Consider the following 57,671-nt stretch of genomic DNA (forward strand, 5'->3'; position numbering starts at 1 on the left):
ATGGTGACCTTGTCGCCGTTGCTCAAGGTGACAGTCAGCGGACGATCCAGCGGCTGGTTCACTTTGACAGTGAAGCTTGGCTGCTGGTCTTCAGTGACGTTGCCGTTGCTGACGATGGTTACAGAGACTTTGTCGCCTTCGTTGCCGGTGCCCGGAGTACCGGTACCCGGCTCGTCAGTCACCGTCGTGGTGACGGTGCCGTCACCCAGCGTCAGTTTCTCGAAGTTATCCGCACCAGTAACACCTTCCAGCTTGTTCACGATCGACGGCTGGCCGCCAACATAAACGTCGTCTGGAGCAGTGATAGTGACCGTACCGGTAGCACTGCCCGCCGGAATGGTGACCTTGGTGCCATCCGAAAGGGTGAAGGTCAGGCCGCCATGGCCCGTAACATCCAGACCCTGACCATTGGTCAGGGTGACGGTGTAGGTGATCTTGCCGCCTTCGGACACGGTGGTCTTGTCGGCAGTGAGGGTCGCGACGACTTCGCTCTCGGTATCGCTGATCTGGACGGTGGCCGCACCGCCAAGCTTCAGATCCTCGAAAGTCTTGCCCGGAACGCTGGCGTCGGTCACGCCCAAGGTCACGGAGCCCGCGTCCTTGAATACGTCGTCACCCTGCGCCGGCAGGCTGTAGGTAGCCTGGGTCTGGCCAGCAGCAATGGTGACCTTGTCGCCATTGCTCAGGGTCACGGTCAGGTCGTGGTCGAGCTTCTGGCTGACTGAAACGGTGAAGGTCGGCTGCTGAGCTTCCGTCACGTTACCGTTGCTGGCAATGCTGACAGTCACAGTGTCGATGCTGTCGCTGACCACGGTCTGAGCCGGGGTCGGATTCGGCACCAGATTCTCGAAGTTGCCGCCGGTGGTGCCGGTAATAGTGGTGCTGACCGTGCTGCCATTGACGAAGACATCATTGGCCGGGGTCTGGAATTCGACCGAGCCACTGGTCTTGCCGGCTTCGACGGTGACGGTCTGGCCGTTGGACAGGGTGACGGTGACTGGCGTCTGTGCCGGGTTGGTCAGGGTCACGGTGTAGGTGATCACGCCGCCTTCGGTGACGCTTGGCGTCGCGGTCAAGGTGGCGGTGGTGGTGTCGATGGTGTCGGTGATCTGGGTCACCGCCGGGGTCGGGTTCGGGGTAATGACCAAGCCGTTGCCGCCGGTGGTGCCGGTAATGGTGGTGGAGATCTGGCCGCCATCGATGTAAGGCGTGTCGTTGGCCGGAATGTTGACGTTGACCGAGCCGCTGGTCTGGCCAGCCGGGATCACGATCACCGCGCCGTTGGACAGGGTGACGGTCAGGTTGCTCTGCGGCGCCTGGCCGACGGTGGCGGTATAGACGATGACGCCACCCGCTTCGCTGATCGAAGGGGTGGCGCTCAGGCTCAGGCCGGTTGGAATGGGATTGTTGTTGGTGGTGGTGTCGTTGTTGGTATCCAGCCCACCGACTTCTTCGTTTGCCAGGCCTGCGGCGAAGCCCAGGGGGCCGGTGGGGAACCCGATGCTCGGGTCGACCACGCCTGCGGTTTCTTCCAGCAGCACGAAGCTGTGGCCACCACCGACCGAACCGCCGCCTGCGGCAGCAGGGCCGGCAGCAGGCGCTTCCAGCTCGGTGGTCGGGTCGACACCGGAGGCAATGGCCTGTTGCAGCTCTTCGACCGAGGGCGCGGCCTGCGCGGTGGCCTGGGCCAGGTCGGTGCTGCTGTCGGGCGCATCGGCGCTCCATTGAGTGTCGCGGCCCAGGTCGAGCATGCGACCGTCGGCCAATTCCAGGGTCACGGCGCCGCCCGGGCCGGTAAGGACTTCCTCGCCTGCGAACAGGCGATCGCCTTCGATCAGCACGCGCTTGATGCCTTCCGGGGATACTGCGATGACTTGGCCAACAATGCTTTTGACGATGGCAACGACAGTGCTCATGGAACTCTCCGGGATGTGTCTCAATTGGCTTCCGGCCGGCGTGCGAACCTGCTTCCGCTGGAATGTTACAAAAATGATTTGACGCTTTTATTCGTCAAATTTCTGTCAATAATTTTCGGCTATTAAGTTTATGCCAAAGTATTGACCTTCGTCTCGCCATCCTAAACAATCGGCAAACTAATGTCACATTGATATTTGAGTAAAAACCTCTTCCTTTCGTATTAATTACGTACAGTCTCGCAAGCTCGCCAATCGTTCAGTTCAGGCCGCCATTTTCAGGGGCCAGACCCGCTTCGGCCGTGATTTGGGACAACAGCGCCACTTGGGAATCAGTAAAAATGCGTGCGTCACTTTTCACCGTTCTTCCTCTCGCCCTTGCAGCCTCCATTGCCCAAGCACAAACCCTGCCGCAAGCCATGCAACAGGCCTTGGACGTGCACCCGGAAATCCAGGCCGGGGTCAACGCCCGCACCGCCGCGGACTATCAACTGCGCGCCGCGCAGGGTGGTTACCTACCGCGCGTCGACATGACCGCCGGCTACGGCCGCGAGGGCAGCGATTCGCCGAGTACGTCGCATCGCTGGGAGACCTTGAACCGGGGTGAGTCAAGTATCCGTCTCCGCCAAATGGTTTTTGACGGTTTTGCCACCTCCAGCGAAGTGGGCCGTCAGCAAGCCACGGTCAACGCTCGTGCCTACTCCCTGATGGGCACCTCCGAGCGCACCGCGCTGACCGTTGCCCAGGTCTATCTCGATGTCCTGTCGCGCCGCGAGATGGTGCGCCTGGCCGAAGACAACCTGCGCAACCACGAACGCATCCTCGACCAGATCAAGCTGCGCACCAGCCGTGGCGTCGGCCGTCTGGCCGACCTCGACCAGGCCGAAGCGCGCCTGGCGCAGGCGCGTAACAACCTGATCACCGAGCAGACCAACCTGGCCGACGCCAACACCAACTACCTGAGCGTGATCGGGCAAATGCCTGACGAACTGAGCGCGCCTGCGCCGTTCATCGACCTGCTGCCGGCCACCCTGGACGAGGCTCGTCACCAGATGGTCGAGAGCAGCCCGATCCTCCGCTCGGCAGAATCCGACATCGCTGCCGCCGAGAAGCAATACGAAGCGGCCAAGTCTAGTTTCTATCCGCGTTTTGATGCAGAGCTCGGACGGACGGCAGACAACAACCTCGACGGTTCGGTCGGCCACAACAATGAGTGGCAGGCCATGCTGCGCATGAACTTCAACCTTTACGCCGGTGGCAGCAACAAGGCCGACCTGGAATCGAAGTCGTATCTGGCCAACCAGGCGCTGGATATTCGCAACAACGCCTTGCGTCAGCTCAATGAGGAGTTAGGCTTGGCATGGAATGCTCTGGACAACGCCAACGCCCAGTTGCCGATCGCCCAGCAGTATGTCGATCACAGCACCCGGGTGCGCAGCGCCTACCAGCAGCAGTTCGGCCTGGGCGAGCGAACCCTGCTCGATCTGCTGGACAGCGAGAATGAAACCTTCACCGCGCAACGTCGTCTGGTAGAAGTGAAGAACACTCAGTTGTTTACTCAGTACCGAATCAAGGCGACCATTGGTCAACTGCTGAAGAGCCAGGGTGTCGTAGCCCCCATGGCGACCGTCGTACAGAACGACCTGAAGCCAAAGGTGAACCTGCCAGGCATGAACTGAAGGCGCACCTGTCCTATCCAACCGCAAGGATGAAGAGAGCGCCGCGTGGAATCTGAAGTCAGTCGAGTACAACTCAACCATGATCCACGCAGTCAGCATGACGATCCGCTACTGGACAGCCTGCTGACCCTGTGTGTCCTGCACCAGAAACCCGCCAGCCGGGCCATGCTCACCACCGGCCTGCCGCTGCCGGCGCAGCGCCTGAGCGTCGAGCTGCTGCCGCGTGCCGCAGCTCGCGCGGGTCTGCAGGGGCGCCTGCTGCAACGCAAGCTCGAGCAGATCCCCAGCATCGCCATGCCGGCGATGCTGCTTCTGAAGGAAGGGCGCAGTGCCGTCCTGCTCGGCTGGGAAAATGAAGACACCGCACGCCTGTTGCTCAGCGAGAGCGACGGCGGGGAAGTGCTGGTCACCCGCGAGGCGCTGCTCAGCGACTACAGCGGCAAGGTGTTCTTCGCTCAGCCGCAGCACAAGTTCGACGTCAACCACGGCAACCTGATCCCGCGCGCGCGCTCCTGGTTCCGCGACACCCTGATGCGCAGCAAATGGCTGTACATCGACGCCATCGCCGCCAGCCTGGTGATCAACCTGATTGCCCTGGCGGCGCCGCTGTTCGTGATGAACGTCTATGACCGCGTGGTGCCCAACCAGGCCACCTCGACGCTATGGGTGCTGGCAGTGGGCATCGCCGGTGCCTACGTCTTCGACCTCATCCTCAAGGGGCTGCGCAGCCTCTGTCTGGACCTTGCCGGCAAGAAGACCGACCTGATCATTTCCGCGACGCTGTTCGAGCGTATCGTCGGCATGTCGATGAAATACCGCCCCGCGCGGGTCGGCAGCTTTGCGCAGAACATCCACGAGTTCCAGGGGCTGCGCGACTTCCTCGCTTCGCTCACCCTCACCAGCCTGATCGACCTGCCGTTTACCCTGCTGATCCTGACGGTGATCGCCATCATCGGTGGGCACCTGGTATGGATCCCGATATTGGCCTTCCCGCTCGCCCTGGGCATCGGCTATGCCCTGCAGAAACCATTGATGGCGACGATGGAGCGCACCATGGCGCTGGCTTCCGAGCGCCAGTCCAGCCTCATCGAGACCCTTGCCGGGCTGGATGCGGTCAAGGTCAACAACGCCGAGAGCGAGCGCCAGTACATGTGGGAGCAGACCCTCGGCACCCTCAGCCGCCTCGAACTGCGGGTCAAGGTACTGTCGGGCCTGGCGATGAACATCACCATGCTGATCCAGCAGCTCGCCGGTGTGGCGATGATCTGCGTTGGCGTGTACCTGATCATCGACGGCAACCTCAGCATGGGCGGCCTGGTGGCCTGCTACATGCTCAGTGGTCGCGCGCTTGGCCCACTGGGCCAGCTCAATGGTCTGCTGGCCCGCTACCAGCAGGCCAAGGTGACCATGGTCGCCACCGACCAGATGATGGAGCTGCCCCAGGAGCGCAATTTCGAAGAGCGTCCGCTGAGCCGCCAGGTGCTGCAGGGTGCGGTTGAGTTCCGCGGCGTCGAGTTCACCTATCCGAACCAGCAGAACCAGGCGCTCAAGGGCATCAACCTGGTCATTCGACCTGGCGAGAAGGTCGGCATCATCGGCCGCAGTGGTTCGGGCAAGAGCTCGCTGGCCAAGTTGATCGTCGGCCTGTATGAAGCCGACGGCGGCTCGCTGCTGGTCGATGGCGTCGATATCCGCCAGATCGACGTCAGCGAGTTGCGCCACAATATCGGCTATGTGCCCCAGGATATCCAGTTGCTGGCCGGGACCCTGCGCGACAACCTGGTCAGCGGCGCCCGCTACATCGAGGATGAGCTGATCCTGCAGGCCGCAGAGCTGGCTGGCGTGCATGAATTCGCCCGTCTTCATCCCGACGGCTATGAGCTGCAGGTTGGCGAGCGCGGCCAGAATCTCTCCGGCGGCCAGCGCCAGAACGTCGCCCTGGCCCGTGCGTTGCTGCTCAATCCGCAGATCCTGCTGCTCGACGAACCCACCAGCGCCATGGACAACACCGGCGAAGAACGCCTCAAGCAGCGCCTGGGTGCGGTGATCGAAGGCAAGACCGTGTTGTTGGTCACGCACCGGGCTTCGTTGCTGTCGCTGGTGGACCGGTTGATCGTCATCGATCGTGGTCAGATCGTCGCGGATGGCCCGAAAGCCGCCGTCATGGAAGCGCTGAAGAAGGGGCAGATCAGTGTTGCATAAGCTGGATTTCGGGCGTTTCAAGGACAACCTGCGCCGCTATTTCAAAGGCTCCGAATCGCTGGCAGGCCAGCCGCTGCCAGAGGTCAACAAGGCGCTGATCGAGGATGCGCCGCGCATCGTGCGTCTGACCATCTGGGGCGTGATTGCCTTCTTCGTGTTCCTGATCGTATGGGCCAGCGTTGCGCCCATCGATGAAGTGACGCGCGGTGAAGGCAAGGCTATTCCTTCGTCCAAGGTACAGAAGGTGCAGAACCTCGAGGGCGGCATCGTCGCGCAGATCTACGCGAAGGAAGGCGAGATCGTCGAAGTCGGCCAACCGCTGCTGCGTCTGGACGAAACCCGCTTCGCCTCCAACGTCGACGAGACCGAGGCCTCGCGCCTGGCCATGGCCCTGCGCGTGCAGCGCCTGAGCGCTGAGGTCGACGACACGCCGCTGCAGATCGATGAAGAACTGCGCAAGGCCGCGCCGAGCCAGGCTGCCAGCGAACAGTCGCTGTACCAGAGCCGACGCCAGCAGTTGCATGACGAGATCAGTGGCCTGGAGCAGCAACTGGTGCAGAAGCAGCAGGAACTGCGCGAGTTCAACTCCAAGCGCGCCCAGTACGCCAACAGCCTGCAGTTGCTGCGCCAGGAAATCGCCATGTCCGAGCCGCTGGTGGCCCAGGGGGCGATCTCGCAGGTCGAGGTGCTGCGCCTGCGTCGCGCCGAAGTCGAGAACCGTGGCCAGATGGACTCTACCGCCCTGGCCATTCCCCGTGCCGAAGCGGCGATCAAGGAAGTGCAGAGCAAGATCGAGGAAACCCGCGGCAAGTTCCGCAGCGAGGCGCTCACCCAGCTCAACGAGGCTCGCACCGAGCTTAACAAGGCCACGGCCACCAGCAAGGCGCTGGATGACCGGGTCAACCGCACCATGGTCACATCGCCCGTGCGCGGTATCGTCAAGCAACTGCTGGTGAACACCATCGGCGGCGTGATCCAGCCGGGCAGCGACATCATCGAGATCGTGCCGCTGGACGATACGCTGGTGGTAGAGGCGAAGATCCTGCCCAAGGATATCGCCTTCCTGCACCCCGGCCAGGAAGCCACGGTGAAGTTCACTGCCTACGACTACACCATCTATGGCGGCATGAAGGCCAAGCTCGAACAGATCGGTGCCGACACCATCACCGACGAAGACAAGAAGACCACCTACTACCTGATCAAGCTGCGCACCGACAGAAGCCACCTGGGCTCTGACGAGAAGCCGCTGCTGATCATCCCCGGCATGGTCGCCACGGTGGATATCCTCACCGGCAAGAAGACCATCATGAGCTACCTGCTCAAGCCGATCATCAAGGCGCGTTCCGAGGCGTTGCGCGAGCGGTGATAACGACCCGGCTCTTTCCTTGTCCGAGCAACTGTCTTGCTCAAAATCTAAAGGCCAGCCCAATCCCTGTGGGAGCGGGCTTGCCCGCGAATCAGATACCGTGCTGCATGGCACCGGCTTCGCCGGTGATCGCGGGACTAGCCCGCTCCCACAAGTAACACCGCAGTATTCAGAAGTTGCGTAGCTCTAGGAGCAACTGTCTTGTTCGAAATCTAAAGACCAGCCCAATCCCTGGGGGAGCGCCGAACCGCCGCTTGTACGGTAAATCGTTATCGCAGCTTTTTCGCCAGGCCATCACAGCCCGTATATGCATATTCTCTAAAGATATTTAAATTTCCATTCTTATGACTTTATAGTCACTCCCACTGCGTACCTGCCGACCAATCGGCGCGCCGCACGACTCGAACCCACACGGGAAATCCCCGTGCGTTTCTGAATCGATGCGCGCCCCTGAAAGTCGCGCACTGCGTGGGAGTGAACAATGTCAGCCGCCTCGAACGCCTTGTCGTCCATCGACAGCGCACAGCCGCAACGCTTCGAAATCCGCCCCTTCTCCGGTGCCGTCGGTGCCGAGATCATTGGGCTGGACCTGTCCCGGCCGGTCAACGCCGAAGATTTCAACCGTATTCATCGCGCCCACCTGGACCATCACGTCCTGGTGTTCCGCGACCAGCGCATCACCCCCGAACAGCAGATCGCCTTCAGCCGCCGTTTCGGCGTACTGCAGATCCATGTGCTCAAGCAGTTCCTGCTGGAAAACCACCCCGAGATTCTGATCGTTTCCAACATCATCGAGGACGGTCGCAACATTGGCCTGGGTGATGCCGGCAAGTTCTGGCATTCGGACCTCTCCTACAAAGAGCTGCCGAGCCTCGGCTCGATGCTGCACGCCCAGGAACTGCCCAGCGAGGGTGGCGACACCCTGTTCGCCGACATGCACAAGGCCTGGGACGCGGTGCCCGATGCGCTGCGCAAGGTGGTCGAGGGACGCAGCGCTGCGCATTCCTATACCGCCCGCTATTCGGAAACCAAGTTCGAGGGCAACTGGCGCCCGACCCTGACCGCCGAGCAACTGGCCCAGGTCAACGAAGTCATCCACCCGGTGGTACGCACTCACCCGGAGAACGGCCGCAAGGCGCTGTTCGTCAGTGAGGGCTTCACCACTCGCATCGTCGGCCTGCCCGATGACGAGAGCCGCGATGTACTGCAGCAGCTCTACGCCCTGAGCGTGCTTGAGCAGAACATCTACCGCCACGCCTGGCAGCCCCACGACATGGTGTTCTGGGACAACCGTTCGCTGATCCATCTGGCTGCCGGCTGCCCCGCGCACCTGCGCCGCAAGCTCTACCGCACCACCATCCAGGGCGATGCCCCGTTCTGACGACTGAGGACCCTCATCATGCGTAAATCCATCAGCCGCCTGGCGGCCAGCATCGGCCTGGGCGCCAGCCTGATCGTAGGCGGCCTCGCGGCGCCGGCGGTGGCCCAGGCCGAAGGCAAGATCCGTATCGCCGAGCAGTTCGGCATCGTGTACCTGTTGCTCAACGTCGTTCGTGACCAGCAACTGATCGAGAAGCACGGCAAGGAGCAGGGCATCGACATTCAGGTCGACTGGGCGCAGCTTTCCGGGGGCGCGGCGATCAACGATGCGTTGCTGTCGGGCTCTGTGGACATTGCCGGCGCCGGCGTCGGGCCGTTGCTCACCGTCTGGGATCGCACCTACGGCCGGCAGAACGTCAAGGCCGTGGCCTCGCTGGGCAACTTCCCGTACTACCTGGTCAGCAGCAACCCCAATGTGAAGACCATCGCCGACATTTCCGAGAAGGACCGTATCGCCGTGCCTGCGGTGGGTGTTTCGGTACAGTCGCGCTTCCTGCAATACGCGGCGGCCAAGCAGTGGGGCGACAAGGAGTACAACCGCCTCGACAAGTACACCCTGGCCGTGCCGCATCCAGATGCCACAGCCGCGCTGCTGGCCGGCGGCACCGAACTCAACGGGCATTTCTCCAACCCACCGTTCCAGGACCAGGCGCTGGCCAACAAGAACGTGCACATCGTGCTCAACAGCTACGACCTGCTCGGCCCCAACTCGCCAACCCTGCTGTTCGCCACCGAGAAGTTCCGTAAGGACAACCCCAAGACCTACAAGGCGTTCGTCGATGCGCTCGCCGAGGCCGCCGACTTCGCCCAGAAAGACAAGGCCGCAGCCGCCGATACCTACATCCGCGTGACCAAGGCCAAGATCGATCGCAACGCGTTGATCAAGCTGATCGACAACCCGCAGTACGAGTTCACCATCACGCCGAAGAACACTTACCCACTGGCCGAATTCCTCTACCGGGTCGGCGCCATCAAGCACAAGCCCGAGTCGTGGAAGGACTACTTCTTCCAGGATGAGCGCCCATTGCAAGGGAGCTGATCGACCATGACCGCCCCATTGCCAGGCCACACGGCCAGCAACCTGAGCCGTGTCGACACCCCACCGCTGCTCAAGGTGGACAATCTCAGCCTCGAATACCGCACCGCGCAGCGCGTGGTGCGGGCTACTCACCAGGTCAGCTTCGAAGTCGATCGCGCCGACCGCTTCGTACTGTTGGGCCCGTCCGGGTGCGGCAAGTCGACCTTGCTCAAGGCCGTGGCCGGTTTCATCGAGCCGCGCGAAGGGCAGATCCTGTTGCAGGGCCAGCCGGTCAAGGGCCCAGGTCCTGACCGCATCGTCGTGTTCCAGGAGTTCGACCAGTTGCCGCCATGGAAGACGGTCAAGCAGAACGTCATGTTTCCGCTGCTGGTCTCTGGCCAACTCAAGCGCGCCGAGGCCGAGGCGCGGGCGCTGCACTATCTGGAGAAGGTCGGCCTGGCCGCCTTTGCCGATGCCTACCCGCACACCTTGTCTGGCGGCATGAAGGCGCGTGTGGCGATTGCCCGCGCGTTGGCCACGCAGCCGAAGGTGCTGCTGATGGACGAGCCCTTCGCCGCGCTCGACGCCCTGACCCGACGCAAGATGCAGGAAGAATTGCTGCTGTTGTGGGAAGAGGTGCGCTTCACGCTGCTGTTCGTCACCCACTCTATCGAGGAGGCGCTGGTGGTGGGTAACCGCATCCTCTTGCTGTCGCCGCATCCGGGACGGGTACGGGCCGAGGTGCACAGCCACCAATACGATCTGGGCAGCCTGGGTGGCAGCGATTTCCAGGCCAGCGCCCGGCGTATCCATCGCCTGCTGTTCGACGAAGCCGGTGAGCCGGAGCAGGCCTCGGACCTGGGCTTCAACGATATCCGCATCGCTTACTGACAGGAGGAGCCTGCGCATGACGACCACACCTGCACGCCAGGAATACGAAGTGCCGCTGCAGCCCCTGCCAGGGCTTTCGCTGGAGCGTGATCTGCCGCTTGCCCAACGTCTGTGGCAACAGGCCTGGTTGCGCAAGACAGTGATTCTTGCGCTGCTCGCCTTGATCTGGGAGGCGGCGGCGCGCTACACCGCCAACGACCTGCTGCTGCCGACCTTTCTGCAAACGGCGGTGGCGTTCTGGGACGGGATGGTTAGTGGCGAGCTGCCGGCCAAGGTCGGGGTCTCGCTGGTGGTGCTGCTCAAGGGCTATGTGCTGGGGATCGTACTGGCCTTCGGTTTGACCAGCCTGGCGGTCTCGACCCAGTTCGGCCGCGACCTGCTGGGTACCCTGACCTCCATGTTCAACCCACTGCCGGCCATCGCACTGTTGCCGCTAGCCCTCTTGTGGTTTGGCCTGGGCGACAACAGCCTGATCTTCGTGCTGGTGCATTCGGTGCTCTGGGCACTGGCGCTCAACACCTACGCGGGCTTTCTCGGGGTGTCCGAGACCCTGCGCATGGCCGGGCGCAACTATGGCCTGCGTGGGTTGCGCCTGGTGCTGCACATCCTGGTGCCGGCGGCATTGCCGTCGATTCTCTCGGGTCTGAAGATCGGCTGGGCCTTCGCCTGGCGCACCCTGATCGCCGCCGAGCTGGTGTTCGGCGCCAGCAGCGGCAAGGGCGGGCTGGGCTGGTACATCTTCCAGAACCGCAACGAGCTGTATACCGACAAGGTGTTTGCCGGGTTGGCGGTGGTGATCCTGATCGGCTTGCTGGTGGAGGGCCTGGTGTTCAATACCCTCGAGCGGTTGACCGTACGGCGTTGGGGGATGCAGAGGTAGTTCCGCGCGCAAGCAGGTTGGGTGCCTGTTTCCGCGTTATCAGGCCAGGTATCGGGCGGCCGCGTTACTCAGCGTCTTGTGAATCTCATCTCTCAGCGCCTCCGGCTGCTCGACCACCACGGCCTCACCCTGGCCCAGTACCCACCAGCGTAACGTCCAGCCGTCTTCTACTGTCGCCCGCAGTCGATGGCCATGGTGCAGCGCCGTCAACTGCATGTTCGCGCTCAACGGCACTTCTCGCAGCTGTCGCGCCAGCTGATCGCTGACCCACGCCTGCAGTTCCAGCCCCGTGCCCTGACGGGGCTGCTGCGGGTCGCCACGCAGGTAGTCGAGCAAGTCGAAATTGCCACGCGGCTCGCCCATGGCGCTGGCCGACCAATGCCAGCCGAATGGAATGCTCTTGTCATTGCGCTCCAGCGGAAAGATCAGCGACAGCTCGTTGAGGTCGCGCTCGACCGTACGCTTGCTGACATTGAAGCCGACATCGCGCAGGCGCCAGACCAGTTCGGCGCTGGTGACTCCCGGTGAGCGGCTGGGCAATTGACGCAGCAGCGCCCACTGGCGGCTGAGGGTGGCGCGGGTAGTGGCGAACGGCAAAGGGTAACGTCCTTGTCTAGGCTTGCGGCATTAGCATGGCGGGCACCGCGGCAGATGGCAATTCGCTACTTTGCGCTGAGATCGCGGATCCGCGATTTGGTTGCGTCGAGGTGAATCGTTCGCGACAGGTTTCGTCGTGTCGTCGCGCAGAATCGCCTCATCACAGTCGAGGTCGGAACTGTGGGACGTTCAATGAGGATGAACATGTCTGCTGTCAGCAATATCCATTCGCTGCTCGCCCGTCTCCTGCCCGAGCGCATCGTGCCTGCGCCAGCCATTTCCCGGCGACACCTGCGCCTGTTCGCTGGCGTCGGCATGCCCACCCAGTGGGCGGTGCTGGGTGAGCGCTCTGCGCTGGTGAGCCGTCTGGACGAGGCAGTGGATGTGCAGGCTATCTACGCCGACCTGCGGCGCCAGGCACTGGAGGGCAATGCCGCGGTGCTCAACGACCTGGGCTGGATCTGGCTCAATGGCCGCTACTGGCGCGCCGACACGGCGCTGGCCAGCCATCTGCTGCGCATGGCCGCGCTGCAGGGCAATGCCGCAGCCTGGTTCAACCTGGGGCAGCAGCACTATTTCGGCAAGGGTGTGACGGTGTGCTATGCCACCGCTGCAGAGCATTACCGGCACGCTTTCGAACGTGGCCTGTCGCACGCTGCTGCGGCCCTGGGCGACCTGTACGAGGAAGAAGTCTGCGATGCCGATCAGGACTGGGAGGTAAACCCGGCCGAGGCATACCAGTGGTTCCTGCGCGGGGCCCAGCGTGGCGAGGCACGTTGCCGGTTCGAGGTGGGCTATCGGCTGTTGCATGGACTGCATGTCGAGTCGGATACGCGGGCGGCGCTGTACTGGCTGGAGCTTGCCGCGGGGGCGGGGGTGATGCAGGCGGCCGAGGAGCTGGCGGTGCATTTCAGTCGCAGCGATGAAGGACGCTACCTGGAGTGGCGCGACCAGGCGATCGCGCTGGGCAGCACCCTGGCCTTGACCATGAAGCTGGAGGACCAGGTTCAGCCTTGAGTCCGTTGGGGTGGTGGTGATGCCTTCGCGGGCAAGCCCGCTCCCACGAACACACTGTTCATCGCCCCCGGTTGACGAAGGGGGGAGGGCTGGGCGTATATTGATAGTTAGCAAACTATGAATATCCTCGGTTCTTCCACATGACACTCGACGCACTGCACCTGAAAGTCAGCAGCGGCATGGTCGTTGCCGGTCGCCACTGGCGGCGCATCTGCCATGCGGCGCTGACCGGCTATGGCATCTCCGAAGCCTGTGCGGTGCCGTTGCTGATGATCGTGCGCCTGGGCGATGGTGTGCACCAGGTGGCCGTGGCCCAGGCCGCCGGCCTGGAAAGCCCGTCGCTGGTGCGTCTGCTCGACCAACTGTGCAAGGCCGGGCTGGTGTGTCGCACCGAGGATCCGCTCGACCGACGTGCCAAGGCGCTGAGCCTGACCGCCGAAGGCCGCACCCTGGCCGAATCCATCGAGCGCGAGCTGGTACGTCTGCGCCGCGAGGTGCTGCACGGTATCTCGGCCGCCGACCTGGAAGCCACCCTGCGGGTCATCCACGCCTTCGAAGTCGCTGCACAGGGGGCGCCGGTGTGAACGGCTTCTTCAGTTCGGTACCGCCGGCGCGCGACTGGTTCTATGGCGTGCGTACCTTCGCCGCGTCGATGATTGCCCTGTACATCGCCTTGCTGATGCAACTGCCGCGCCCCTACTGGGCGATGGCCACGGTCTACATCGTGTCCAGCCCCTTCGTCGGCCCCACCAGTTCCAAGGCCTTGTACCGCGCAGTCGGCACGCTGCTCGGTGCTGGCGGCGCGGTGCTGCTGGTGCCGCCGCTGGTGCAGTCACCGTTGTTGCTGAGCATCGCCATCGCCCTGTGGACCGGCACCTTGCTGTTCCTTTCGCTGAACCTGCGCACGGCCAATAACTACATGCTGATGCTGGCCGGCTACACCTTGCCGATGATCGCCCTGGCCGTGGTCGACAACCCGCTGGCGGTGTTCGATGTCGCCTCGTCGCGTGCCCAGGAAATCTGCCTTGGCATCGTCTGCGCCGCGGTGGTGGGTGCAATCTTCTGGCCGCGTCGCCTGGCGCCGGTGGTGATGGGCGCCACGGGCACCTGGTTTGGCGAGGCGATTCGCTACAGCGATCTGTACCTGAGCCGAGACGCTGACGCCGACAAGGTCGCGGGCCTGCGCGGCTCGATGGTTGCCACCTTCAACAGTCTGGAGCTGATGATCGGCCAGCTCGGCCACGAAGGCGCCGGCCCGCACACGGTGAAGAACGCCCGTGAACTACGCGGCCGCATGATCCACCTGCTGCCGGTGATCGATGCCCTTGATGATGCGCTGGTCGCGCTCGAAGGTCGCGCGCCGGAGCAGTTCGCACAGGTCCAGCCGCTGCTGGCATCGGCCCGAGAGTGGCTCAAAGGCACCGCCGACAGCGCTTCGGTCGCGCGCTGGACCGCGCTGCACGAGCAGATCGCCCGCGTGCAACCGCACGCCGATGCGCTCGATCAGCGCCATGCCCTACTGCTGTCCAACGCCCTCTACCGCCTCAGCGAATGGCTCGATCTCTGGCAGGACTGCTGCACCCTGCAGCATGCCCTGCGCCTGGACGACACCAAGCCCTGGCGGGCGGTCTACCGTCATTGGCGGCTGGGCCGCCTGACGCCATTCTTCGATCGCGGCCTGATGCTGTATTCGGTGTTCTCCACCGTCACCGCGATCATCGTCGCCTGTGGCCTGTGGATCGGCCTGGGATGGAACGACGGCGCCAGTGCCGTGATCCTCGCCGCCGTGGCCTGCAGCTTCTTTGCGGCGATGGATGATCCGGCGCCGCAGATCTACCGCTTTTTCTTCTGGACGCTGATGTCGGTCATCTTCTCCAGCGTCTACCTGTTCCTGGTGCTGCCGAACCTGCACGACTTCCCGATGCTGGTGCTGGCGTTCGCCGTACCCTTCATCGTGGTCGGCACCCTCACGGTGCAGCCGCGTTTCTACCTCGGCACCCTGCTGACCATCGTCAACACCTCGACCTTCATCAGCATCCAGGGCGCCTACGACGCCGACTTCTTCACCTTCCTCAATGCCAACCTGGCAGGCCCGGTGGGGCTGCTGTTTGCCTTCATCTGGACCCTGGTGGTGCGCCCGTTCGGTGTGGAGCTGGCCGCCAAGCGCATGACCCGCTTCACCTGGCGCGACATCGTCGAGATGACCGAGCCTGCGACCTTGGCTGAACAGCGCAAGGTCGGTGTGCAGATGCTCGACCGCCTGATGCAGCATCTGCCGCGCCTGTCGCAGACCGGTCAGGACAGCGGCGTTGCCCTGCGCGACCTGCGTGTGGGCCTGAACCTGCTCGACCTGCTGGCCTACATGCCGCGTGTCGGCCAGCAGGCCCGCCAGCGCTTGCAGACGGTCATCGAGGAAGTCGGCGGTCACTACTCGAGCTGCCTGCGCGCCGGCGAGCGCCTGCACGCACCTGCAGCGCTGCTGCGCAACATGGAGCGGGCACGCCTGGCGTTGGCACTGGACGAGCTGAACGAGCGCGGCGAGCCCCGCGTTCACCTGCTGCATGCCCTGGCCGGCTTGCGTCTGGCGCTGTTGCCGGGCGTCGAGGTGATGCTCGAGCCGGTCGAACAACCGCAACTGCCACCTGGAATCGACGGAGCGCCGCTGTGATCGGTGAACTGGATATCAGCGGGGTGTTCCTGCCCACGCTGCTGGTGATGATGTTTGCCACCTACCTGCTGTTCCTGGGCGTGCACGCTGTGCTGGTGCGCCTGCATTTCTACCGCCTGGTCTGGCACCGGGCGTTGTTCAACGTTGCTCTCTACGCCGTACTGCTGGGTGCGGTGGATCACTTTTGCCGAAGCCTGATGCTGCCATGAAAAAACCGTTGTTGACCTTGGGCCGTGTGGTCCTGACATTGCTGGTGGTGACCTTCGCGGCCGTGCTGGTCTGGCAGATGGTCGTGTACTACATGTTCGCGCCCTGGACCCGCGACGGCCATATCCGCGCCGACGTGATCCAGATCGCCCCGGATGTGTCCGGGCTGATCCAGAAGGTGGAGGTGCGCGACAACCAGGTGGTCAAGCGTGGTGACGTGCTGTTCACCATCGATCAGGATCGCTTTGGCCTGGCCTTGCGCCAGGCCCGGGCGACCCTGGCCGAGCGCGAGGAAACCCTGGCCCAGGCCGCCCGCGAAACCCGGCGCAATCGCAAGCTGGGCAACCTGGTGGCGGCCGAGCAGCTCGAAGAGAGCCAGTCGCGCGAGGCTCGTGCCCGCTCGGCGGTGAGCGAGGCGCAGGTGGCGGTCGATACCGCCCAGCTCAACCTCGACCGTTCGGTGGTGCGCAGCCCGGTGGACGGCTACCTCAACGACCGCGCTCCGCGGGCCCATGAGTTCGTCACTGCGGGCCGACCGGTGCTGTCGGTGGTCGACAGCGCCTCGTACCATGTCGATGGCTACTTCGAGGAAACCAAGCTCAGTGGCATCCATGTTGGTGATGCCGTGGACATCCGCGTGATGGGCGATGACACACGCCTGCGCGGCCATGTCGAAAGCCTGTCGGCAGGGATCGAGGACCGTGACCGCGTCAGTGGTGCCAATCTGCTGCCCAACGTCAACCCGGCGTTCAGCTGGGTGCGCCTGGCCCAGCGGATCCCGGTGCGGATCGCCTTCGATGAGGTGCCGGCAGATTTCCGCATGATCGCCGGGCGTACCGCCACGGTGTCGATCATCGAGGGCCAGCGGCCATGAAACGCCTGATGCTTGCAGGGCTGGCGCTGTCGCTGGGGGCCTGCGCCATGGTCGGTCCCGATTACCAGGTACCCGAGGATGCCGCGGTGCAGCGCAGCGACCTGAACGGCCCGTTGCGCCAGGATGCCGCGAGCGTGGTATCGGCGCCGGTGCCGGATGACTGGTGGCAGTTGTACCAGGACCCACGTCTCAATACGCTGGTGCGCCAGGCGTTGAGCGCCAATACCGAGCTGCGCGTGGCGGCGGCGAACATCGCCAAGGCTCGCGCACAGGTCGAGGTCGCCGAGTCGCAGGGGGGCTTCAGCGGCGGCGCGAAGGCCGGCGCCCAGCGCCTGCAGGAGTCTGGCGAAGCTTTCCTGCTGCCGGAAAAAGTCCCGGTGGCCAACATCGGCGAGGCGATTCTCAGCGCCTCGTACCAGTTCGACCTGTGGGGCACCTTCAAGCGCGGCACCGAAGCTGCCAAGGCCAATGCCGACGCGGTGCAGGCCGCCGCCGACACTGCGCGCATCACCCTGGTGGCCGATGTGGTCAAGGCCTACACCCAGGTGTGCTCGGCCAATGAGGAGTACCACATCGCCCGCGAATCGCTCGACCTGCAGCAGCAAAGCGTGCAGTTGAACCAGCGCTTGCGCGATGCTGGCCGTGGCGACGAGACCCTCGTTACCCGCTCGCAAACCCAGTTCAAGTCGTTGCGTGCCGAGTTGCCGCGCTTCAAGGCCGAGCGCGAGGCCGGGCTCTATACCCTCGCCGCATTGCTGGCCAAACCGGTCGACCAGTTGCCGCCGGGCACCGCCGAGTGCGCCGAGCTGCCGCATCTGGCCCAACTGATTCCGGTGGGCGATGGCGCGGCGCTGCTCAAGCGCCGTCCCGACGTGCGTCAGGCCGAGCGCCAACTGGCGGCTGCCACTGCGACCATTGGCGTGGCCACTGGCGCCCTGTATCCGAACATCAGCATTGGCGCCCAGGTCGGCACCATCGGCATTCTCGAAAACCTCGGCGAGCCTTCGACCAACCGTTGGGGCTTCGGCCCGCAGATCAGCTGGGCCATCCCCACCAACGGCACCCGTGCCCGAATTCGCGAAGCCGAAGCCTCGACCCAGGCCGCGCTGGCGCATTTCGATGGCGTGGTGCTCAACGCCATCCGCGAAACCCAGACCCGCCTGGCGCAGTACAGCGCCTTGCTGGACCGTCGCGAAGCACTGGCCGATGCCGAGCGCTCGGCGCAGGAAGCGGCCGAACAGACCCATCGCCGCTATGAGGCCGGGCGCGAGTCATTCCTTGCCGACCTGCAGGCGACCCGCGCCTATACCGACGTGCGTGCGCAATTGGCGGCTGCCAATACCCAGGTGGCGATGGGGCAGATCGGTGTGTTCCTGGCCTTGGGTGGCGGCTGGAAGGCGACAGCGGTGCAGTGAGTGGCATTGCGTCTTTGTTTTCGCGGGCCTGCAGGAGCACAGCCTTGCTCAAAATTTAAAGACCAGCTCAATCCCTATGGGAAAGGGTTTGTCCAGAGAGCACCGGCGTAGCCGGTGCCATGCATCGCGGTGTTCCTTTCGCGGGCAAGCCCGCTCCTACAGGGCCCCACTGAACCTGTAGGAGCGGGCTTGCCCGCGAAGCAGACGGCACGATCTCATCGTGTGGAAAACGTTTGCGTATTTCCCGGTCCGACACTCAAGTATTCCTCCGCGACGCCGATCTACTAGCACCAGCGTCCCGGAAGAGGGCGCGATTTCCCGTTCAATAATAAAGCGGGTGGTCAGCGTGATCAGGATGATCCCGGCCTCTTGCCAGGAGCTTCGCCATGTCTCGACCCCGTGCCCGGATTGCCTCGCAACTCGGCGTCGCCCTCGCCATCGTGCTGGCGCTGGTGATCACCGGCAGTACCCTGTTCGCCCTGCGCTCGCTGGACGACGCCAACCTCGCCACCCGCCAGCAACACCTGGCCAGTGAAGCGCGGCTGCTGGCCGACCAGCTCGACACCTTCCACGGCTCGCTCAAGGACAACACCCAGCGCCTGAGTGGCCTGTTCGAGCGCCGCTTCGCCTCGGGCCTGTCGCTGCATGCCGGCGAGACCGTGCAGGTGGCCGGCCAGGCCACGCCTGCCCTGTACCTGGGCGATCAGCTGATGAACAACGACTTTCGGGTAGTCGATGAATTCCAGCAGATGACCGCCGGCATCGCGACGCTGTTCGTGCGCAGCGGCGACGACTTCGTGCGCATCACCACCAACCTCAAGAAACAGGACGGGAGCCGGGCCATTGGCACCCAGCTGGACCGCCAGCACCCGGCCTACAGCAAGCTGCTCGCCGGGCAGATGTATGTAGGGCGTGCGGTGCTGTTCGACCGTAACTACATGACCCGTTACGTGCCGGTGAGCGATGCCAGCGGCCGGGTGATCGCCGTGCTGTTCGTCGGTTTCGACTACACCGATGCGCAGAACGCGCAGTTCGCCAATCTCAAGCGCTTCCGCATCGGCCAGACCGGCTCGCTGGCGCTGCTCGACAACCAGGGCCAGTGGCTGGTGCCGCCTGCCGGCGTGGCCGATGCGCAGGCTGCGGTTGCCGCTGTGGCCGGCCTGGGCGACAAAGGCCGCTTCTGGACCAACGGCCAGCAGCAACTGTTCAGCGTGGTCGAGCCCTTTGCCGAGGGGCCGTGGACCGTTGTGGCGAGCATGCCCGAGGCGGAAATTCGCGACGTGACCTGGAGTGTCGGCCTACGCCTGGCGATCGGCAGCCTGCTGGCGATGGTCCTGGCCGTGCTCGCCACGCTCTGGCTGCTGCGGCGCAAGCTTCGCCCACTGGACGACCTGGTGCACCAGGCCGAAGCCCTGGGCGCGGGTGACCTCAGTGCACGCCTGGCGGTGACCAGCGAAGACGAGATCGGCCAGTTGGCGCGCAGCTTCAACCAGATGGGGGATGCCCTGGCGACCATGGTCGAGCACATTCGCAGTGCTTCCGAGCAGGTCAGCGCGCGCTCGCGCTCCCTGGCCGGGCTTTCGTCCGGTGCCTGCGAGGGCATGGAGCAGCAGTCAGGCGAGATCACCAGCATGGCTGGCGCCGTCGAGGAGTTCAGCGCCACCTCGATGAACATCGCCGAGAACATGGCCGGCACCGAGCGCATGGCCCAGGACAATACCCAGCAGACGCGCATCGGCCGCAGCGCCATGGACCAGGCCTCCGTCTCGCTCAAGCAGATCGCCGAGGCGCTGGGTGGCACCGCCACAGTGATGGACAGCCTGGGCGCGCGTTCCCAGGAAATCGGCGGCATCGTCGGGGTCATCACCGCGATTGCCGAGCAGACCAACCTGCTGGCGCTCAACGCCGCCATCGAGGCGGCCCGCGCTGGCGAGCAGGGCCGTGGTTTCGCCGTGGTTGCCGACGAAGTACGTGGCCTGGCCGCGAGAACCCGCCAGGCCACCGATGAAATTTCCGGAATGATCGCCAGTATCCAGCAGCAGACCGGGCATGCGATCAGCACCCTGGAGCAGGGCAATCGCCTGATGCAGGAAGGCCTGGAACGCAACGAAAAGGTCGCCGAGGCACTGGCGCGCATCGACGAGCAGAGCCGCGCGGCGGGCGAACAGTTCACCGCCATCAGCACTGCGACCCAGGAGCAGAGCAGCACCGCGAACCTGCTCAGCCGTAACCTGCAGAGCATCGCCCAGGCCAACAGCGAGCAGCACGACGTGGCCAATGAGCTGGCGGCCACGGCCAAGGAGCTCGAGGGCCTGGCCGGGCAGTTGCGCCAGGAAGTGGATCGCTTCCGGGTAGGGGGTTGATCTGATCTGACCAGGGCTGCAATGCAGCCCTGTACGCAAGTTTTTCCGCACTGTCGTCGATCCCTTCCTAGACTTGTAAGTCTCCACGAGAACTGGTCCAGGAAGAGAAGATCGCCATGTCCCAGTCGCCATCCCTGTTGCAACTGCAAGTGCCCAACCCTTTTCTGCAGCGTCATCTGGGCCCGGATGCCCGCGAACAGAGCGCCATGCTCGCGGCGCTGGGGGTTGCCAGTCGCGATGCCCTGATCGAGCAGACCGTCCCGCCAGGTATCCGTTTCGGTCGCCCGCTTGACCTGCCCCCGGCCCTCGACGAGCAGGCAGCCCTGGCCAGGCTGGCCGGATACGCCGGGCAGAACCAGGTGTGGACCAGCCTGATCGGCATGGGCTATCACGGTACCGTCACGCCAACCGTCATCCTGCGCAACGTGCTGGAAAACCCCGGCTGGTACACCGCCTACACACCGTATCAGCCGGAGATTGCCCAAGGCCGCCTCGAGGCGCTGCTCAATTTCCAGCAGATGATCATCGACCTCAGCGGCCTGCCGCTGGCCAACGCCTCGCTGCTCGATGAGGCGACGGCCGCCGCCGAGGCCATGGCCCTGGCCAAGCGGGTCGCACGCAGCAAGAGCAATGCGTTCTTCGCCGACGAGCACTGCCACCCCCAGACGCTCTCGGTCTTGCGAACCCGTGCCGAAGGTTTCGGCTTCGAGCTGATCGTCGATTCGCTGGAGAACCTGGGCAAGCATCAGGTATTCGGTGCGCTGCTGCAGTACCCCGACACCCATGGCGAGGTTCGCGACCTGCGGCCCTTGATCGAGCAGTTGCATGGCCAGCAGGCGCTGGCCTGCGTTGCCGCCGACCTGTTGAGCCTGGTAGTGCTGACACCGCCTGGCGAAACCGGGGCCGACGTGGTGCTCGGCTCAAGCCAGCGCTTCGGTGTGCCGATGGGCTATGGCGGGCCTCATGCGGCGTATTTCGCCTGTCGTGACGACTACAAGCGGGCGATGCCCGGACGCATCATCGGCGTGTCCCGCGATGCCCGCGGCAACACCGCCCTGCGCATGGCCCTGCAGACCCGCGAGCAACACATCCGCCGCGAGAAGGCCAACTCCAACATCTGTACCGCCCAGGTATTGCTGGCCAATATCGCCGGTTTCTACGCCGTCTACCATGGCCCCGAAGGCCTGCGGCGCATTGCCCAGCGTGTGCAGCGCCTGACCCAGATCCTGGCGGCCGGGCTGCAGTCCAAGGGCATCAAGCGCCTCAATCAGCACTTCTTCGACACCCTCACCCTCGACGTTGGCGGCACCCAGGCCGCGATCATCGAAAGTGCCGAAGAATCACGCATCAACCTGCGCATTCTAGGGCGCGGGCATCTGGGCGTGAGCCTGGACGAGACCTGTGACGAAGCGACGGTGCTCAAACTGTTCGACATCTTCCTCGGTGTCGACCACGGGCTGGATGTCGCCACCCTCGATCAGCAGCCCCTGCCCCCGGCAGTGCCGGACACTCTGCTACGCAGCACGCCGCTGCTCGAACATCCGGTGTTCAACCTGCACCACAGCGAAACCGAGATGCTGCGTTACCTCAAGCAGCTGGAGAACAAGGACCTGGCGCTGAACCAGTCGATGATCCCGCTGGGCTCGTGCACCATGAAACTCAACGCCACCAGCGAGATGATTCCCATCACCTGGCCTGGCTTTGCCCTTCTGCATCCCTTCGCACCGGCTGCACAGGTGCAGGGCTACAAGGGGATGATCGACGAGCTGGAGGGCTGGCTGTGCGCGATCACCGGTTTCGATGCGATCTGCATGCAGCCCAACTCCGGCGCCCAGGGTGAATATGCCGGGCTGATGGCCATCACCCGCTATCACCGCAGCCGCCATCAACCGCAGCGCACCCTGTGCCTGATTCCGTCGTCGGCCCATGGCACCAACCCGGCCTCGGCGCAGATGGCCGGAATGGAGGTGGTGATCGTCGACTGCGACGAGGCGGGCAACGTCGACCTCGATGATCTCAAGGCCAAGGCGCGCCAAGCCGGGGATCGATTGTCGTGCCTGATGATCACCTACCCCTCGACCCATGGGGTGTACGAGGAGGGCATTCGCGAAATCTGCGAGGTGGTCCATCAACAGGGCGGGCAGGTGTACATGGACGGCGCCAACCTCAACGCCCAGGTGGGCCTGGCGCTTCCGGCGGATATCGGCGCCGACGTCTCGCACATGAACCTGCACAAGACCTTCTGCATCCCCCACGGCGGTGGTGGGCCGGGCATGGGGCCGATCGGGGTGCGCGCACACCTGAAGCCTTTCGTCGCCAGCCACCCGGTGGTGCCGGTACCGGGCCTGGACCCGAACAACAGCGCCGTCAGCGCAGCGCCCTGGGGCAGTGCCAGTATCTTGCCGATCAGCTGGATGTACATCGCCCTGATGGGGCCACAGCTGGCCGATGCCAGCGAGGTGGCGATCCTCAGCGCCAACTACCTGGCCAACCGCCTGGCGGGGGCCTTTCCGGTGCTCTATCGCGGGCGTAACCAGCGCGTGGCCCATGAATGCATCCTCGACCTGCGTCCAATCAAGGCGCAGACCGGGATCACCGAGGAGGACGTGGCGAAGCGCCTGATGGACTATGGCTTCCACGCGCCGACCATGTCGTTCCCGGTGCCGGGCACGCTGATGGTCGAGCCGACCGAGAGTGAGTCGAAGGCGGAACTGGATCGCTTTGTCGAGGCGATGCTGGCGATCCGTGACGAGATTGCCCAGGTGCAGGAGGGGAATTGGCCAGCGGAGGACAATCCGCTCAAGCATGCGCCGCACACGCTGGCCGATGTGCTGGCACCCTGGAATCGGCCATATAGCCTGGAGCAGGCGGTCGCGCCCAGTGCGCATGTGCGCTTGCACAAGTACTGGCCGGCGGTGAATCGGGTGGACAACGTGTACGGCGATCGCAATCTGTTCTGTGCTTGCGTGCCGGTGGACGCGTATCGCTGAATCCGGGCCGGCTGTGGAGGCGGTGCTGCGCGGGTCTGCTCGCGCAGCCCGCTCCCGCAGCGGGCGTCGAATGCAGGTTACTGAGCGGTGAGGTTACGGGCCAGGATCGCGTTGGCCAGTTCCATGTCGCTGGCCTGGACGCCAGGGTTGTCGGCACGCACCTGACGCATCGCCGCTTCCAGGTACGGGCCGCGGATCGAACCTTCGCTTGCCACGAAGCTGCCGGCATCGTCCTGGGCGGCCGCGACCAGTTTGTGGTCCTTGAACGTCAGGTAGGTCGAACCGGTGGTCGCACCGGACGAAATGACGTTGCGCCAGAAGCCGTCGGCCATGGCGGAGCCGATCGGCAGGGACAGCAGGGCAGCAGCCGCAATGGCGGTTTTGAAACGCATGTGAATTACCTCGAACGATGAGGGCGGGGGATGCGAGTTTGGATCGCCGCGCGGGCCGCAAGTTCCTTTGCACGCTGCGTATGCCGGGCGCTCAGGCACATACCCGAAGGACTTCCGCGAGGCTGGTCACGCCCCGAGCCACCCTCTCTTCACCGCAGCGGCGCAGGTCGCGCATGCCCTGCGCCAGAGCCTGCTGGCGCAGGCTGGCAAGGTCGCTGTCCGGGCCGATCCGAGTTCGCAGGGCGTTGTCCAGCACGAGCAGTTCGAAAAGCCCCGTGCGCCCTTGGTAACCAGTACCGCGACACTGGCGACATGCCGTTTCACGAGTGCCGGGACGTCCCTTGCAGGCGCTGCAGAAGGTGCGTGCCAGACGCTGGGCCATCACGCCGATCAACGTGGCCTTTATCAGGTAATCGGCCACACCCAGCTCCTGCAGGCGAGTAATGGCGCTGCAAGCGTCGTTGGTGTGCAGGGTCGATAGCACCAGGTGTCCGGTCAACGCCGCCTGGACCGCCACCTGGGCGGTTTCGCGGTCGCGTATCTCGCCGATCATGATGATGTCCGGGTCCTGGCGCAGCAGCGCGCGCACGCCGTTGGCAAAGCCGAGGTCGAGGCCGGGCTGGACCTGCAACTGATTGAAGCCGGGCTCCAGGCGCTCGATCGGATCTTCGATGGTGCACAAGTTGACCTCTGGGGTGGCCAGGTGCTTCAGGCTGGCGTAGAGCGTGCTGGTCTTGCCCGAGCCGGTGGGGCCGGTGAGCAGGATGATGCCCTGGCGCTTTGCCAACAGCGCCTGCCACTGCTCCAGCAAGGCACCTTCGAGCCCCAGGCGCTCCAGGTCTTCGTGCAGTTGTTCGGGATCGAAGAGGCGCAACACCAGTTTTTCGCCGAACGGTGTCGGCAGGGTCGACAGACGCAGCTCGACTTGCGCGCTGCCGGGCAGGCGGCTTTTCAGGCGTCCGTCCTGTGGGCGGCGCTTCTCGGCGACATCCATTCGCCCGAGGTGCTTGAGGCGGCTGACCAGCGCCAGGACCACGCCTGCGGGAAACTGGTAGACCGTATGCAGCAGGCCGTCGATGCGGTAGCGCAAGCGACCCTCGTCGTGGTGTGGTTCGAGATGGATATCGCTGGCACGCTGCTCGATGGCGTACTGCAGCAGCCAATCGACGATATGCACGATGTGCGCATCGTCGGCGCTGATGGCGGTGCTGCGCCCACCGAGCTCCAGGAGCTGCTCAAGTTCGCCCAGGCTTGCGCGCTGCTGCTGGTGGGCGCCCTGCACGGATCGCGACAGGCGCTGGAACGTGTCGCCGAGCTGGCGCAGTTGCACAGGGCTGACCAGCACCCGGCGAATCGGCTGGCCTAGGCTGCGGCTGAGGTCGGCTTCCCACTCGCGTTGGTAGGGCTGTGCGCTGGCGACAGTAATGCCGGTCGCATCCAGCGCCACGGCGAGGATGCCGTGGCGCTGGGCGAAAGCGGGCGAGATCAGGCCGGCGACGCGAGCCAGATCGACCTGCAACGGGTCCAGGCGCAGAAAGGGTTGGCCGACCCTTTCTGCGAGCCATTGGCACAGGGTGTCGAGGTCCAGGGTATGACCGGGGCGCAGGCAGTCGCTCAGGGCCAGGCTGGCGAGGACTTCGAGCGGGTGGCCGGGCTGGCTGGCGGCGTGTTCGAGTGCACGCAGGGCATCGCCGGGGGCCAGGCGATGTTCGGCGAGCAGCGTGTCGAGGAGGCGTTTGAGGTCGAGGCTGTGATCGTCAGGGTTGTGCATGGCGGCGTCCTTGCCGAGGCTGCTGAAAGGCCCAGGCAAGGTTAGCTGCAGAGCGGGGCAGGGCTTTGGCGAAGGCGTTTCCGAATCTTGCGGGGCAGCGTCAGCCCGCCGCCACCTCAGACAGTTTCGGCACGCTTTCCAGAAAGACCTCGCCGACACACACCAGGTTACGCATCTTCTGCGCGATCACCCCGGCGCGGTGCCAGCTGAGGCCGTCGATACCGATCTCCAGCTCCAGCAGGCCGTCGCGCTGGCACACCTGCACGCTGTGCGGTGTGAGGAACTGCAGGGCGAAGAGATTGAGTACCCGGCACAGGCTGTCCGGCTCGGCCTCGATGTCGAGGCGGTAGCGGACCTCGCCATGCAGGGCGCTGGCGGCCCAGGCGTCGCTACGGGGCTGGGGGGTGTGCCGTTCGAGTGCATTCATGGAGCGTCTCCTTCGATGTGGAGAAATTCTCGCAGGTCGAAACCGGCATTTCTTCGCTATGATTGCCCTGGTTTTGTAGTTGGACGAATAATAACTGTCGTATTTTTGGCATCTGGAGAATTAATCATGCAAAGCGAGCTGGATGCCTACGACAGGCGCATTCTTGAACTGCTGCAGGAGGATGCGTCGCTGTCCAGCGCGCAGATCGCCGACCGTGTCGGGCTGTCGCAGTCGCCTTGCTGGCGTCGGATACAGCGCCTGAAGGATGAAGGGGTGATTCGCGCCCAGGTCACCTTGCTGGACCGCAAGAAAGTCGGTCTGAACACGCAGATATTCGCCGAGGTGAAACTCAACGCCCATGGGCGTTCGAATTTCACCGAGTTCACCGAGGCGATCCGCGGCTTTCCGGAAGTACTGGAGTGTTATGTGCTGATGGGGGCGGTCGACTTCCTGCTGCGTATCGTCACCTCGGACATCGAGGCCTACGAGCGGTTCTTCTTCGAGAAGCTGTCGAACGTACCGGGGATACAGGAAGTGAATTCGATCGTGGCGCTCTCGGAGATCAAGTCCACCACCTGCCTGCCGCTATCGAGGTGAGGCCTTCGCAGGTAAATCGGGTCGGTGCCCCGATTTACCTGCGAAGAAGCCGACGCGCGATTACACCTTGAGCAGGTGTTTCCAGGCGCGGCTCTGGTCGATGGCGCGAGCCTGCTCGATGCGGGCTTCGAACAGCGCGTCCGACTGCTCTTCGGCCAGCGGCTGCTCGGCCAGTTCGTGCAGCTTCTTCAGATCGCCGTACAGGCGGTCCAGTTGCGGCACTTCCAGCACATGGCGGGCGTGGTGCAGCCAGGTCAGCAACTGCTCGATGCGCGGCAACTGCTCCCCCAGATCCTCTGGGCGCTGGGTGTACAGCGGCAGTTTCAGCGCGCGGCCTTCTTCACCCAGTTGGTGGTGCAGCCAGCTGGCCAGTTGCGCCTTGCCCTGGCGCTCGCCGCGGCCCTTGCGCTCCACGGTCCAGGCGCGCGCCAGCAGCCAGCGCGAGGTTTCCAGGGAGAACTGGCCCCAGCGGGTGTCTTCCAGCTCTTCGGCGAACTGCTCGGGCGCGGCGCGGCGGATGTCTTCGTCCTCGTTGCCGGCCTGTACCAGCGGGCGCCAGTCTTCGAGCAGGGCGTCGAGGCGGGCGCGCAGGTCACGGGTGGTGGCTCGTGGCGCGGCCTGGCCCAGGCTGCTGGTGAGGGCGCGCAGCTCTGCCAGGCACTGCACCCATTCCTGCAGCAGGCGCCAGTGGCCGTTATGACGGTACTGTTCTGCCAGGCGCTGGCTGCTGCCCAGCAGTTGCCAGGCGAGCGCGGCGTAGGCGTCATCCACGGCCATTTCGGCGTCCAGCTCGGTGTGTGGCAGGCTCAACTCGTAGCTATCTGGCTCGAGCAGGCGGTAGCCGCGCTCGGCCTTGCTGATGTCGCAGGGCATCAGGGCCAGCGTGGCGGAGAGCTCGGCGGCCAGCTCCAGCAGGGCTTCAGGGGCGCCTTCACGCAGCTCCAGTTCGAGCTCGCAGATTTCTTCCTTGCGTTTGCCGGCAATGACGAAGCCTTGGTCGAGCGCGGCTTCGATCACCACCTTGGCCTTGCCGCGACCCCAGGAGATCTCGGCGTATTCGCGGGTGAAATCGGTGGTGAACAATGGCTTGATGGTCTTCTTGTCCAGCTCGGCCAATTGCTCGGGCCAGCAGCTGGCGTCGAGTTTCTTCAGGTCCAGCTTGACCTTGTCCAGGTACCACTCGTACTCGTTGCGCTCGGACAGGCCGGCAACGCTCTGCCCACGGCACTTGAGGGTCTGGATGATGACCTCGCCGTCGCGGCGCAGGCGCAGGGCGACGCGGGCTGCAGAGAGCTCGCGGTCGGGGGTGTCGAAGTACTGGTTGAGCAGTTCGCGGGTCTGCCAGCCGGACTTGTTGCGCTTCTTCAGCAAGGGGTGCTCGCGCAGGGCGGCAAGGGTCTCGCGGCTGGCGCGGAGCTTGAGTTCGGTTTCTTTGTGCATCGCTGGCTCGAAGGAAGGCGTGGTTGCCGGAGAGTCTACAGGAGTTGCCCTGCCAAGGGACGGCATTGCTATGATGACCGCCATGCTTTACGAGGAGTCCGTGCATGCCGTTGCCATCGCTCAAAGACCAGTTCGCCGCCCTGATCGCCGCCCCCTCGGTCAGTTGCACCCAGGCCGCACTGGACCAGTCCAACCGCCAGGTCATCGACCTGCTCGCCAACTGGCTGGGCGATCTGGGTTTCCGTTGCGAGGTCCAGGAGGTCACTCCAGGCAAGTTCAACCTGCTCGCCAGCCGCGGTACCGGCCCGGGCGGCCTGGTGCTGGCCGGCCACAGCGATACGGTGCCGTTCGATCCACAGTTGTGGAGCAGCGACCCGTTGAAGCTCACCGAAGTGGATGGCCGCTGGGTAGGGCTGGGCAGTTGCGACATGAAGGGCTTCTTCGCCTTGGTGATCGAGGCGGTGATCCCGCTGCTGGAGCACGACTTCAAGCAACCGCTGCTGATCCTCGCCACCTGCGATGAAGAAAGCTCGATGTCGGGCGCTCGCGCCCTGGCCGAAGCGGGACAGCCGCTGGGCCGGGCGGCGGTGATCGGCGAACCCACTGGGCTGAAGCCGATCCGCATGCACAAGGGCATCCTCATGGACCGCATCGATATTCTCGGGCGCAGCGGCCATTCGTCGGATCCAAGCCTGGGCCACAGTGCCCTGGAGGCCATGCACGCGGTGATGGGCGAACTCATGGGCCTGCGCCAGCAGTGGCAGCAGACCTACCGCAATCCGCAATTCACCGTGCCCACGCCGACGATGAACTTCGGCTGCATCCACGGCGGCGACAACCCCAATCGCATCTGTGGCCAGTGCGCCCTGGAGTTCGACCTGCGCCCGTTGCCAGGGATGGACGTGGAGCAACTGCGCGCGGCTATCCGGGCAAAGCTCAAACCTGTGGCCGAGCGCCATGAAGTGCGCATCGACTATGCGCCGCTGTTCCCCGAGGTACCACCGTTCGAGCAGGACGCCGACGCCGAGCTGGTGCAACTGGCCGAACGTCTGACCGGCCATCGTGCCGAAGCGGTGGCCTTTGGCACCGAAGCGCCTTATCTTCAACAGCTGGGTTGCCAGACCATCGTGCTCGGCCCCGGCGACATCGCTTGCGCCCATCAGCCGGGCGAGTACCTTGAAATGTCACGAATCGAGCCTACCGTGCGTCTATTGCGTGATCTTGTCCGGCACTATTGCCTGAGCTAAACGTCAACTGACCTGATTCGTTCCTGCCTAGAGGAGACCGCGCGTGACCGCAAGCCTGTTCCGACGATGACTTTCGAACGTTGTGCGCCTTCACCCGTCTCGTTCACTTATCCACAGGCCCCGTCATGCCCGAATACGTCAACTGGCTGCGTCATGCTTCCCCGTACATCAATGCCCATCGCGACTGCACCTTCGTGGTCATGCTCCCCGGCGATGGTGTCGATCACCCCAACTTCGGCAATATTGTCCACGACCTGGTGCTGCTGCACAGCCTGGGCGTGCGGCTGGTACTGGTCCACGGCTCGCGCCCGCAGATCGAAAGCCGCCTGGCTGCCCGCGGCCTGACCCCGCATTACCATCACGGCCTGCGCATCACCGACGCCGCGACCCTGGAGTGCGTGATCGACGCCGTCGGCGCCCTGCGCCTGGCCATCGAAGCGCGCCTGTCGATGGATATCGCCGCATCGCCCATGCAGGGCTCGCGCCTGCGTGTGGCCTGCGGCAACCTGGTGACTGCACGGCCTATCGGCGTGCTTGAGGGTGTCGACTACCACCACACCGGCGAGGTGCGGCGCATCGATCGCAAGGGCATCAGCCGCCTGCTCGACGAGCGCTCCATCGTGTTGTTGTCGCCACTGGGCTATTCGCCGACTGGCGAGATCTTCAACCTGGCCTGCGAAGACGTCGCCACCCGTGCCGCCATCGAACTGGGCGCTGACAAGTTGCTGCTGTTCGGCGCCGAGCCGGGCCTGCTGGACGACAAAGGCAAGCTGGTGCGTGAGCTGCGGCCGCAGCAGGTTCCGGCGCACCTGCAACGCCTGGGCAGCGACTATCAGGGCGAGCTGCTCGATGCCGCCGCCGAGGCCTGCAAGGGTGGGGTAGCGCGCAGCCATATCGTCAGCTACGCCGAGGATGGTGCGCTGCTCACCGAGCTGTTCACCCGCGACGGCGGTGGCACGCTGGTAGCGCAGGAGCAGTTCGAGATCGTTCGCGAGGCGACCATCGAGGATGTCGGCGGCCTGCTCGAGCTGATCAGCCCGCTGGAAGAGCAGGGCATTCTGGTGCGCCGTTCGCGCGAGGTGCTGGAGCGGGAAATCGAGCAGTTCAGTGTGGTGGAGCGTGACGGCATGATCATCGCCTGTGCGGCGTTGTATCCGATTGCCGAGTCCGAGGCGGGCGAGCTGGCGTGCCTGGCGGTGAATCCGGAGTACCGGCATGGGGGCCGAGGTGACGACCTGCTCGAGCGTATCGAGACCCGTGCGCGGCAGTTGGGCCTCAATACCCTGTTCGTGCTGACGACACGTACGGCGCACTGGTTCCGCGAGCGCGGGTTCCAGCCCAGTGGCGTGGAACGGCTGCCGGCGGCGCGGGCTTCGCTGTACAACTACCAGCGCAATTCGAAGATTTTCGAGAAGTCGTTGTAGGTCAGTACCGGCCCTATCGCGGGACAAGCCCGCTCCCACAGGCACCCCTCCGACTGGGAGACCAGCGGGTGCCTGTGGGAGCGGGTATACCCGCGAAGCAGACACCGCGAACCTCAATGAAAAACGCCGCCCCTGAGGGCGGCGTTTTCGTTTACACGGTATGCAGGTACCAGTTGTACTCGAGGTCGGAGATCGAGTGTTCGAACTCCTCCAGCTCGCTCTCCTTGCACGCGACGAAAATGTCGATGTACTTCGGATCGATGTACTTGTTCAGGATCTCGCTGTCGTCCAGCTCGCGCAGGGCATCGCGCAGGTTGTTCGGCAGGCTCTGTTCCAGCTGCTCGTAGGAGTTGCCTTCGATCGGCTCACCTGGCTCGATCTTGTTGGTCAGGCCGTGGTGCACACCAGCCAGGACCGCCGCCATCATCAGGTACGGGTTGGCGTCGGCACCGGCCACGCGGTGCTCGATGCGCACGGCGTCCGGCGAGCCGGTTGGCACGCGCAGGGCCACGGTGCGGTTGTCCAGGCCCCAGCTCGGCGCGTTCGGTACGTAGAACTGCGCGCCGAAACGGCGGTACGAGTTGACGTTCGGGCAGAGGAACGCCATCGATGCGGGCAGGGTCTCGAGCACACCGCCGACAGCGTGACGAAGCGCGGCGTTCTGCTCGGGATCCTCGCTGGTGAAGATGTTGTTGCCATCTTTGTCCAGCACGGAGATGTGTACATGCAGGCCATTGCCAGCCTGGCCCGGGTAGGGCTTGGCCATGAAGGTGGTGTCCATTTCATGGTCGTAGGCGATGTTCTTGATCAGGCGCTTGAGCAGCACTGCGTAGTCACAGGCCTTCAACGGATCGGGCACGTGGTGCAGGTTGACCTCGAACTGCGCCGGGGCGCTTTCCTTGACGATCGCGTCGGCCGGGATGCCCTGCTCCTTCGCGCCTTCGAGGATGTCCTGCAGGCAGTCGGCATACTCGTCCAGGTCGTCGATCAGGTAGACCTGGGTCGACTGTGGACGCTTGCCCGAGATCGGCGAGCGCGGCGGCTGCGGACGGCCGTTCACGTTCTCCTGGTCGATCAGGTAGAACTCCAGCTCGAATGCGGCGCAAATGGTCAGGCCCATGTCGGTGAACTTGCTCACCACCTGGCGCAACACTTCACGCGGGTCGGCGAAGAACGGCTCGCCTTCGATTTCGTGCATGGTCATCAGCAGTTGCGCGGTCGGGCGCTTCTGCCAAGGTTCGTTGGAGAGGGTGCCAGGGATCGGATAGCAGATGCGGTCGGCGTCGCCGATGTCCAGGCCAAGGCCCGTGCTTTCGACGGTCGAGCCGTTGATATCCAGGGCGAAGAGGGAGGCGGGCAGGTTGATGCCTTTCTCGTAAACCTTGTGAAGGCTCGTGCGTTCGATACGCTTGCCACGAACCACACCATTCATATCTGCAATCAGAAGGTCAACGTAGAGAACCTCAGGATGTTCCTTAAGGAACGCGTTCGCTTCGTTAAGCTGAACGGCACGCGGGGGTACCGACATGATGCAACACCTTTGTTGTTAAAAATATCAATCAAGGGGGGCTTGCAGACCCAGTCAATCGAAAAGACAAACTGATGTCAAGCCAACCTCCTGATGCCCTGAAATGGCACATCAACGGCGGATTTGCTGCATATAAGGGCATGCCATTATCCGCTAAATCTGTAGGAAAGGGCTACGGCGATGGTGGCGTATTTTATTTTTTACGGAGGTGTTGTGAAAAAAAATGAACGAGGCTAAGCTCGGTCGCAACCCATAACAGTAATAATACGAGGGTCACATGGTCCGCCAGTCGCGACCTGAAAGCGCCGCCTGCGCTGTGCAGTCAGGTATTTTCACCGCTTGCCGAAAGGCTCTCGCGCGCCTGGCCCATTCCAGGAGCAGACTGGCCGCAATAATTGACGACCGGCACAGTCAGCCCTCGCCCCGTAGCAGTTTACTGCACGCTTTTCTTACTTCCTGCCCTTTGCTTTCGAGATCGACACGCGTTTTGCGCGTGGATCGGCTGCCGTCCTGCGCATGGGTTTTTGCTTTGGCAACGTACTCCATCCAGAATCAAGGCGTGGGCCTTGCCAGGCCCTGCCGCGCCGAATGCGCCGACATTGACCGACGCCAGGCGTCAGTAGCGCCCGCCCCGCTGGGGCTGGGTCAAATGACCTCCTGAGGTATTTATGAGTAACAACCTCGACCAGCTCACCGATTGGTTGAAAGAGCACAAGATCACCGAAGTCGAATGCCTGATCAGCGACCTGACCGGCATCACCCGTGGCAAGATTTCGCCGACCAACAAATTCATCGCGGAAAAGGGCATGCGCCTGCCCGAAAGCGTTTTGTTGCAAACTGTGACTGGCGACTACGTCGACGACGACATCTATTACGACCTGCTCGACCCGGCCGACATCGACATGATCTGCCGCCCCGACCAGGACGCGGTGTTCCTGGTGCCTTGGGCCATCGAGCCGACCGCCCAGGTGATCCACGACACCTATGACAAGAAGGGCAATCCGGTCGAACTGTCGCCGCGCAACGTCCTCAAGAAGGTGCTCAAGCTTTATGCCGACAAGGGTTGGCAGCCGATCGTCGCGCCAGAGATGGAGTTCTACCTGACCAAGCGCAGCGAAGACCCGGACTTCCCGCTGCAACCACCGGTGGGTCGCTCCGGTCGTCCGGAAACCGGTCGCCAGTCGTTCTCCATCGAGGCCGCTAACGAATTCGACCCGCTGTTCGAAGACGTCTACGACTGGTGTGAACTGCAGCAGCTGGACCTCGACACCTTGATCCACGAAGACGGCACGGCGCAGATGGAGATCAACTTCCGTCACGGCGACGCGCTGCACCTGGCCGACCAGATCCTGGTGTTCAAGCGCACCATGCGCGAGGCCGCGCTCAAGCACAACGTGGCCGCGACCTTCATGGCCAAGCCCATGACCGGCGAGCCCGGCAGCGCCATGCACCTGCACCAGAGCGTGATCGACATCGCCACCGGCAAGAACATCTTCTCCAATGAAGATGGCAGCATGAGCACGCTGTTCCTGCATCACATCGGCGGCCTGCAGAAACTCATTCCCGAGGCATTGCCGCTGTTCGCACCGAACGTCAACTCGTTCCGCCGCTTCCTGCCGGACACCTCGGCACCCGTGAACGTGGAGTGGGGCGAAGAGAACCGTACCGTCGGCCTGCGCGTACCGGATGCCGGCCCGCAGAACCGCCGCGTGGAAAACCGCCTGCCGGGCGCCGACGCCAACCCCTACCTGGCCATCGCCGCGAGCCTGCTGTGCGGCTTCATCGGCATGGTCGAGGGCATCGAGGCCAGCGCGCCAGTCCAGGGCCGTGGCTATGAGCGGCGCAACCTGCGCCTGCCGCTGACCATCGAGGACGCCCTGGAGCGTATGGAGAACAGCCGGTCGCTTGTGCAGTACCTGGGCAAGAAGTTCATTACCGGCTACGTCGCCACCAAGCGCGCAGAGCATGAAAACTTCAAACGCGTCATCAGTTCCTGGGAGCGTGAGTTCCTGCTGTTTGCCGTGTGATCAACCCTGGGGCCGCCGCAACGCGGCCATCGGATAGTGGAGAAGCAGATGAGCGTCAACAACCCGCAAACCCGTGAATGGCAAAACCTGAGCGGCGAGCACCACCTGGCACCCTTCAGCGATTACAAGCAACTGAAGGAGAAGGGGCCGCGCATCATCACCAAGGCCCAGGGTGTGCATTTGTGGGACAGCGAGGGGCACAAGATCCTCGATGGCATGGCCGGCCTGTGGTGCGTGGCGGTTGGCTATGGTCGCGAAGAGCTGGTCCAGGCGGCAGAGAAGCAGATGCGCGAGCTGCCGTACTACAACCTGTTCTTCCAGACCGCGCATCCGCCGGCACTGGAACTGGCCAAGGCCATTACCGACGTGGCACCCGAAGGCATGAGCCATGTGTTCTTCACCGGCTCCGGCTCCGAGGGCAACGACACCGTGTTGCGCATGGTTCGCCACTACTGGGCGCTCAAGGGCAAGCCGAACAAGCAGACGCTCATCGGCCGGGTCAACGGCTACCACGGCTCCACCGTCGCTGGCGCCAGCCTTGGCGGTATGAGCGGCATGCACGAGCAGGGCGGCTTGCCGATCCCGGGTATCGTGCACATCCCGCAGCCGTACTGGTTCGGCGAGGGCGGCGACATGACCCCGGATGAGTTCGGGGTGTGGGCTGCCGAGCAGTTGGAGAAGAAAATTCTGGAGGTCGGCGAAGACAACGTCGCTGCGTTCATCGCCGAGCCGATCCAGGGCGCCGGCGGGGTGATCATTCCACCCGAGACTTACTGGCCGAAGATCAAGGAGATCCTCGCCCGCTACGACATCCTGTTCGTCGCCGACGAAGTGATCTGCGGCTTTGGCCGTACCGGCGAGTGGTTCGGCTCCGATTATTACGACCTCAAGCCTGACCTGATGACCATCGCCAAGGGCCTGACCTCCGGTTACATCCCCATGGGCGGTGTGATCGTGCGTGACAAGGTGGCCAAGGTGCTCAGCGAAGGTGGCGATTTCAACCACGGCTTCACCTACTCCGGCCACCCGGTGGCAGCGGCGGTGGGGTTGGAAAACCTGCGCATCCTGCGTGACGAGAAGATCGTCGAGCGCGCACGCACGGAAGTGGCACCGTACTTGCAAAAACGTCTTCGCGAACTGCAAGACCACCCGCTGGTGGGCGAGGTACGCGGCCTGGGCCTGCTCGGCGCAATCGAGCTGGTCAAGGACAAGGCGACCCGCAGCCGTTACGAAGGCAAGGGCGTGGGCATGGTTTGCCGCAACTTCTGTTTCGACAACGGCCTGATCATGCGCGCGGTGGGCGACACCATGATCATCGCGCCGCCGCTGGTAATAAGCCGCGAAGAAGTGGACGAACTGGTAGAAAAGGCGCGCAAGTGCCTGGATCTGACCCTGGAAGCGATTCGATAGGCGTTTGCTAGGCTAGCGATGTGACATTAAGTCGTTACAAGGCCCTGCTTTCCTTGAAACAGCGCCTTGTAACTTGCCAGACTAGCGGTTGTTTCAGTCGTCCAGCGCTTGCACCACGGGACCTGGCAGCTGAACAGATGGCTACTAAAAAAATTCTGGAGCATAACGCATGAAGAAAATGGGCAAGACGTTGCTGGCCGCCGCCCTGATGGGTGCCATGGCCACTGCTGTTCACGCTGAAGACAAGGTGCTGAACGTCTACAACTGGTCGGACTACATCGCTCCGGACACCATCGCCAAGTTCGAGAAGCAGACCGGCATCAAGGTCAAGTACGACGTCTTCGACAGCAACGAAACCCTGGAAGCCAAGCTGCTGGCAGGCAAGTCGGGCTACGACATCGTCGTGCCGTCCAACAACTTCCTGGCCAAGCAGATCAAGGCCGGCGTTTACGAGGAGCTCGACCGCTCCAAGCTGCCGAACTGGAAGAACCTCGACGAAGACCTGCTCAAGGCCGTTGGCGACGCCAGCGACAAAGGCAACAAGTACGCCTTCCCGTACATGTGGGGCTCCATCGGCATCGGCTACAACCCGGCCAAGGTCAAGGCCGCGCTGGGCGTCGACAAGATCGATTCATGGGACGCCGTGTTCAAGCCGGAGAACATCGCCAAGCTCAAGAGCTGCGGCGTGAGCTTCCTCGATGCGCCGACCGAAATGCTTCCGGCCGCGCTGCATTACCTGGGCAAGCCGACCGACAGCACCACCAAGGAAGACCTGAAGGCGGCCGAGGACCTGTTCCTGAAGATCCGTCCTTCGATCACCTACTTCCACTCCTCCAAGTACATCGGCGACCTGGCCAACGGCAACATCTGCGTGGCCGTCGGCTACTCGGGCGACCTGGAGCAGTCCAAGGCCCGCGCCCACGAAGCCGGCGACAAGGTCAAGCTGGACTACATCATTCCGAAAGAAGGCGCTGGTACCTTCTACGACATGGTCGCCATCCCGAAAGATGCCGAGCATAAAGATGCCGCCTACCAGTTCATGAACTTCCTGCTGCAACCGGAAGTCATGGCCGAGATCACCAACGCCGTGCGCTTCCCGAACGGCAACAAGGCCGCGACCCAGTTCGTCGACAAGGACATCACCAGCGACCCGAGCATCTATCCGCCGGCTGATGTGAAGAAACAGCTGTACGCGATCGCTGCTCCTGAAGCGGCCGCACAGCGTTTGATCACCCGTAGCTGGACCAAGATCAAGTCGGGCAAGTAAGCCCGATGCGGGGCTCTCTGGGTCGGGGTTTTCCGGCCCAGGGGGCATAAACCTCGATTGTCGATTGCGACATCCCAGCCACGCAGGTAAGTTGCGCGCCGGTTTTGCGTGTACGGCTGCTCCCAGCCGCCACCGAAGGCTCTGATTGTGAGGACCAACCACTTGTCTATTTCTGTATTGCGCAAGGCCATGATGGCTGGAGCAGGTCTGACGCTGGCCTGCAGCGTTCAAGCGGCGCCCACGGTGCACTTCTACAACTGGTCCGACTATGTCGGCCCGACCACGCTCGCGGACTTCGAGAAAGAGACGGGCATCAAGCCCGTGCAGGATGTCTTCGACTCCAACGAAACCCTGGAAGGCAAGCTGCTGGCCGGTAACACCGGCTATGACGTAGTGGTGCCGTCCAACCATTTCCTCGGCAAGCAGATCAAGGCGGGCGCGTTCCAGAAGCTCGACAAGCATCTGCTGCCCAATTATTCCAACCTGGACCCGGCGCTGATGAAGCGTCTGGAAAAGAACGATCCGGGCAACCAGTACGCCGTGCCTTACCTGTGGGGCACCAACGGCATCGGCTACAACGTCGACAAGGTCAAGGCCACGCTGGGCGTGGACAAGATCGACTCCTGGGCGGTGCTGTTCGAACCCGAGAACATGAAGAAGCTCTCCAAGTGCGGTGTGGCCTTCCTCGACTCGGCGGACGAGATGCTCCCGGCGGTGCTCAACTACATGGGGCTCAACCCCAACAGCACCGATCCAAAGGATTACGCCAAGGCCGAGAAGAAGCTGCTGGCGGTACGCCCGTACGTGACCTACTTCCACTCGTCCAAGTACATCACCGACCTGGCCAACGGCGACATCTGCGTCGCGGCAGGCTTCTCCGGCGATGTATTCCAGGCCAAGGCCCGTGCTGAAGAAGCCAAGAAGGGCGTGAACCTGGCCTACGCCATTCCCAAGGAAGGCGGCAACCTCTGGTTCGACGTGCTGGCGATTCCCAAGGACGCCAAGAACGTGAAAGAGGCCCACGCCTTCATCAACTATTTGCTGAAACCTGAGGTTATCGCCCAGGTCAGTGATTACGTCGGTTATGCCAACCCCAACCCCAAGGCTGGCGACCTGATGGACCAGGCTGTGAGAACTGACGCTGCGGTTTACCCATCGCAGGAAGTGCTGGACAAGATGTTCGTCAACGCGGAGTTGCCCCCCAAGGTGCAACGTCTGATGACCCGCAGCTGGACCAAGGTCAAGTCGGGCAAGTAAAAATCCAGACCCGACGCGGCCCTGCACACAGGCCGTTCGGGCACAAAAATCTTGTTGGGAGTTTCACTCATGGCAGTTGCCTCCGGTGCCTATAAGAAAGCCCTCGAGGGTGACCAGCAGCCCAAGCAGGTGCTGGTCAAGATCGACCGGGTCACGAAGAAGTTCGACGAAACCATCGCCGTGGACGATGTGTCCCTGGAAATCCGCAAAGGCGAGATCTTCGCCCTGCTGGGCGGCTCCGGTTCCGGCAAATCCACCTTGCTGCGGATGCTTGCAGGCTTCGAGCGCCCGACCGAAGGTCGGATCTTCCTCGACGGTGTCGACATCACCGACATGCCGCCCTACGAGCGGCCGATCAACATGATGTTCCAGTCCTATGCGCTGTTCCCGCACATGACCGTGGCGCAGAACATCGCCTTCGGCCTGCAGCAGGACAAGATGCCCAAGGCCGACATCGAAGCCCGCGTGGCCGAGATGCTCAAGCTGGTGCACATGACCCAGTACGCCAAGCGCAAGCCGCACCAGCTCTCCGGCGGCCAGCGTCAGCGCGTGGCCCTGGCCCGCTCGCTGGCCAAGCGTCCTAAACTGCTGCTGCTCGACGAGCCGATGGGCGCGCTGGACAAGAAACTGCGTTCGCAGATGCAGCTGGAGCTGGTCGAGATCATCGAGCGGGTCGGTGTGACCTGCGTGATGGTGACCCACGACCAGGAAGAGGCCATGACCATGGCCCAGCGCATCGCCATCATGCACCTGGGCTGGATCGCCCAGATCGGCTCGCCTGTGGATATCTACGAGACGCCAACCAGTCGCCTGGTGTGCGAGTTCATCGGCAACGTCAACCTGTTCGAAGGTGAAGTGATCGACGACGCCGAAGGCCACGCGCTGATCGCCTCGCCGGAGCTCGAGCGCAAGATCTACGTCGGCCACGGTGTCACCACCTCGGTCGAAGACAAGCACATCACTTATGCGCTGCGCCCAGAGAAGCTGCTGGTGACGACGAAGCAGCCCGATTTCGAGCACAACTGGTCGCGCGGCAAGGTCCACGACATCGCCTACCTGGGCGGTCACTCGGTGTTCTACGTCGAGCTGCCGAGCGGCAAGATCGTCCAGTCGTTCGTTGCCAACGCCGAACGCCAGGGCGCCCGCCCGACCTGGGGCGATGAAGTCTACGTGTGGTGGGAAGACGACAGCGGCGTGGTACTGCGCTCATGAAACCGCGAAAGCTCAAACGAGCCCTCCAGCGCATCATCCCCGAGGGACGCCATCTGGTGATCGGCGTGCCGTTCATCTGGCTGTTCCTGTTCTTCATGCTGCCGTTCTTCATCGTGCTGAAGATCAGCTTTGCCGAAGCCGACGTGGCGATCCCGCCGTACACGGAGATCTACACCTACGTCGAGGACAAGATCCAGCTGGTGCTGAACCTGGCCAACTATGGCCTGCTCACCGAGGATGACCTGTACATCTCGGCCTACCTTGGTTCGCTCAAGGTCGCCCTCTTCAGCACCCTGCTGTGCCTGCTGATCGGCTACCCGATGGCCTACGCCATCTCCAAGGCCGAGAAGTCGCTGCAGACCGTTCTGCTGCTGCTGATCATGATGCCGACCTGGACCGCGATCCTGATCCGCGTCTATGCCTGGATGGGCATCCTCAGCAACAACGGGCTGCTCAACAGCTTCCTGCTGTGGACCGGGCTGATCGACCAGCCGCTGCAGATCCTCAACACCAACCTGGCGGTGTATATCGGTGTGGTCTATTCGTACCTGCCATTCATGATCCTGCCGCTGTACGCGAACCTGGTGAAGCATGACCAGAGCCTGCTGGAAGCGGCGAGCGACCTGGGCTCGAGCACCTTCAACAGCTTCTGGAAGATCACCGTGCCGCTGTCGAAGAACGGCATCATCGCCGGTTGCATGCTGGTGTTCATCCCGGTGGTGGGCGAGTTCGTGATCCCTGAACTGCTCGGCGGTCCGGAAACCCTGATGATCGGTAAAGTGCTGTGGCAGGAATTCTTCAACAACCGTGACTGGCCGGTGGCATCCGCGCTGGCAGTGGTGATGCTGGCGATCCTGATCGTGCCGATCCTGCTGTTCAACCGCAGCCAGGCCAAAGAGATGGAGGGTCGGGCATGAAGCGCTTCAGTTTCTCCAAGCTGATGCTGGTGCTCGGCTTGCTGTTCATCTACCTGCCGATGCTGATCCTGGTGATCTACTCGTTCAACGCCTCGAAGCTGGTGACGGTGTGGGGCGGCTGGTCGGTGAAGTGGTACGTCGGCCTGCTCGACAACACCCAGTTGATGGGTTCGGTGATGCGCTCGCTGGAGATCGCCTGCTACACGGCGGTGGCTGCGGTGGCGCTGGGCACCCTGGCGGCCTTCGTGCTGACCCGGGTCACTCGCTTCAAGGGCCGCACGCTGTTCGGTGGCCTGGTCACCGCGCCGCTGGTCATGCCCGAGGTGATCACCGGTCTGTCCCTGTTGCTGCTGTTCGTGGCCATGGCGCAGATGATCGGCTGGCCGCAGGAGCGTGGCGTCGTCACCATCTGGATCGCCCACACCACCTTCTGTGCCGCTTATGTGGCGGTGGTGGTGTCGGCTCGCCTGCGTGAGCTGGACCTGTCGATCGAGGAAGCGGCGATGGACCTGGGCGCCAAGCCGTGGAAGGTGTTCTTCCTGATCACCATCCCGATGATCGCGCCTTCTCTGGCAGCGGGCGGCATGATGTCGTTCGCCCTCTCGCTGGATGACCTGGTGCTGGCCAGCTTCGTGTCCGGCCCGGGCTCGACCACCTTGCCGATGGAAGTGTTCTCGGCCGTGCGTCTGGGTGTGAAGCCCGAGATCAACGCCGTGGCCAGCCTGATCCTGCTGTCGGTGTCGTTGGTGACCTTCCTGGTCTGGTACTTCAGCCGTCGCGCCGAAGAACGCCGCCGCCGGGCGATCCAGCAAGCCATCGAGGAAGGTGCTGCAGCGAACGTCGGCCAACCGCAGGTACGGCGTCCGGCACAGGCTGCTGCGTCGGCCTGACCGGCCCTTTCGCGGGCAAGCCCGCTCCTACAGGTCCAGTTGTAGGAGCGGGCTTGCCCGCGAAAGCTTCACCACCGATTCAAAGCCAGACCGCATCCCAATGCGGATACTCCCGCACACTGCTGACCAGCCCTGCTCTCAGCGGATTAGCGATGATGTATCTGGCTGCCTGCAGTACATCCTCCTCCTTGCGCAAAGCCGCGTCGTGGTACCCCGGTTGCCAGATCGGCACATGCCGCACTCCGGACTTGCGCAGGGTGATGGCGCTGCGCGACTTGAACCTGCGCATCAAACTCCCAAGCGTCACCCCCCTCAATTCGATCAACCAGTGCAGATGGTCCGGCATCAGCACCCAGGCCAGCGTGCGGCTGGCGTTTTCCTGATCTGACAGGCGTAGCTGTTTCACCAGCAGCCGGGCGCTGCGCAGGTCGTGGAACAGGGGTTGTCGTTCGTGGGTGACGGCAGTCAGCAGGTAGCACCTGCCAGGCTCTGAGCAGCGGCCGCGGCGCAGGCGGTGGGAATGGGCCAGGGGCATCGAATTTCCTCCATGAAATTGACCTTTGGAGGTTAGCGGTGCTGTTCCGACCTTGGCGCCAGTCATGGTTTCCGGATTTTGCAGTGGCCTTTTCGCGGGCAAGTCGGAGCGCCGAGCCGCCGCTTCCACAGGCCCACCCCCCTGTAGGAGCGGGCTTGCCCGCGAAAGCTTCACCGCCGATCCAAAGCCGAACCCCACAGTGCCGTTTATTGAACCCTGGACTACGCTGACAGTCGCATCCCACGAATCATTTGCGCGCAAGCAAGGAGCCTGCATGACGTTTACGCGTGCGCTGTTGGTCGTTTGCCTGGGGTTGTTGTCAGTGCTGTCAGGCTGCAAGGAACAGGCGTCCAGCCCTGAACTGCCACGCGTCGGCGTGGCACGGGTCGAACCTACCGATTTCGCCGCCAACGTCACCCTCACCGGTGATGTGCAGGCGCGCGTACAGACCGACCTTTCATTTCGCGTGGGCGGCAAGATCATCGCCCGCAACGTCGACGTGGGCGACCACGTCAAGGCTAACCAGGTGCTGGCGCGCCTGGACCCGAAAGACCTGCAGAACAATGTCGACTCAGCCAAGGCCGAGGTATTCGCCGAGCAGGCGAGGGTCACCCAGACCCGCGCCGCCTTCGTGCGTCAGCAGAAACTGTTGCCCAAGGGCTACACCAGCCAGAGTGAATACGACTCGGCTGAAGCTGCCCTGCGCAGCAGCCAGAGCGCGCTCAAGGCGGCCCAGGCACAACTGGCCAATGCCCGTGAGCAATTGAGCTACACCGACCTGGTGTCCGAGGCGGATGGGGTGATCACCGCGCGCCAGGCCGAGGTTGGCCAGGTAGTGCAGGCGACCATGCCGATCTTCAGCCTGGCCACCGACGGCGATCGTGATGCCGTCTTCAACGTCTATGAGTCGCTGCTGGTGTCGCCACCCAGCGACGAAGGCGTGATCGTCCGGCTTGTGGATAACCCCAAGGTGCAGGCCGAAGGACGGGTGCGCGAGATCACCCCGACGGTGTCTGCCGAGAGCGGTACGGTGCAGGTCAAGGTGGCGCTGCGTAACGTGCCGGCTGCCATGCAGTTGGGCTCGCCGGTAACCGCCACGGCTCACGCCCAGGGGCGCCCAAGCATCGAATTGCCCTGGTCGGCGCTGACCAAGGCGCTGCATGAGCCGGCGGTGTGGGTGGTGGGCGAGGGCGACAAGGTCGAACTGCGCAAGGTCCAGGTGGCGCGTTATCTCACCGGGCGCATCGTCATCAGCGACGGCGTGAAAAGCGGCGAAACCGTGGTGGTCAGTGGCGGCCAGTTGCTGCATCCGGGTATGCAGGTGCAGAAAGTCGACGCCAAGAGCCCCGGAGGTGAGCCATGAAACCCTTGCTGGTGTTACTTGCCGCAGCCACCCTGCTGTCCGGTTGCAAGGGCGATGAGCCGGCGCCCGAGCCCGTACGGCCGGTGCTCTCGACCCTGGTCGAGCCGCAGATGCAGTCGCAGCTCGGTCGTTTTGCGGGCACCATCCAGGCACGCTTTGAAAGCACCCTGGGCTTCCGAGTGTCCGGGCGCATTGCGCGGCGCTGGGTGGACGTGGGCGCGCAGGTAAAACCGGGCGACACCCTGGCCACCCTCGATCCCACCGACCAGCAGAACCAGCTGCGCGCTGCCGAAGGCGACCTGGCGCGCATCCAGGCGCAATGGATCAACGCCCAGGCCAATGCCCGCCGCCAGCAGCAGTTGTATGACCGCGGCGTCGGCGCCCAGGCCCAGCTGGACATCGCCCAGACCGACCTGAAGACCACCGGCGCCTCGCTCGAACAGGCCCGTTCGGCGGTCAGCCAGGCTCGCGACCAGCTCGACTACAGCACCCTGCGCAGCGACCACGCAGCAGTAGTCACCGCCTGGCGCGCTGAAGCCGGGCAGACGGTCAGCGCCGGGCAGGAGGTCGTCACCCTGGCGCGCCCGGATGTGAAGGAGGCGGTCATCGACCTGCCGATCCACCTGGCCGAACAACTGACCCCGGCGCTGACCTTCACGGTCGCCTCGCAACTGGACCCGAGCCTCAATACCACCGCGACCCTGCGCGAGCTCGAGCCCCAGGCCGACGCCACCACCCGCACCCGGCGTGCACGGTTGAGCCTGGCGAGCACGCCCAGCGGCTTCCACCTCGGTACCGCGATCAGCGTCACCCTGAGCTCGGCGGTGACCCCGCGCAGCCAGCTGCCGGCCACCGCGCTGCTCGAACGTGATGGCAAGACCCAGGTGTGGGTGGTCGATCCGCAGCAGAAGACCGTGGCTACCCGCGACATCACCCTGCTCGAGCGCACCGATGACAGCATCGTCCTGGCAGGCGGTGTGCAGCCCGGCGAGCGGGTAGTGACCGCCGGTGTCAACAGCCTCAAGCCTGGCCAGAAGGTCACCTTCGACGAGGACGCACGATGAAAGGAAGCTTCAACCTCTCCGAATGGGCCCTCAGGCACCAGTCCTTCGTCTGGTACCTGATGTTCGTCAGCCTGCTGATGGGCGTGTTTTCCTACCTCAACCTGGGCCGCGAGGAAGACCCTTCCTTCACCATCAAGACCATGGTGATCCAGACCCGCTGGCCCGGCGCGACCCAGGACGAGACCCTGCTGCAGGTCACCGACCGTATCGAGAAAAAGCTCGAGGAACTGGACTCGCTCGACTACGTGAAAAGCTATACCCGCCCCGGTGAGTCCACCGTCTACGTGTACCTGCGCGACACCACCAAGGCCAAGGACATCCCCGACATCTGGTACCAGGTGCGCAAGAAGATCCAGGACATCCGCGGCGAATTCCCCGAGGGCATCCAGGGGCCGGGGTTCAACGACGAATTCGGCGATGTGTTCGGCTCGATCTATGCCTTCACTGCCGACGGCCTGACCCTGCGTCAGTTGCGCGACTACGTCGAGCAGGTGCGCGCCGAGGTGCGCGAGGTGCCCAACATCGGCAAGATCGAGCTGATCGGCACCCAGGACGAAGTGCTCTATCTGAACTTCTCCACCCGCAAGCTGGCAGCCCTGGGTATCGACCAGCGCCAGGTGATGCAGGCGCTGCAGTCGCAGAACGCGGTCACGCCTGCCGGGGTCATAGAGGCCGGCCCAGAGCGCATCTCGGTGCGCACGAGCGGACAGTTCGCCTCCGAGAAGGATCTGCAGAACGTCAACCTGCGCATCAATGATCGCTTCTTCCGCCTGGCCGACATCGCCAATATCGAGCGTGGCTACGTCGACCCGCCAGCACCCATGTTCCGCTACAACGGCGAGACGGCGATCGGCCTTGCGATCGGCATGAAGGCCGGCGGCAACATCGAGGTGTTCGGCCAGTTGCTCAAGGAGAAGATGACCAGCATTACCGCCGATTTGCCGGTGGGCGTGGGTGTGCATACGGTTTCCGACCAGGCTGTGGTGGTGAAGAAGGCTGTGGGCGGCTTCACCAGTGCGCTGTTCGAAGCGGTGGTCATTGTGCTGGTGGTGAGCTTCATCAGCCTGGGTATCCGCGCAGGGCTGGTGGTGGCCTGTTCGATTCCGCTGGTGCTGGCGATGGTCTTCGTGTTCATGGAGTACAGCGGCATCACCATGCAGCGGATCTCCCTTGGTGCGTTGATCATCGCCCTGGGGCTGCTGGTGGACGATGCAATGATCACCGTGGAGGTGATGGTCACGCGCCTGGAAATGGGTGAAACCAAGGAGCAGGCCGCGACCTTCGCCTACACCTCGACCGCGTTTCCCATGCTTACCGGCACCCTGGTGACCGTGGCTGGCTTCGTGCCGATCGGGTTGAACGCCAGCTCTGCCGGCGAGTACACCTTCACCCTGTTCGCGGTGATCGCCGTGGCGTTGCTGGTGTCGTGGATCGTGGCCGTGTTCTTCGCCCCGGTGCTGGGCGTGCACATTCTCAACAGCCAGAAGGTCAAGGCCCACGAGACCGAGCCGGGCAGGGTAGGGCGCGCCTTCGAGCATGGCCTGCTGTGGTGCATGCGCCATCGCTGGATCACGGTGATCGGCACCATCGTGCTGTTCATCCTGTCGGTGGTGGGTATGCGTTTCGTGCAGAACCAATTCTTCCCATCTTCGGACCGCCCGGAAATCCTGGTCGATCTCAACCTGCCGCAGAACGCCTCGATCGAAGAGACCCGCAAGGCGGTGGATCGCCTGGAGGCGACCTTCAAGGACGATCCGGACATCGTCAGCTGGAGCACCTACATCGGCCAGGGCGCGATTCGTTTCTACCTGCCTCTCGACCAGCAACTGCAGAACCCCTACTACGCGCAGTTCGTGATCGTCAGCAAGGGCCTGGAGGAGCGCGGCGGGCTGATGGCGCGCCTGCAGGAGCGCCTGCACAAGGACTTCGTTGGCATCGGCACCAACGTCCAGTCGCTGGAAATGGGCCCGCCGGTGGGGCGGCCGATCCAGTATCGGGTCAGCGGCAAGGATATCGACCAGGTGCGCCGCCATGCCATCGAGCTGGCCACCCTGCTCGACAGCAACGAGCACATCGGCGAGATGATCTACGACTGGAACGAGCCCGGAAAGGTGCTGCGGGTCGAGATCGCCCAGGACAAGGCCCGGCAGTTGGGGCTGTCGTCCGAAGACGTGGCCAATGTGATGAACAGCATCGTCAGTGGCGTGCCGATCACTCAGGTCAACGACGACATCTACCTGATCGATGTGGTCGCCCGTGCCGAGGACAGCGAGCGCGGCTCGCCGGATACCCTGCAGAACCTGCAGATCCTCACCCCCAACGGCACCTCGATTCCGCTGCTGGCCTTCGCCACCGTGCGTTACGAGTTGGAGCAGCCGCTGGTGTGGCGCCGTGACCGCAAACCGACCATCACCATCAAGGCCTCGGTGGCCGGCGAGATCCAGCCTACCGATCTGGTGGCTCAGCTCAAGCCGAAGATCGACGAGTTCGCCAGCAAGCTTCCAGTGGGCTACGAGGTGGCCACGGGCGGTACGGTGGAGGAGAGCGCCAAGGCCCAGGGCCCGATCCGTCAGGTGGTGCCGCTGATGCTGTTCCTGATGGCGACCTTCCTGATGATCCAGTTGCACAGCGTGCAGAAGCTGTTCCTGGTGGTCAGTGTCGCGCCGCTGGGGCTGATCGGCGTGGTGCTGGCGCTGGTGCCGACGGGAACGCCGATGGGCTTCGTTGCGATCCTCGGGATTCTTGCGCTGATCGGCATCATCATCCGCAACTCGGTGATCCTGGTGACCCAGATCGACGAATTCGAGGCCCAGGGCTACTCACCATGGGACGCGGTGGTCGAGGCGACCAACCATCGGCGCCGGCCGATCCTGCTCACGGCCGCGGCGGCCAGCCTGGGGATGATCCCCATTGCTCGCGAGGTGTTCTGGGGCCCGATGGCCTACGCCATGATCGGCGGGATCATCAGCGCAACGCTGCTGACCTTGCTGTTCCTGCCGGCGCTGTACGTGGCCTGGTACAAGATCCGAGAGCCGCAGGTGCAGAACTGAAGCCTCGCCCCCTGTAGGAGCGGGCTTGCCCGCGAATGCAACAGTGGCTGCACCACGGCATTCGCGGGCAAGCCCGCTCCCACAGCCACCTACTGGGCTGTTCAGTAATTCAGTTATATAAAAATTCTTAAACAGTATTTTTAAGAATATCCCGCCATCACTAAGATTGCCCTCAAGCCAGGCGCAATCCCCTTCCTCTGCCCGGCACCCTTACTCAATGGAGAACGAGCATGAGTGCATCTCTGCGTAGCATCGACGGTCAGGACGAAGCCACCATTCTGCGTGAAATCCAGAGCGCGCTGCGCGACCTGCGCTTCGGTGCAGTGGAGATCACCGTGCACAACGCTCAGGTCGTGCAGATCGAGCGCAAGGAGAAATTCCGCCTGCAGCAGCCCGGCAACAAGTCCGGCTGAGTCCGACACATCCAACTAGAAAAAATGCCAATCGGGAGCTTCACCATGTCCATCCGCCGTTATGCGCTCGCCGCTCTGGCCAGTGCCGTTTTTGCCGGTTCCGCCATCGCCAAGGATTACGAACTGCTCAACGTGTCCTATGACCCGACCCGTGAGCTGTACCAGCAGTACAACGCCGAATTCATCAAGCACTGGCAGCAGACGCATCCGGACGACAAGGTGAAGATCCAGCAATCCCACGGTGGCTCGGGCAAGCAGGGCCGCGCGGTAATCGATGGCCTGCGCGCCGACGTGGTGACCCTGGCCCTGGCTGGCGACATCGACGAGATCGCCAAGCTTGGCAAGACCCTGCCGGAAAACTGGCAGACCCGTCTGCCGGACGCCAGCACCCCCTACACCTCGACCATCGTGTTCCTGGTGCGCAAGGGCAATCCGAAAGGCATCAAGGACTGGGGTGACCTGGTCAAGAAAGACGTCTCGGTCATCACTCCGAACCCGAAAACCTCCGGCGGCGCGCGCTGGAACTTCCTCGCCGCCTGGGCCTATGGCCTGAAATCCGGTGGTAGCGAAGCCAAGGCCAAAGAGTACGTGCAGGAGCTGTTCAAGCACGTACCGGTGCTGGATACCGGCGCCCGCGGCTCCACCATCACCTTCGTCAACAACGGCCAGGGCGATGTCCTGCTGGCCTGGGAAAACGAAGCCTTCCTGGCACTGAAGGAAGACGGTGGCAGCGACAAGTTCGAGATCGTCGTGCCGTCGCTGTCGATCCTCGCCGAACCGCCAGTGGCGGTGGTCGACAAGAACGCCGAGAAGAAGGGCAACACCGAGATCGCCACCGAATACCTGAAACACCTGTACAGCCCTGCTGGGCAGAAGATCGCTGCGGAAAACTTCTACCGTCCGCGTGACGAGAAAGTCGCCGCCGAATTCGCCAAGCAGTTCCCGAAACTTGACCTGGTGACTATCGACAAGGACTTCGGTGGCTGGAAAACTGCTCAGCCGAAGTTCTTCAACGACGGCGGTGTGTTCGACCAGATCTACCAGGCGCAGTAAGGCCCGAGGACAGCGGGGCCGCTCCTGCAGGGGAACGCGATCCCTGCAGGAGCGGCCTTGTGCCGCGAATGGGCTGCGCAGCAGCCCCAGGATTCAAAAGTTTGCACCGGCCCGGGATCCTTCCGGGCCAAGTGCGTTCAACCAGGGATATTTATGTCACGTCGCATCTCCCCCGTCATACCCGGCTTCGGGCTGACGCTGGGCTACACCTTGGTGTACCTCAGCCTGATCGTGCTGATACCGCTGGCGGCCATGTTCATTCATGCCTCGCAGCTTACCTGGGAGCAGTTCTGGAACATCATCAGTGCACCGCGGGTCATCGCGGCGCTCAAGCTGAGTTTCGGTACCGCCCTGTTCGCCGCCATCATCAATGGCGTGATCGGCACCCTGCTGGCCTGGGTGCTGGTGCGCTACACCTTCCCCGGGCGCAAGATCATCGAAGCGATGATCGACCTGCCGTTCGCCCTGCCCACCGCCGTCGCCGGTATCGCCCTGACTGCCCTGTACGCACCTGCGGGCTGGGTCGGCCAGTTCGCCACCGACCTGGGCTTCAAGATCGCCTACACCCCGCTGGGCATCACCCTGGCCCTGACCTTCGTCACGCTGCCGTTCGTGGTGCGTACGGTGCAGCCGGTGCTGGCGGACATCCCGCGTGAGGTCGAGGAGGCCGCCGCCTGCCTGGGCGCCAAGCCGTTGCAGGTGTTCCGCCATGTGCTGGCGCCGGCACTGCTGCCGGCCTGGCTGACCGGCTTCGCCCTGGCATTCGCCCGGGGCGTGGGCGAGTACGGTTCGGTGATCTTCATCGCCGGCAACATGCCGATGAAGACCGAGATCCTGCCGTTGCTGATCATGGTCAAGCTCGACCAGTACGACTACACCGGCGCCACGGCCATCGGCGTGCTGATGCTGGTGGTTTCCTTCATCCTGCTGCTGCTGATCAACTTGCTTCAGCGGCGCATCGAAACCCCTTGAAGGAGGCCCGGTCATGTCTTCGTCATCCATAACTGCAAGCTCCGCCGCCAATGCCGCCCGCCGTGGCAGCGCCACCTCGCGCCGTGTACTGATCGGCCTTGGCTGGCTGGTGTTCGCGCTGTTCCTGCTGCTGCCGCTGGTGATCGTGGTGTCCCAGGCGCTGAAGAATGGCTTCGGCACCTTCTTCGAGGCGATCTTCGAGCCTGACGCGCTTTCGGCGCTCAAGTTGACGCTGCTCGCGGTGGTCATCTCGGTGCCGCTGAACCTGGTGTTCGGCGTCAGCGCCGCCTGGTGCGTGAGCAAGTACAGCTTCCGCGGCAAGAGCGTGCTGGTCACCCTGATCGACCTGCCGTTCTCGGTCTCGCCGGTCATTGCCGGCCTGGTCTATGTGCTGATGTTCGGCGCCCAGGGCCTGCTCGGCCCTTGGCTGCAGGACCACGATATCCAGATCGTCTTCGCCCTGCCGGGCATCGTGCTGGCGACCATTTTCGTCACCGTGCCCTTCGTCGCCCGTGAGCTGATCCCGCTGATGCAGGAGCAGGGCACGCAAGAGGAAGAGGCCGCGCGCCTGCTGGGTGCCAACGGCTGGCAGATGTTCTGGCATGTCACCCTGCCGAACATCAAGTGGGGCCTGATCTACGGCGTGGTGCTGTGTACCGCGCGGGCCATGGGCGAGTTCGGTGCGGTGTCGGTGGTCTCCGGCCATATCCGCGGCGTCACCAACACCTTGCCGCTGCATGTGGAGATCCTCTACAACGAGTACAACCATGTCGCGGCCTTCAGCGTGGCCAGCCTGTTGCTGATCCTGGCGCTCTTCATCCTGCTGCTCAAGCAGTGGAGCGAGAACCGTATTAACCGCCTGCGCCACAGCGCAGCGGAGGAATAAGTCATGTCGATCGAAGTTCGTAACGTCAGCAAGCGCTTCAACAGTTTCCAGGCCCTGAACAACATCAACCTGGATATCCACAGCGGTGAGCTGGTCGCGCTGCTCGGCCCCTCCGGCTGCGGCAAGACTACCCTGCTGCGCATCATCGCCGGCCTGGAGACGCCGGATGACGGCAGCATCGTGTTCCACGGCGAGGACGTCTCGGGCCACGATGTGCGCGATCGCAACGTCGGGTTCGTGTTCCAGCACTATGCGCTGTTCCGCCACATGAGTGTGTTCGACAACGTCGCCTTCGGCTTGCGCATGAAACCCAAGGGCGAACGCCCGAGCGAGAGCAAGATCGCCGAGAAGGTCCATGAGTTGCTGAACATGGTCCAGCTCGACTGGCTCGCCGACCGCTATCCCGAGCAGTTGTCGGGGGGCCAGCGCCAGCGTATCGCCCTGGCCCGTGCCTTGGCGGTGGAGCCGAAGGTGCTGCTGCTCGACGAGCCGTTCGGCGCCCTCGATGCCAAGGTGCGCAAGGAGCTGCGCCGCTGGCTGGCGCGGTTGCACGAGGATATCAACCTGACCTCGGTGTTCGTCACCCACGATCAGGAAGAGGCCATGGAAGTGGCCGACCGCATCGTGGTGATGAACAAGGGCGTGATCGAACAGATCGGCTCGCCGGGCGAGGTGTACGAGAAACCGGCCAACGACTTCGTCTACCACTTCCTCGGCGATTCCAACCGCCTGGCCTTGAGCGAGGGCAACCATGTGCTGTTCCGTCCTCACGAGGTGTCGCTGTCGCGCCATGAGACCGAGGGCCACCACGCTGCCGAAGTCCGCGACATTCGCCCGCTGGGCGCGACCACCCGAGTGACGCTGAAGGTCGAGGGGCAGAGCGAGCTGATCGAGGCCGAAGTGGTCAAGGACCACGACAGCCTGACCGGGCTTGCGCGCGGCGAGACTCTGTTCTTCCGGCCGAAGGTCTGGCAGAAGGTGGCGGATATCTAAGCTGCCGTGTGCATGAAGAACCCGGGTTTGCAGCCCGGGTTTTTTATTGCCTGGGCGAAGGTTGGGGCTGCTGCGCAGCCCTCCGCGAGTAAATCCCCTCCCACAGGCTCCCCCTCGGCTTCAAGGACAGCGCTGTGCCTGTAGGAGCGGGCTTGCCCGCGAAGGGCCGCGCAGCCCTCGCCGGATTTCGATACCTTCCACGAATATTTTGCATGCCGCACGTGCATGATTTTCCCCGTGCATCGTTACAGCCCTTGTGCCACGCGGCTTTGCGGGAACCCCTGAAATCTTATATTCGATAAAGGAATAGCTTTAATTTTAAACATTACTTTCAGAGATAAGCCTCTGGAATGGATGATTCAGCCACGAGGACCGGCCAAGGTCCGAAGACCTGCATCACGTTTCCAGGAGTCGATTCAATGGGTAATGTCCAGACGGCCGCGAGGGCCTACGACCAGCCATGGCGCCCGGCCCCGGGCGACCTGGTCGAGCTTGGACGCACGCTTCGCCTGCCGCTGGCGCAGCTGCGCCTGCAGCGCACGCCGGTCAGTGGTCTCAAGCGTCGCGACAAGCTGGCGCTGGGGTTGCTGGTGCTGGTCCTGCATGGCGCTGCGGCCTACTGGGTCAGTCAGCGACCAACCCCCGAGCTGCCGGTGATTCCGCCAGAGATTCCGCCGATGACCATCGAGTTCGCCGCCCCGGCGCCGCCGGTCGTCGAGCCGCCACCGCCTGTGCCTGTGGTCGAGCCGCCACCGCCACCACCGCCGGTGGTCGATGAGCTGGCTGCCAAGCCTGCACCGAAGCCGGTACCTAAACCAAAACCGGTGCCAAAGCCCGTACCCAAGCCGCAGCCCAAACCGGTCGAGGCGCCACCACCGGCACCGACCCCAGCGCCTGCACCGCCTGCTCCGGCACCTGCACCACCAGCACCGGCACCGGTCACGCCCGCTTCAGCCAACGCCGCGTACCTGAAGAACCCGGCGCCGGAATACCCGCAACTGGCCCAGCGCCGTGGATGGGAAGGCACCGTGTTGTTGCGGGTGGAGGTACTGCCTAGCGGCAAGCCGGGGCAGATCCAGATCCAGAAGACCAGCGGCCGCGATGCCCTGGATGCTGCCGCGCTCGCTGCGGTGAAGCGCTGGAGCTTCGTGCCGGCCAAGCAGGGTGACGTGGCCCAGGTGGGCTGGGTCAGCGTCCCGATCGATTTCAAGCTTCGTTAACTCGCGCCATCGAACCGAACATAGGAAGACTTCATCATGAGCCTGTTGGCATCCCCTCTCGAATCCGTTGAAAGCGCCGTCATCTGGCTGCTGGTTGGTTTTTCCGTGGTCACCTGGGCGTTGGCCCTGGTCAAGGTCGTGCAGTTCGTGCGGCTGAAGAACCAGGACAAGCGCTTCCATGCCCAGTTCTGGGCCGCTTCAAGCCTCGACTCGGCGGCCGAGATCAGCCACGAGCAGCCAGGCCCTGCGGCCCGCGTCGCCCAGGCCGGTTATGCTGCCATCGCCGTGGGCGAGCCGGGCCAGGCGGCCGACCTGAGCCATGCGATCAATCATCAGGACCGCCTCGAGCGCGCCCTGCGCCAGCAGATCGTGCGTGAGCGTCGTTCGCTGGAAACCGGCCTGGCCGTGGTCGCCAGTATTGGCAGCACCTCGCCGTTCATCGGTCTGTTCGGCACGGTGTGGGGCATCATGGAAGCGCTCAAGGGCATCAGCGCTGCCGGTTCCGCCAGCCTGGAAACCGTGGCCGGCCCGATTGGCGCGGCGCTGGTCGCTACGGGCGTGGGTATCGCCGTCGCGGTGCCGGCGGTGCTGGTCTACAACTACTTCCTGCGTCGCCTCAAGCTGACCGCTGCCGACCTCGACGACTTCGCCCACGACTTCTACAGCCTGGCGCAGAAGAGTGCCTTCCGCGTCCTGGTTCACCCGACCCTGCAAAAAGCCCAGGCCGGTTTCGGCCAGCCGGTGAAGGAGGCTTCCTGACATGGCGTTCTCGACCCAGGACAGCGATGAAGTCCTCAGTGAAATCAACGTCACACCGTTGGTGGACGTCATGCTGGTGCTGCTGGTGGTGTTCATCGTCACCGCGCCGCTGCTGACCAACGCCATCCCGATCAACTTGCCCAAGACCGAGGCCGTCGCGCCGGTGGAGCAGAAAGACCCGTTGGTGGTGAGCATCGATGGTGGCGGCAAGCTGTTCATCAACAAGGATGAGATCCAGCCGGACCTGCTGGAAACCAACCTCAAGGCGGCCAGGGAAAAGGACGCGGATGTGCGTGTACAGCTGCAGGCTGACGATGGCGTCAACTACGGCGAAGTGGCGCGAGCGATGGCGGCCATCGAACGTGCCGGGATCAGCAAGCTGGCGGTGATCACCGCGCGTTGATCGGCAACACCCTCTTCAGGCAAGTGCTTCAGGGCCATTTCTCTTGGCAGGGGATGGCCCTTTTTTTATGCACTTCCCTGTAGGAGCGGGCTTGCCCCGCGATGGCGTCCGCGCAGGCGACGATGTTGCCCAGGCGGACGTCATCGCGGGGCAAGCCCGCTCCTTCAAAGGGGCGTGCAATTACCTTGATTATGGTTATTAATAAATAGCTTCTTATTCCTTTACGAATATAACTGCCTCCCTATACTTGGTTCCCAAGCACGCAAACTTCCAAGGAGGCGTCCCCATGCGCAATGAGTCGATTCGTTACCTGATTGTGCCGGGCTGGCAAGGATCGCCAGACAATCATTGGCAAAGCCACTGGCAGCGCAGCCTGCCCAACAGCGCCCGGGTCGAGCAGCAAGATTGGCTCACCCCGCAGCGGCGCGACTGGGTGCAGGCGCTCGAGCAGGCGATTGCCGCCGAACGCTCGCCGGTGATCCTCATCGCCCACAGCCTGGGCTGCATCACCGTCGCCCACTGGGCCGCGCAGGCCAGCCCTGCGCTGCTGCGCCGGGTGCGAGGGGCGCTGCTGGTGGCGCCAGCGGACGTCGAACGGCCGACCTGCGCGCCGGCCTTGCGCAACTTTGCGCCCATCCCGCTGCACACGCTGCCGTTCCCCAGCCAGGTGGTCAGCTCGGACAACGATCCGGCCGTCAGCGTGCCGCGTGCACTGTACCTGGCCAAGGCCTGGGGGGCGGAAGCGGGGCTGTTGAGCAATGCCGGGCACATCAACGTCAAATCCGGTCACGAGCGCTGGGAACAGGGCTTCGCTTATCTGTACCGCCTGCAAGGCCGGATCGAGCAGCGCTCACTGCGCCGCGCCTGACCTGGTCTTTCAACCGATTCGCTGACTCCCCGGTCGCCTGCGGCCGGGGCGGGAGTTTTCCATGAGTTTCAACAATCCCTTCGGCCAGCCGCTGCTGACGTTCCCCGAGCTGGACAAGAGCCCGCTGAGTATCCGTGCCAAGGCGCTGGTATTCGTCGATGCACGTTCGCAGCAACTGCGCGAAGCGCTCGAACGCCTGGCGCCGCAACCGCTGCCGGTGCTGATCCGTGGTGAGACCGGCACCGGCAAGGAGCTGCTGGCAAGGCAGATCCATCGCGCCAGCGATCGCGCGGGGCTGTTCGTCTCGGTCAATTGCGCAGGCATCAGCCACACCTACGCCGATGCCGAGCTGTTCGGCTACAGCGCCGGTACCCATGGCGGCACGGCCAGCAGTCGCGCAGGCTGGTTCGGTTCGGCCAATGGCGGCACCTTGTACCTGGACGAGATTGCCGACCTGCCGCTGGCCATCCAGGGCAAGCTGCTGGCGGCCCTGGAGAACCGCGAGGTCACCCGGGTCGGCGCCCAGCAGCCACAGGCCGTGGATGTGCGCCTGGTAGCCGCTTCCAGCATCGACCTGGCCCAGGCAGTGCGTGCCGGGCGCTTCAACGAGCGGCTGTACCTCTATCTGCGCGAGGGCGAACTGGAGCTGCCAGCGCTGCGCCAGAGAGTCGGGGACATCCTGCCGCTGGCCGAATACTTCGTCGGCATCTACAGCGTGCGCCTGGAACGCAGCGTGCCGCTGATCAGCGAAGCGGCGCAGCAAGCGCTGGAAGCCCATGCCTGGCCCGGCAACACCCGCGAGCTGGAGAACGTCATCCACTTTGCCCTGCTGGTGGCCGAGGGCGATGAAATCCTCCCGCAGCATCTGGACCTGCCCGAGCGCGCGCCCCTGACCCGTCTGGCCAGCCAACTCGCGCAACTGGGGCGCAGCCGTGAGCCAGGTACGCTTGCCGCCTTGCGCGAATTGCTGGAGCGAAGCCTGGTAGAACTGAACGCATCCGCGGGCTAGAGCGGTTGCCGGTTGTTCATAAGCAAAGCGGGTGATGGCTTTTTGTTTTTGGAATAAGCAGCGAATCAAAAGATATTGTTAGGGCATAAAAAATCCCGGTATCGTCCGCTCCACGCCCACTGTCGAGACGGTGTGGCACCTGACTTCGCCATCGTCGATGGCCCCAGCTTGATAACAAGGATCACCATGAAAAAGACCCTGCTGACGACTGCCCTCGCCGCTGCCCTGTCGCTGTCCGGCCTGGCTCACGCCGCCGAAAAACTGGTGGTAGCCGCCACGCCGGTGCCACACGCCGAAATCCTTGAGCTGATCAAGCCCACCCTGGCCAAGGAAGGTGTGGACCTGCAGATCAAGGTCTTCACCGACTACGTGCAGCCGAACGTGCAGGTCGACCAGAAGCGCCTGGACGCCAACTACTTCCAGACGCTGCCGTACCTGAAGAACTTCAACGAAGGCAAGGGTACCCACCTGGAAACTGTGATCGGCGTGCACGTCGAGCCGTTCGGTGGCTACTCGAAGAAGGTCAAGAGTCTGTCGGAGCTCAAGGAAGGCGCCACCGTGGCTATTCCGAACGAGGGCAGCAACAGTGGTCGCGCCCTGCTGCTGCTGCAGAAGGCCGGCCTGATCACCCTGAAGGATCCGAAGAACGCCCTGGCAACGCCGAAAGACATCGCCGAGAACCCGAAGAAACTGAAGTTCCGCGAGCTCGAGTCGGCCATGCTGCCGCGCGTGTTGGACCAAGTCGACCTGGACATGATCAACACCAATTACGCGCTGGAGGCGGGGCTGAACCCGGCCAAGGATGCGCTGGTGATCGAGGGCAGCGACTCGCCTTACGTGAACTTCCTGGTCGCGCGTCCTGACAACAAGAACAGCGACGCCATCCAGAAGCTGGCCAAGGCCCTGACCAGCCCTGAAGTGAAAGCCTTCATCGAGAAGAAGTACCAAGGTGCGGTGCTGCCGGCGTTCTGATTTGCCCGGTTAGTGCTTCACATGAAAACGCCGACACTGCTGTGTCGGCGTTTTCGTTTGGAAACCGAAACCTTCAACGCTGCCCGGCAAGCGCCTTACGCAGTGCCAGCAACCACTGAAGTTGTTCATTCGAAACGGGCGTGCTTGGGCTGTTCATTGTTGTCGTCCCTGTGGGCCTGGCTGGCCGATCAGTCTGAAGTCCTTTTGAGAGGTATTTCGAAGGAAAGATCCGTGGCAGATGTATGAAATTTCCGGTTAGCCCGTCGGGTGATATCAATATGCAATAAAGGTATTTAGAGAAAGATTTTTATGCCTTTAGAGTCTACCCATCGTGCTTACCCGCACACCCCTTTTCATCGTCCACGACGCTGAGCCAACCTCGCGTCGAGCCCGGAACCTTGCCCATGTCGTACCTCCGTGACCCTGTGTCGAGGCGTTATCCATGACCTTCGACACTGCCTTCATGCTTAGCACACTCCCGGCATTCCTCAAGGCCGTTGGCGTCACCCTGCAGGTCGGGCTGATCGCCATCGCCACCTCGCTGCTGGTCGCCGTGTTCAATGCCGCCGTACTGGTGTTTCGCACCCCCTACCTGTGGCGGCTGGTCAAAGGCTACGTAGAGCTGGCGCGCAACACGCCGCTGCTGATCCAGTTGTTCTTCGTCTATTTCGCATTGCCGACCCTGGGTTTGAAAGTATCCGGCTTCGCTGCGGCGATCATCACCATGACCTTCATGGGCGGCGCCTACCTCACCGAGGTGCTGCGGGCGGGTGTCGAAGCGGTGCCACGGGCGCAGCTGGAGTCCGGACGATCCATCGGCTTGTCCGAGGGCCAGTTGCTGCGCC

48 protein-coding genes and 1 pseudogene (1 of these 49 running past the window's edge) are annotated in these 57,671 nt (G+C 63.5%); 41 read left to right on the top strand and 8 right to left on the bottom strand.

The window, feature by feature from the left end; all coding sequences use genetic code 11:
• The coding region (locus F6X62_RS23000) for a retention module-containing protein (protein ID WP_153774809.1) at positions 1-1,916 on the bottom strand (1,916 nt) is incomplete at its 3' end.
• 338 nt (positions 1,917-2,254) lie between these two features.
• Here F6X62_RS23000 and F6X62_RS23005 point away from each other — a divergent pair.
• From F6X62_RS23005 to F6X62_RS23035, 7 genes are all read left to right on the top strand, one after another.
• On the top strand, positions 2,255-3,592 hold the full coding sequence (locus F6X62_RS23005; protein WP_063541776.1) for a TolC family outer membrane protein: 1,338 nt from the start codon (positions 2,255-2,257) through the stop codon (positions 3,590-3,592).
• Positions 3,593-3,637: 45 nt separating this feature from the next.
• Positions 3,638-5,794 carry a type I secretion system permease/ATPase gene (locus tag F6X62_RS23010; RefSeq protein ID WP_065862334.1) on the top strand — a complete coding sequence of 719 codons (2,157 nt, stop codon included), beginning with the start codon at positions 3,638-3,640 and terminating at the stop codon, positions 5,792-5,794.
• The gene (locus tag F6X62_RS23015; RefSeq protein ID WP_065862335.1) at positions 5,784-7,160 is read left to right on the top strand and encodes an HlyD family type I secretion periplasmic adaptor subunit; all 1,377 of its coding nucleotides are present in this window, start codon (positions 5,784-5,786) and stop codon (positions 7,158-7,160) included. The genes F6X62_RS23010 and F6X62_RS23015 overlap by 11 nt, the downstream gene beginning before the upstream one ends.
• Positions 7,161-7,641: 481 nt before the next feature.
• Positions 7,642-8,541 (top strand): TauD/TfdA family dioxygenase, encoded by a 900-nt coding sequence (locus F6X62_RS23020; RefSeq protein WP_063541772.1) that lies wholly within the window; start codon positions 7,642-7,644, stop codon positions 8,539-8,541.
• Positions 8,542-8,559: 18 nt separating this feature from the next.
• On the top strand, positions 8,560-9,579 hold the full coding sequence (locus F6X62_RS23025; protein WP_054895007.1) for an ABC transporter substrate-binding protein: 1,020 nt from the start codon (positions 8,560-8,562) through the stop codon (positions 9,577-9,579).
• Positions 9,580-9,585: 6 nt separating this feature from the next.
• Positions 9,586-10,449: an ABC transporter ATP-binding protein gene (locus F6X62_RS23030; protein ID WP_054895006.1), complete on the top strand. Its 864-nt coding sequence runs from the start codon at positions 9,586-9,588 to the stop codon at positions 10,447-10,449.
• A 16-nt stretch (positions 10,450-10,465) separates the two neighbouring features.
• Positions 10,466-11,329: an ABC transporter permease gene (locus F6X62_RS23035; RefSeq protein WP_153774810.1), complete on the top strand. Its 864-nt coding sequence runs from the start codon at positions 10,466-10,468 to the stop codon at positions 11,327-11,329.
• Between the two features lie 39 nt (positions 11,330-11,368).
• On the opposite strand, the gene F6X62_RS23040 is transcribed toward F6X62_RS23035, so the two are convergent.
• Complete coding sequence (locus F6X62_RS23040) at positions 11,369-11,926, bottom strand: WYL domain-containing protein (protein WP_153774811.1); 558 nt, start codon at positions 11,924-11,926, stop codon at positions 11,369-11,371.
• Positions 11,927-12,130: 204 nt separating this feature from the next.
• Here F6X62_RS23040 and F6X62_RS23045 point away from each other — a divergent pair, with 204 nt between their 5' ends.
• The 9 genes and pseudogenes from F6X62_RS23045 (at position 12,131) to gcvP (ending at position 23,460) form a co-directional block, all read left to right on the top strand.
• Positions 12,131-12,943, top strand: coding sequence for a tetratricopeptide repeat protein (locus tag F6X62_RS23045; protein ID WP_153774812.1), 813 nt, complete (start codon positions 12,131-12,133; stop codon positions 12,941-12,943).
• A gap of 140 nt (positions 12,944-13,083) precedes the next feature.
• Complete coding sequence (locus F6X62_RS23050) at positions 13,084-13,527, top strand: MarR family winged helix-turn-helix transcriptional regulator (RefSeq protein WP_063541766.1); 444 nt, start codon at positions 13,084-13,086, stop codon at positions 13,525-13,527.
• Entirely contained in the window at positions 13,524-15,611 is a 2,088-nt protein-coding gene (locus tag F6X62_RS23055; protein WP_153774813.1) for an FUSC family protein, read from the top strand. Before F6X62_RS23050 ends, F6X62_RS23055 begins: the two co-directional genes overlap by 4 nt.
• The gene (locus F6X62_RS23060) at positions 15,608-15,820 is read left to right on the top strand and encodes a DUF1656 domain-containing protein (RefSeq protein WP_054895000.1); all 213 of its coding nucleotides are present in this window, start codon (positions 15,608-15,610) and stop codon (positions 15,818-15,820) included. Before F6X62_RS23055 ends, F6X62_RS23060 begins: the two co-directional genes overlap by 4 nt.
• Positions 15,817-16,692, top strand: a complete 876-nt coding sequence (locus F6X62_RS23065) for an HlyD family secretion protein (RefSeq protein ID WP_063541762.1) — start codon at positions 15,817-15,819, stop codon at positions 16,690-16,692. Before F6X62_RS23060 ends, F6X62_RS23065 begins: the two co-directional genes overlap by 4 nt.
• Complete coding sequence (locus tag F6X62_RS23070; RefSeq protein WP_153774814.1) at positions 16,689-18,107, top strand: efflux transporter outer membrane subunit; 1,419 nt, start codon at positions 16,689-16,691, stop codon at positions 18,105-18,107. Before F6X62_RS23065 ends, F6X62_RS23070 begins: the two co-directional genes overlap by 4 nt.
• Before the next feature lie 386 nt (positions 18,108-18,493).
• Positions 18,494-19,603: pseudogene (locus tag F6X62_RS25725) on the top strand (Cache 3/Cache 2 fusion domain-containing protein); the annotation flags it as partial.
• A 135-nt stretch (positions 19,604-19,738) separates the two neighbouring features.
• Positions 19,739-20,470, top strand: a complete 732-nt coding sequence (locus tag F6X62_RS25730) for a methyl-accepting chemotaxis protein (protein WP_371926326.1) — start codon at positions 19,739-19,741, stop codon at positions 20,468-20,470.
• A gap of 116 nt (positions 20,471-20,586) precedes the next feature.
• Positions 20,587-23,460 (top strand): aminomethyl-transferring glycine dehydrogenase, encoded by a 2,874-nt coding sequence (gene gcvP, locus F6X62_RS23080; RefSeq protein WP_153774816.1) that lies wholly within the window; start codon positions 20,587-20,589, stop codon positions 23,458-23,460.
• Between the two features lie 77 nt (positions 23,461-23,537).
• On the opposite strand, the gene F6X62_RS23085 is transcribed toward gcvP, so the two are convergent.
• The 3 genes from F6X62_RS23085 to F6X62_RS23095 form a co-directional block, all read right to left on the bottom strand.
• Positions 23,538-23,852 carry a DUF2388 domain-containing protein gene (locus F6X62_RS23085; RefSeq protein ID WP_054894995.1) on the bottom strand — a complete coding sequence of 105 codons (315 nt, stop codon included), beginning with the start codon at positions 23,850-23,852 and terminating at the stop codon, positions 23,538-23,540.
• Between the two features lie 91 nt (positions 23,853-23,943).
• Positions 23,944-25,623 carry a GspE/PulE family protein gene (locus F6X62_RS23090; protein ID WP_153774817.1) on the bottom strand — a complete coding sequence of 560 codons (1,680 nt, stop codon included), beginning with the start codon at positions 25,621-25,623 and terminating at the stop codon, positions 23,944-23,946.
• Positions 25,624-25,723: 100 nt separating this feature from the next.
• Positions 25,724-26,050 (bottom strand): hypothetical protein, encoded by a 327-nt coding sequence (locus tag F6X62_RS23095; RefSeq protein ID WP_153774818.1) that lies wholly within the window; start codon positions 26,048-26,050, stop codon positions 25,724-25,726.
• Between the two features lie 126 nt (positions 26,051-26,176).
• Between F6X62_RS23095 and F6X62_RS23100 the strand changes: the two genes are divergently transcribed.
• Positions 26,177-26,647 carry an Lrp/AsnC family transcriptional regulator gene (locus F6X62_RS23100; protein ID WP_153774819.1) on the top strand — a complete coding sequence of 157 codons (471 nt, stop codon included), beginning with the start codon at positions 26,177-26,179 and terminating at the stop codon, positions 26,645-26,647.
• Between the two features lie 60 nt (positions 26,648-26,707).
• On the opposite strand, the gene F6X62_RS23105 is transcribed toward F6X62_RS23100, so the two are convergent.
• Entirely contained in the window at positions 26,708-28,087 is a 1,380-nt protein-coding gene (locus tag F6X62_RS23105) for an inorganic triphosphatase (RefSeq protein ID WP_153774820.1), read from the bottom strand.
• Positions 28,088-28,191: 104 nt separating this feature from the next.
• Here F6X62_RS23105 and argE point away from each other — a divergent pair, with 104 nt between their 5' ends.
• Together argE and argA are read left to right on the top strand one after the other, a co-directional pair.
• Positions 28,192-29,334: an acetylornithine deacetylase gene (argE, locus tag F6X62_RS23110; RefSeq protein WP_054894990.1), complete on the top strand. Its 1,143-nt coding sequence runs from the start codon at positions 28,192-28,194 to the stop codon at positions 29,332-29,334.
• A gap of 125 nt (positions 29,335-29,459) precedes the next feature.
• Complete coding sequence (gene argA, locus F6X62_RS23115; protein ID WP_063541744.1) at positions 29,460-30,758, top strand: amino-acid N-acetyltransferase; 1,299 nt, start codon at positions 29,460-29,462, stop codon at positions 30,756-30,758.
• Positions 30,759-30,909: 151 nt separating this feature from the next.
• On the opposite strand, the gene F6X62_RS23120 is transcribed toward argA, so the two are convergent.
• On the bottom strand, positions 30,910-32,286 hold the full coding sequence (locus tag F6X62_RS23120; RefSeq protein ID WP_054894988.1) for a glutamine synthetase family protein: 1,377 nt from the start codon (positions 32,284-32,286) through the stop codon (positions 30,910-30,912).
• A 668-nt stretch (positions 32,287-32,954) separates the two neighbouring features.
• Between F6X62_RS23120 and F6X62_RS23125 the strand changes: the two genes are divergently transcribed.
• From F6X62_RS23125 to F6X62_RS23155, 7 genes are all read left to right on the top strand, one after another.
• Entirely contained in the window at positions 32,955-34,313 is a 1,359-nt protein-coding gene (locus F6X62_RS23125; protein WP_054894987.1) for a glutamine synthetase family protein, read from the top strand.
• 48 nt (positions 34,314-34,361) lie between these two features.
• Complete coding sequence (locus F6X62_RS23130) at positions 34,362-35,723, top strand: aspartate aminotransferase family protein (RefSeq protein WP_151926469.1); 1,362 nt, start codon at positions 34,362-34,364, stop codon at positions 35,721-35,723.
• 169 nt (positions 35,724-35,892) lie between these two features.
• Complete coding sequence (locus tag F6X62_RS23135) at positions 35,893-36,990, top strand: polyamine ABC transporter substrate-binding protein (RefSeq protein WP_063541740.1); 1,098 nt, start codon at positions 35,893-35,895, stop codon at positions 36,988-36,990.
• A gap of 162 nt (positions 36,991-37,152) precedes the next feature.
• Positions 37,153-38,247, top strand: a complete 1,095-nt coding sequence (locus tag F6X62_RS23140) for a polyamine ABC transporter substrate-binding protein (RefSeq protein ID WP_054925889.1) — start codon at positions 37,153-37,155, stop codon at positions 38,245-38,247.
• Between the two features lie 69 nt (positions 38,248-38,316).
• Positions 38,317-39,459 carry a polyamine ABC transporter ATP-binding protein gene (gene potA / locus F6X62_RS23145; protein ID WP_153774821.1) on the top strand — a complete coding sequence of 381 codons (1,143 nt, stop codon included), beginning with the start codon at positions 38,317-38,319 and terminating at the stop codon, positions 39,457-39,459.
• Between the two features lie 35 nt (positions 39,460-39,494).
• The gene (locus F6X62_RS23150; protein WP_178117587.1) at positions 39,495-40,376 is read left to right on the top strand and encodes an ABC transporter permease subunit; all 882 of its coding nucleotides are present in this window, start codon (positions 39,495-39,497) and stop codon (positions 40,374-40,376) included.
• Positions 40,373-41,266, top strand: coding sequence for an ABC transporter permease subunit (locus F6X62_RS23155; RefSeq protein ID WP_065862352.1), 894 nt, complete (start codon positions 40,373-40,375; stop codon positions 41,264-41,266). Before F6X62_RS23150 ends, F6X62_RS23155 begins: the two co-directional genes overlap by 4 nt.
• Positions 41,267-41,345: 79 nt before the next feature.
• Here the strand turns inward: F6X62_RS23155 and F6X62_RS23160 are convergent, their stop codons facing one another.
• Entirely contained in the window at positions 41,346-41,801 is a 456-nt protein-coding gene (locus F6X62_RS23160; protein WP_153774823.1) for a transposase, read from the bottom strand.
• Positions 41,802-42,075: 274 nt separating this feature from the next.
• Between F6X62_RS23160 and F6X62_RS23165 the strand changes: the two genes are divergently transcribed.
• The 15 genes from F6X62_RS23165 to F6X62_RS23235 form a co-directional block, all read left to right on the top strand.
• Entirely contained in the window at positions 42,076-43,164 is a 1,089-nt protein-coding gene (locus F6X62_RS23165) for an efflux RND transporter periplasmic adaptor subunit (protein WP_153774824.1), read from the top strand.
• Positions 43,161-44,228: an efflux RND transporter periplasmic adaptor subunit gene (locus F6X62_RS23170; protein WP_153774825.1), complete on the top strand. Its 1,068-nt coding sequence runs from the start codon at positions 43,161-43,163 to the stop codon at positions 44,226-44,228. Before F6X62_RS23165 ends, F6X62_RS23170 begins: the two co-directional genes overlap by 4 nt.
• On the top strand, positions 44,225-47,278 hold the full coding sequence (locus F6X62_RS23175; protein WP_153774826.1) for an efflux RND transporter permease subunit: 3,054 nt from the start codon (positions 44,225-44,227) through the stop codon (positions 47,276-47,278). Before F6X62_RS23170 ends, F6X62_RS23175 begins: the two co-directional genes overlap by 4 nt.
• A 230-nt stretch (positions 47,279-47,508) precedes the next feature.
• Positions 47,509-47,691, top strand: coding sequence for a sulfur starvation response protein OscA (gene oscA, locus F6X62_RS23180; protein ID WP_016489716.1), 183 nt, complete (start codon positions 47,509-47,511; stop codon positions 47,689-47,691).
• 45 nt (positions 47,692-47,736) lie between these two features.
• Positions 47,737-48,744, top strand: a complete 1,008-nt coding sequence (locus F6X62_RS23185; RefSeq protein WP_065864011.1) for a sulfate ABC transporter substrate-binding protein — start codon at positions 47,737-47,739, stop codon at positions 48,742-48,744.
• A gap of 153 nt (positions 48,745-48,897) precedes the next feature.
• Positions 48,898-49,716, top strand: coding sequence for a sulfate ABC transporter permease subunit CysT (gene cysT, locus F6X62_RS23190; RefSeq protein WP_054891099.1), 819 nt, complete (start codon positions 48,898-48,900; stop codon positions 49,714-49,716).
• Positions 49,717-49,729: 13 nt separating this feature from the next.
• The gene (gene cysW, locus F6X62_RS23195) at positions 49,730-50,602 is read left to right on the top strand and encodes a sulfate ABC transporter permease subunit CysW (RefSeq protein ID WP_112899462.1); all 873 of its coding nucleotides are present in this window, start codon (positions 49,730-49,732) and stop codon (positions 50,600-50,602) included.
• Positions 50,603-50,605: 3 nt separating this feature from the next.
• Positions 50,606-51,595, top strand: coding sequence for a sulfate/molybdate ABC transporter ATP-binding protein (locus F6X62_RS23200; RefSeq protein ID WP_054891101.1), 990 nt, complete (start codon positions 50,606-50,608; stop codon positions 51,593-51,595).
• 419 nt (positions 51,596-52,014) lie between these two features.
• Complete coding sequence (locus F6X62_RS23205) at positions 52,015-52,815, top strand: energy transducer TonB (protein ID WP_063541728.1); 801 nt, start codon at positions 52,015-52,017, stop codon at positions 52,813-52,815.
• A gap of 36 nt (positions 52,816-52,851) precedes the next feature.
• Positions 52,852-53,574: a MotA/TolQ/ExbB proton channel family protein gene (locus tag F6X62_RS23210; protein ID WP_054891103.1), complete on the top strand. Its 723-nt coding sequence runs from the start codon at positions 52,852-52,854 to the stop codon at positions 53,572-53,574.
• A 1-nt stretch (position 53,575) separates the two neighbouring features.
• Positions 53,576-53,977: a biopolymer transporter ExbD gene (locus tag F6X62_RS23215; RefSeq protein WP_054891104.1), complete on the top strand. Its 402-nt coding sequence runs from the start codon at positions 53,576-53,578 to the stop codon at positions 53,975-53,977.
• Positions 53,978-54,263: 286 nt separating this feature from the next.
• Positions 54,264-54,845 (top strand): alpha/beta hydrolase, encoded by a 582-nt coding sequence (locus tag F6X62_RS23220; RefSeq protein WP_125931151.1) that lies wholly within the window; start codon positions 54,264-54,266, stop codon positions 54,843-54,845.
• A 61-nt stretch (positions 54,846-54,906) separates the two neighbouring features.
• On the top strand, positions 54,907-55,854 hold the full coding sequence (locus tag F6X62_RS23225; protein WP_065864008.1) for a sigma 54-interacting transcriptional regulator: 948 nt from the start codon (positions 54,907-54,909) through the stop codon (positions 55,852-55,854).
• A gap of 186 nt (positions 55,855-56,040) precedes the next feature.
• Positions 56,041-56,826, top strand: a complete 786-nt coding sequence (locus F6X62_RS23230) for a MetQ/NlpA family ABC transporter substrate-binding protein (RefSeq protein WP_153774827.1) — start codon at positions 56,041-56,043, stop codon at positions 56,824-56,826.
• Between the two features lie 442 nt (positions 56,827-57,268).
• Positions 57,269-57,671, top strand: partial view of an amino acid ABC transporter permease gene (locus F6X62_RS23235; RefSeq protein WP_065864006.1) — the 5' portion only. Its footprint extends 263 nt past the window's final position; the window shows 403 of its 666 coding nt (coding positions 1-403); its start codon is at positions 57,269-57,271; its stop codon lies off the right edge, out of view.

The organism is Pseudomonas sp. MNR3A (assembly GCF_009650575.1).
GTDB classification, from domain to species: Bacteria; Pseudomonadota; Gammaproteobacteria; order Pseudomonadales; family Pseudomonadaceae; genus Aquipseudomonas; species Aquipseudomonas machongensis.

Excerpts from the sequence above, each read along its gene's own strand:
- F6X62_RS23135 (WP_063541740.1), top strand. The coding sequence starts at position 35,893 with ATGAAGAAAATGGGCAAGACGTTGCTGGCCGCCGCCCTGATGGGTGCC.
- F6X62_RS23155 (WP_065862352.1), top strand. The coding sequence starts at position 40,373 with ATGAAGCGCTTCAGTTTCTCCAAGCTGATGCTGGTGCTCGGCTTGCTG.
- F6X62_RS23230 (WP_153774827.1), top strand. The coding sequence starts at position 56,041 with ATGAAAAAGACCCTGCTGACGACTGCCCTCGCCGCTGCCCTGTCGCTG.
- F6X62_RS23185 (WP_065864011.1), top strand. The coding sequence starts at position 47,737 with ATGTCCATCCGCCGTTATGCGCTCGCCGCTCTGGCCAGTGCCGTTTTT.
- F6X62_RS23030 (WP_054895006.1), top strand. The coding sequence starts at position 9,586 with ATGACCGCCCCATTGCCAGGCCACACGGCCAGCAACCTGAGCCGTGTC.
- F6X62_RS23210 (WP_054891103.1), top strand. The coding sequence starts at position 52,852 with ATGAGCCTGTTGGCATCCCCTCTCGAATCCGTTGAAAGCGCCGTCATC.
- F6X62_RS23170 (WP_153774825.1), top strand. The coding sequence starts at position 43,161 with ATGAAACCCTTGCTGGTGTTACTTGCCGCAGCCACCCTGCTGTCCGGT.
- F6X62_RS23050 (WP_063541766.1), top strand. The coding sequence starts at position 13,084 with ATGACACTCGACGCACTGCACCTGAAAGTCAGCAGCGGCATGGTCGTT.
- F6X62_RS23065 (WP_063541762.1), top strand. The coding sequence starts at position 15,817 with ATGAAAAAACCGTTGTTGACCTTGGGCCGTGTGGTCCTGACATTGCTG.
- F6X62_RS23100 (WP_153774819.1), top strand. The coding sequence starts at position 26,177 with ATGCAAAGCGAGCTGGATGCCTACGACAGGCGCATTCTTGAACTGCTG.
- F6X62_RS23035 (WP_153774810.1), top strand. The coding sequence starts at position 10,466 with ATGACGACCACACCTGCACGCCAGGAATACGAAGTGCCGCTGCAGCCC.
- F6X62_RS23225 (WP_065864008.1), top strand. The coding sequence starts at position 54,907 with ATGAGTTTCAACAATCCCTTCGGCCAGCCGCTGCTGACGTTCCCCGAG.
- F6X62_RS23095 (WP_153774818.1), bottom strand. The coding sequence starts at position 26,050 with ATGAATGCACTCGAACGGCACACCCCCCAGCCCCGTAGCGACGCCTGG.
- F6X62_RS23205 (WP_063541728.1), top strand. The coding sequence starts at position 52,015 with ATGGGTAATGTCCAGACGGCCGCGAGGGCCTACGACCAGCCATGGCGC.
- F6X62_RS23215 (WP_054891104.1), top strand. The coding sequence starts at position 53,576 with ATGGCGTTCTCGACCCAGGACAGCGATGAAGTCCTCAGTGAAATCAAC.
- F6X62_RS23160 (WP_153774823.1), bottom strand. The coding sequence starts at position 41,801 with ATGCCCCTGGCCCATTCCCACCGCCTGCGCCGCGGCCGCTGCTCAGAG.
- argE (WP_054894990.1), top strand. The coding sequence starts at position 28,192 with ATGCCGTTGCCATCGCTCAAAGACCAGTTCGCCGCCCTGATCGCCGCC.
- F6X62_RS23175 (WP_153774826.1), top strand. The coding sequence starts at position 44,225 with ATGAAAGGAAGCTTCAACCTCTCCGAATGGGCCCTCAGGCACCAGTCC.
- argA (WP_063541744.1), top strand. The coding sequence starts at position 29,460 with ATGCCCGAATACGTCAACTGGCTGCGTCATGCTTCCCCGTACATCAAT.
- F6X62_RS23005 (WP_063541776.1), top strand. The coding sequence starts at position 2,255 with ATGCGTGCGTCACTTTTCACCGTTCTTCCTCTCGCCCTTGCAGCCTCC.
- F6X62_RS23200 (WP_054891101.1), top strand. The coding sequence starts at position 50,606 with ATGTCGATCGAAGTTCGTAACGTCAGCAAGCGCTTCAACAGTTTCCAG.
- gcvP (WP_153774816.1), top strand. The coding sequence starts at position 20,587 with ATGTCCCAGTCGCCATCCCTGTTGCAACTGCAAGTGCCCAACCCTTTT.
- F6X62_RS25730 (WP_371926326.1), top strand. The coding sequence starts at position 19,739 with ATGGCTGGCGCCGTCGAGGAGTTCAGCGCCACCTCGATGAACATCGCC.
- F6X62_RS23125 (WP_054894987.1), top strand. The coding sequence starts at position 32,955 with ATGAGTAACAACCTCGACCAGCTCACCGATTGGTTGAAAGAGCACAAG.
- potA (WP_153774821.1), top strand. The coding sequence starts at position 38,317 with ATGGCAGTTGCCTCCGGTGCCTATAAGAAAGCCCTCGAGGGTGACCAG.
- F6X62_RS23165 (WP_153774824.1), top strand. The coding sequence starts at position 42,076 with ATGACGTTTACGCGTGCGCTGTTGGTCGTTTGCCTGGGGTTGTTGTCA.
- F6X62_RS23085 (WP_054894995.1), bottom strand. The coding sequence starts at position 23,852 with ATGCGTTTCAAAACCGCCATTGCGGCTGCTGCCCTGCTGTCCCTGCCG.
- F6X62_RS23090 (WP_153774817.1), bottom strand. The coding sequence starts at position 25,623 with ATGCACAACCCTGACGATCACAGCCTCGACCTCAAACGCCTCCTCGAC.
- F6X62_RS23045 (WP_153774812.1), top strand. The coding sequence starts at position 12,131 with ATGTCTGCTGTCAGCAATATCCATTCGCTGCTCGCCCGTCTCCTGCCC.
- cysT (WP_054891099.1), top strand. The coding sequence starts at position 48,898 with ATGTCACGTCGCATCTCCCCCGTCATACCCGGCTTCGGGCTGACGCTG.
- oscA (WP_016489716.1), top strand. The coding sequence starts at position 47,509 with ATGAGTGCATCTCTGCGTAGCATCGACGGTCAGGACGAAGCCACCATT.
- F6X62_RS23130 (WP_151926469.1), top strand. The coding sequence starts at position 34,362 with ATGAGCGTCAACAACCCGCAAACCCGTGAATGGCAAAACCTGAGCGGC.
- F6X62_RS23070 (WP_153774814.1), top strand. The coding sequence starts at position 16,689 with ATGAAACGCCTGATGCTTGCAGGGCTGGCGCTGTCGCTGGGGGCCTGC.
- F6X62_RS23020 (WP_063541772.1), top strand. The coding sequence starts at position 7,642 with ATGTCAGCCGCCTCGAACGCCTTGTCGTCCATCGACAGCGCACAGCCG.
- cysW (WP_112899462.1), top strand. The coding sequence starts at position 49,730 with ATGTCTTCGTCATCCATAACTGCAAGCTCCGCCGCCAATGCCGCCCGC.
- F6X62_RS23220 (WP_125931151.1), top strand. The coding sequence starts at position 54,264 with ATGCGCAATGAGTCGATTCGTTACCTGATTGTGCCGGGCTGGCAAGGA.
- F6X62_RS23105 (WP_153774820.1), bottom strand. The coding sequence starts at position 28,087 with ATGCACAAAGAAACCGAACTCAAGCTCCGCGCCAGCCGCGAGACCCTT.
- F6X62_RS23120 (WP_054894988.1), bottom strand. The coding sequence starts at position 32,286 with ATGTCGGTACCCCCGCGTGCCGTTCAGCTTAACGAAGCGAACGCGTTC.
- F6X62_RS23025 (WP_054895007.1), top strand. The coding sequence starts at position 8,560 with ATGCGTAAATCCATCAGCCGCCTGGCGGCCAGCATCGGCCTGGGCGCC.